This is a genomic window from Vibrio sp. 11-4(1) (assembly GCF_013048625.1).
In the GTDB taxonomy this organism is placed as follows: Bacteria; Pseudomonadota; Gammaproteobacteria; order Enterobacterales; family Vibrionaceae; genus Vibrio; species Vibrio diabolicus.
On record NZ_VHSY01000010.1, the window covers coordinates 57,672 to 106,095 of the forward strand.

General features: G+C 43.3%; 59 protein-coding genes (1 of these 59 running past the window's edge). 43 read left to right on the plus strand and 16 right to left on the minus strand.

The features are described 5' to 3' along the window. Positions 1-1,495: the beginning of an SNF2-related protein gene (locus FKN16_RS19390; protein WP_170903392.1), read on the minus strand. The gene continues 5,225 nt to the left of window position 1, outside the view; only the first 1,495 of its 6,720 coding nucleotides appear in the window; its start codon is at positions 1,493-1,495; its stop codon lies beyond the left edge, outside the window. A gap of 381 nt (positions 1,496-1,876) precedes the next feature. Between FKN16_RS19390 and FKN16_RS19395 the strand changes: the two genes are divergently transcribed. Beyond that, on the plus strand, positions 1,877-3,550 hold the full coding sequence (locus tag FKN16_RS19395; RefSeq protein WP_170903393.1) for a portal protein: 1,674 nt from the start codon (positions 1,877-1,879) through the stop codon (positions 3,548-3,550). 13 nt (positions 3,551-3,563) lie between these two features. Further along, positions 3,564-4,517, plus strand: coding sequence for a hypothetical protein (locus FKN16_RS19400; protein WP_042522720.1), 954 nt, complete (start codon positions 3,564-3,566; stop codon positions 4,515-4,517). A gap of 91 nt (positions 4,518-4,608) precedes the next feature. On the opposite strand, the gene FKN16_RS19405 is transcribed toward FKN16_RS19400, so the two are convergent. Continuing rightward, positions 4,609-4,962, minus strand: a complete 354-nt coding sequence (locus FKN16_RS19405; RefSeq protein WP_131815239.1) for a hypothetical protein — start codon at positions 4,960-4,962, stop codon at positions 4,609-4,611. A gap of 551 nt (positions 4,963-5,513) precedes the next feature. Between FKN16_RS19405 and FKN16_RS19410 the strand changes: the two genes are divergently transcribed. The 19 genes from FKN16_RS19410 to FKN16_RS19500 all read left to right on the plus strand — a co-directional run bounded on the left by FKN16_RS19410 (position 5,514) and on the right by FKN16_RS19500 (position 16,870). Beyond that, entirely contained in the window at positions 5,514-6,434 is a 921-nt protein-coding gene (locus FKN16_RS19410; protein ID WP_170903394.1) for a hypothetical protein, read from the plus strand. An 89-nt stretch (positions 6,435-6,523) separates the two neighbouring features. Next, positions 6,524-7,600: a replication initiation protein gene (locus FKN16_RS19415; RefSeq protein ID WP_024703815.1), complete on the plus strand. Its 1,077-nt coding sequence runs from the start codon at positions 6,524-6,526 to the stop codon at positions 7,598-7,600. Positions 7,601-9,907: 2,307 nt separating this feature from the next. Continuing rightward, on the plus strand, positions 9,908-10,339 hold the full coding sequence (locus FKN16_RS19420) for a hypothetical protein (RefSeq protein WP_033905417.1): 432 nt from the start codon (positions 9,908-9,910) through the stop codon (positions 10,337-10,339). After that, complete coding sequence (locus FKN16_RS19425; protein ID WP_033905416.1) at positions 10,314-10,616, plus strand: helix-turn-helix transcriptional regulator; 303 nt, start codon at positions 10,314-10,316, stop codon at positions 10,614-10,616. Before FKN16_RS19420 ends, FKN16_RS19425 begins: the two co-directional genes overlap by 26 nt. Before the next feature lie 3 nt (positions 10,617-10,619). Beyond that, entirely contained in the window at positions 10,620-11,111 is a 492-nt protein-coding gene (locus tag FKN16_RS19430; protein WP_033905415.1) for a single-stranded DNA-binding protein, read from the plus strand. Between the two features lie 3 nt (positions 11,112-11,114). After that, positions 11,115-11,414: a hypothetical protein gene (locus tag FKN16_RS19435; RefSeq protein WP_033905414.1), complete on the plus strand. Its 300-nt coding sequence runs from the start codon at positions 11,115-11,117 to the stop codon at positions 11,412-11,414. Between the two features lie 87 nt (positions 11,415-11,501). After that, on the plus strand, positions 11,502-11,726 hold the full coding sequence (locus FKN16_RS19440; RefSeq protein ID WP_199266778.1) for a hypothetical protein: 225 nt from the start codon (positions 11,502-11,504) through the stop codon (positions 11,724-11,726). A gap of 2 nt (positions 11,727-11,728) precedes the next feature. Further along, complete coding sequence (locus FKN16_RS19445) at positions 11,729-12,457, plus strand: VRR-NUC domain-containing protein (protein WP_048626743.1); 729 nt, start codon at positions 11,729-11,731, stop codon at positions 12,455-12,457. A gap of 26 nt (positions 12,458-12,483) precedes the next feature. Further along, the gene (locus FKN16_RS19450; protein WP_017634077.1) at positions 12,484-13,182 is read left to right on the plus strand and encodes a hypothetical protein; all 699 of its coding nucleotides are present in this window, start codon (positions 12,484-12,486) and stop codon (positions 13,180-13,182) included. A gap of 120 nt (positions 13,183-13,302) precedes the next feature. Beyond that, positions 13,303-13,572: a hypothetical protein gene (locus FKN16_RS19455; protein WP_170903395.1), complete on the plus strand. Its 270-nt coding sequence runs from the start codon at positions 13,303-13,305 to the stop codon at positions 13,570-13,572. Then, positions 13,551-13,874: an HU family DNA-binding protein gene (locus FKN16_RS19460; protein WP_052484255.1), complete on the plus strand. Its 324-nt coding sequence runs from the start codon at positions 13,551-13,553 to the stop codon at positions 13,872-13,874. The genes FKN16_RS19455 and FKN16_RS19460 overlap by 22 nt, the downstream gene beginning before the upstream one ends. Then, complete coding sequence (locus FKN16_RS19465; RefSeq protein WP_170903396.1) at positions 13,874-14,170, plus strand: HU family DNA-binding protein; 297 nt, start codon at positions 13,874-13,876, stop codon at positions 14,168-14,170. Before FKN16_RS19460 ends, FKN16_RS19465 begins: the two co-directional genes overlap by 1 nt. After that, on the plus strand, positions 14,163-14,405 hold the full coding sequence (locus FKN16_RS19470; protein ID WP_017634081.1) for a hypothetical protein: 243 nt from the start codon (positions 14,163-14,165) through the stop codon (positions 14,403-14,405). The genes FKN16_RS19465 and FKN16_RS19470 overlap by 8 nt, the downstream gene beginning before the upstream one ends. Then, entirely contained in the window at positions 14,383-15,021 is a 639-nt protein-coding gene (locus FKN16_RS19475; protein WP_170903397.1) for a DNA N-6-adenine-methyltransferase, read from the plus strand. The genes FKN16_RS19470 and FKN16_RS19475 overlap by 23 nt, the downstream gene beginning before the upstream one ends. A gap of 14 nt (positions 15,022-15,035) precedes the next feature. Then, positions 15,036-15,521: a hypothetical protein gene (locus FKN16_RS19480; protein WP_048626738.1), complete on the plus strand. Its 486-nt coding sequence runs from the start codon at positions 15,036-15,038 to the stop codon at positions 15,519-15,521. Then, positions 15,514-15,774 carry a hypothetical protein gene (locus FKN16_RS19485; protein WP_033905410.1) on the plus strand — a complete coding sequence of 87 codons (261 nt, stop codon included), beginning with the start codon at positions 15,514-15,516 and terminating at the stop codon, positions 15,772-15,774. Before FKN16_RS19480 ends, FKN16_RS19485 begins: the two co-directional genes overlap by 8 nt. Before the next feature lie 241 nt (positions 15,775-16,015). Continuing rightward, positions 16,016-16,180 carry a hypothetical protein gene (locus FKN16_RS19490; RefSeq protein ID WP_155396209.1) on the plus strand — a complete coding sequence of 55 codons (165 nt, stop codon included), beginning with the start codon at positions 16,016-16,018 and terminating at the stop codon, positions 16,178-16,180. A gap of 82 nt (positions 16,181-16,262) precedes the next feature. Further along, positions 16,263-16,517, plus strand: a complete 255-nt coding sequence (locus FKN16_RS19495; protein ID WP_048626736.1) for an AbrB/MazE/SpoVT family DNA-binding domain-containing protein — start codon at positions 16,263-16,265, stop codon at positions 16,515-16,517. After that, positions 16,517-16,870: a type II toxin-antitoxin system PemK/MazF family toxin gene (locus tag FKN16_RS19500; RefSeq protein WP_033905408.1), complete on the plus strand. Its 354-nt coding sequence runs from the start codon at positions 16,517-16,519 to the stop codon at positions 16,868-16,870. The genes FKN16_RS19495 and FKN16_RS19500 overlap by 1 nt, the downstream gene beginning before the upstream one ends. A 467-nt stretch (positions 16,871-17,337) precedes the next feature. Here the strand turns inward: FKN16_RS19500 and FKN16_RS19505 are convergent, their stop codons facing one another. Together FKN16_RS19505 and FKN16_RS19510 are read right to left on the minus strand one after the other, a co-directional pair. Then, the gene (locus FKN16_RS19505) at positions 17,338-17,853 is read right to left on the minus strand and encodes a metal-dependent hydrolase (RefSeq protein WP_074190795.1); all 516 of its coding nucleotides are present in this window, start codon (positions 17,851-17,853) and stop codon (positions 17,338-17,340) included. Further along, positions 17,850-18,245: a hypothetical protein gene (locus tag FKN16_RS19510; protein WP_033905407.1), complete on the minus strand. Its 396-nt coding sequence runs from the start codon at positions 18,243-18,245 to the stop codon at positions 17,850-17,852. Before FKN16_RS19510 ends, FKN16_RS19505 begins: the two co-directional genes overlap by 4 nt. 308 nt (positions 18,246-18,553) lie before the next feature. Here FKN16_RS19510 and FKN16_RS19515 point away from each other — a divergent pair, with 308 nt between their 5' ends. After that, positions 18,554-19,948 (plus strand): hypothetical protein, encoded by a 1,395-nt coding sequence (locus FKN16_RS19515; protein ID WP_033905406.1) that lies wholly within the window; start codon positions 18,554-18,556, stop codon positions 19,946-19,948. Beyond that, positions 19,941-21,437 carry a hypothetical protein gene (locus FKN16_RS19520; protein ID WP_017634087.1) on the plus strand — a complete coding sequence of 499 codons (1,497 nt, stop codon included), beginning with the start codon at positions 19,941-19,943 and terminating at the stop codon, positions 21,435-21,437. Before FKN16_RS19515 ends, FKN16_RS19520 begins: the two co-directional genes overlap by 8 nt. 108 nt (positions 21,438-21,545) lie before the next feature. On the opposite strand, the gene FKN16_RS19525 is transcribed toward FKN16_RS19520, so the two are convergent. Then, positions 21,546-22,433: a hypothetical protein gene (locus tag FKN16_RS19525; protein ID WP_033905404.1), complete on the minus strand. Its 888-nt coding sequence runs from the start codon at positions 22,431-22,433 to the stop codon at positions 21,546-21,548. A 1,045-nt stretch (positions 22,434-23,478) separates the two neighbouring features. Here FKN16_RS19525 and FKN16_RS19530 point away from each other — a divergent pair. The 3 genes from FKN16_RS19530 to FKN16_RS19540 all read left to right on the plus strand — a co-directional run bounded on the left by FKN16_RS19530 (position 23,479) and on the right by FKN16_RS19540 (position 25,398). Then, the gene (locus FKN16_RS19530) at positions 23,479-23,937 is read left to right on the plus strand and encodes a hypothetical protein (protein WP_074190793.1); all 459 of its coding nucleotides are present in this window, start codon (positions 23,479-23,481) and stop codon (positions 23,935-23,937) included. Further along, positions 23,937-24,566, plus strand: coding sequence for a tyrosine-type recombinase/integrase (locus FKN16_RS19535; RefSeq protein WP_033905402.1), 630 nt, complete (start codon positions 23,937-23,939; stop codon positions 24,564-24,566). Before FKN16_RS19530 ends, FKN16_RS19535 begins: the two co-directional genes overlap by 1 nt. Positions 24,567-24,876: 310 nt before the next feature. Beyond that, positions 24,877-25,398 carry a hypothetical protein gene (locus FKN16_RS19540; protein ID WP_017634092.1) on the plus strand — a complete coding sequence of 174 codons (522 nt, stop codon included), beginning with the start codon at positions 24,877-24,879 and terminating at the stop codon, positions 25,396-25,398. A 234-nt stretch (positions 25,399-25,632) separates the two neighbouring features. On the opposite strand, the gene FKN16_RS19545 is transcribed toward FKN16_RS19540, so the two are convergent. Beyond that, complete coding sequence (locus FKN16_RS19545; RefSeq protein WP_074190792.1) at positions 25,633-27,015, minus strand: HlyD family type I secretion periplasmic adaptor subunit; 1,383 nt, start codon at positions 27,013-27,015, stop codon at positions 25,633-25,635. Positions 27,016-27,479: 464 nt separating this feature from the next. On the opposite strand from FKN16_RS19545, the gene FKN16_RS19550 reads away from it, so the two are divergent. Both FKN16_RS19550 and FKN16_RS19555 read left to right on the plus strand, forming a co-directional pair. Beyond that, positions 27,480-27,689: a cold-shock protein gene (locus FKN16_RS19550; RefSeq protein ID WP_017634094.1), complete on the plus strand. Its 210-nt coding sequence runs from the start codon at positions 27,480-27,482 to the stop codon at positions 27,687-27,689. A 206-nt stretch (positions 27,690-27,895) separates the two neighbouring features. Then, on the plus strand, positions 27,896-28,045 hold the full coding sequence (locus tag FKN16_RS19555; protein WP_165615990.1) for a hypothetical protein: 150 nt from the start codon (positions 27,896-27,898) through the stop codon (positions 28,043-28,045). 607 nt (positions 28,046-28,652) lie between these two features. Here the strand turns inward: FKN16_RS19555 and FKN16_RS24610 are convergent. Together FKN16_RS24610 and FKN16_RS19565 are read right to left on the minus strand one after the other, a co-directional pair. Then, a complete protein-coding gene (locus FKN16_RS24610) occupies positions 28,653-29,096 on the minus strand; it encodes a hypothetical protein (RefSeq protein WP_242657431.1) in 444 nt (147 codons plus the stop codon). Positions 29,097-29,120: 24 nt separating this feature from the next. Further along, complete coding sequence (locus tag FKN16_RS19565; RefSeq protein ID WP_074190791.1) at positions 29,121-29,549, minus strand: hypothetical protein; 429 nt, start codon at positions 29,547-29,549, stop codon at positions 29,121-29,123. A 447-nt stretch (positions 29,550-29,996) separates the two neighbouring features. Between FKN16_RS19565 and FKN16_RS19570 the strand changes: the two genes are divergently transcribed. From FKN16_RS19570 to FKN16_RS19605, 8 genes are all read left to right on the plus strand, one after another. Then, complete coding sequence (locus tag FKN16_RS19570; protein WP_048626724.1) at positions 29,997-30,455, plus strand: hypothetical protein; 459 nt, start codon at positions 29,997-29,999, stop codon at positions 30,453-30,455. A 16-nt stretch (positions 30,456-30,471) separates the two neighbouring features. Next, positions 30,472-31,005, plus strand: coding sequence for a PadR family transcriptional regulator (locus FKN16_RS19575; RefSeq protein WP_052484257.1), 534 nt, complete (start codon positions 30,472-30,474; stop codon positions 31,003-31,005). After that, entirely contained in the window at positions 31,002-31,190 is a 189-nt protein-coding gene (locus FKN16_RS19580; protein WP_074190790.1) for a hypothetical protein, read from the plus strand. Before FKN16_RS19575 ends, FKN16_RS19580 begins: the two co-directional genes overlap by 4 nt. 144 nt (positions 31,191-31,334) lie before the next feature. Beyond that, positions 31,335-32,042 (plus strand): Ref family recombination enhancement nuclease, encoded by a 708-nt coding sequence (locus FKN16_RS19585; RefSeq protein WP_074190789.1) that lies wholly within the window; start codon positions 31,335-31,337, stop codon positions 32,040-32,042. A gap of 56 nt (positions 32,043-32,098) precedes the next feature. Beyond that, a complete protein-coding gene (locus tag FKN16_RS19590) occupies positions 32,099-32,731 on the plus strand; it encodes a hypothetical protein (protein ID WP_074190788.1) in 633 nt (210 codons plus the stop codon). Further along, positions 32,724-33,047 carry a hypothetical protein gene (locus FKN16_RS19595; protein WP_074190787.1) on the plus strand — a complete coding sequence of 108 codons (324 nt, stop codon included), beginning with the start codon at positions 32,724-32,726 and terminating at the stop codon, positions 33,045-33,047. The genes FKN16_RS19590 and FKN16_RS19595 overlap by 8 nt, the downstream gene beginning before the upstream one ends. A 3-nt stretch (positions 33,048-33,050) precedes the next feature. Beyond that, positions 33,051-34,202 carry a hypothetical protein gene (locus FKN16_RS19600; protein ID WP_042522703.1) on the plus strand — a complete coding sequence of 384 codons (1,152 nt, stop codon included), beginning with the start codon at positions 33,051-33,053 and terminating at the stop codon, positions 34,200-34,202. Beyond that, positions 34,199-34,711 (plus strand): hypothetical protein, encoded by a 513-nt coding sequence (locus tag FKN16_RS19605; protein ID WP_083612661.1) that lies wholly within the window; start codon positions 34,199-34,201, stop codon positions 34,709-34,711. The genes FKN16_RS19600 and FKN16_RS19605 overlap by 4 nt, the downstream gene beginning before the upstream one ends. 80 nt (positions 34,712-34,791) lie before the next feature. Here FKN16_RS19605 and FKN16_RS19610 read toward each other — a convergent pair whose 3' ends face one another. Beyond that, complete coding sequence (locus FKN16_RS19610; RefSeq protein ID WP_074190786.1) at positions 34,792-36,291, minus strand: bifunctional diguanylate cyclase/phosphodiesterase; 1,500 nt, start codon at positions 36,289-36,291, stop codon at positions 34,792-34,794. 410 nt (positions 36,292-36,701) lie between these two features. On the opposite strand from FKN16_RS19610, the gene FKN16_RS19615 reads away from it, so the two are divergent. Next, a complete protein-coding gene (locus FKN16_RS19615) occupies positions 36,702-38,264 on the plus strand; it encodes a sensor domain-containing diguanylate cyclase (protein ID WP_025998574.1) in 1,563 nt (520 codons plus the stop codon). Positions 38,265-38,725: 461 nt separating this feature from the next. Here the strand turns inward: FKN16_RS19615 and FKN16_RS19620 are convergent, their stop codons facing one another. Then, complete coding sequence (locus tag FKN16_RS19620; protein ID WP_033905393.1) at positions 38,726-39,022, minus strand: YkgJ family cysteine cluster protein; 297 nt, start codon at positions 39,020-39,022, stop codon at positions 38,726-38,728. Positions 39,023-39,285: 263 nt separating this feature from the next. Here FKN16_RS19620 and FKN16_RS19625 point away from each other — a divergent pair, with 263 nt between their 5' ends. Further along, the gene (locus FKN16_RS19625; RefSeq protein WP_033905392.1) at positions 39,286-39,531 is read left to right on the plus strand and encodes a type II toxin-antitoxin system CcdA family antitoxin; all 246 of its coding nucleotides are present in this window, start codon (positions 39,286-39,288) and stop codon (positions 39,529-39,531) included. Then, complete coding sequence (locus FKN16_RS19630) at positions 39,531-39,848, plus strand: CcdB family protein (protein WP_074190785.1); 318 nt, start codon at positions 39,531-39,533, stop codon at positions 39,846-39,848. The genes FKN16_RS19625 and FKN16_RS19630 overlap by 1 nt, the downstream gene beginning before the upstream one ends. A gap of 134 nt (positions 39,849-39,982) precedes the next feature. On the opposite strand, the gene FKN16_RS19635 is transcribed toward FKN16_RS19630, so the two are convergent. Both FKN16_RS19635 and FKN16_RS19640 read right to left on the minus strand, forming a co-directional pair. Continuing rightward, on the minus strand, positions 39,983-40,210 hold the full coding sequence (locus tag FKN16_RS19635; RefSeq protein ID WP_230623503.1) for a permease: 228 nt from the start codon (positions 40,208-40,210) through the stop codon (positions 39,983-39,985). A gap of 125 nt (positions 40,211-40,335) precedes the next feature. Next, positions 40,336-41,514, minus strand: coding sequence for an RNA-guided endonuclease TnpB family protein (locus FKN16_RS19640; protein WP_062865624.1), 1,179 nt, complete (start codon positions 41,512-41,514; stop codon positions 40,336-40,338). Positions 41,515-41,524: 10 nt separating this feature from the next. On the opposite strand from FKN16_RS19640, the gene tnpA reads away from it, so the two are divergent. Further along, positions 41,525-41,989 (plus strand): IS200/IS605 family transposase, encoded by a 465-nt coding sequence (gene tnpA, locus FKN16_RS19645; RefSeq protein ID WP_228841967.1) that lies wholly within the window; start codon positions 41,525-41,527, stop codon positions 41,987-41,989. Between the two features lie 120 nt (positions 41,990-42,109). Here tnpA and FKN16_RS19650 read toward each other — a convergent pair whose 3' ends face one another. The 3 genes from FKN16_RS19650 to FKN16_RS19660 form a co-directional block, all read right to left on the minus strand. Continuing rightward, positions 42,110-42,553: a pentapeptide repeat-containing protein gene (locus FKN16_RS19650; RefSeq protein WP_033905389.1), complete on the minus strand. Its 444-nt coding sequence runs from the start codon at positions 42,551-42,553 to the stop codon at positions 42,110-42,112. Between the two features lie 57 nt (positions 42,554-42,610). Next, positions 42,611-43,003: a metalloregulator ArsR/SmtB family transcription factor gene (locus FKN16_RS19655; RefSeq protein ID WP_033905388.1), complete on the minus strand. Its 393-nt coding sequence runs from the start codon at positions 43,001-43,003 to the stop codon at positions 42,611-42,613. A gap of 75 nt (positions 43,004-43,078) precedes the next feature. After that, positions 43,079-43,996, minus strand: a complete 918-nt coding sequence (locus FKN16_RS19660; RefSeq protein ID WP_074190784.1) for a permease — start codon at positions 43,994-43,996, stop codon at positions 43,079-43,081. A gap of 558 nt (positions 43,997-44,554) precedes the next feature. Here FKN16_RS19660 and FKN16_RS19665 point away from each other — a divergent pair. Next, positions 44,555-44,764 carry a hypothetical protein gene (locus FKN16_RS19665; RefSeq protein WP_033905386.1) on the plus strand — a complete coding sequence of 70 codons (210 nt, stop codon included), beginning with the start codon at positions 44,555-44,557 and terminating at the stop codon, positions 44,762-44,764. Between the two features lie 225 nt (positions 44,765-44,989). Here FKN16_RS19665 and FKN16_RS19670 read toward each other — a convergent pair whose 3' ends face one another. Continuing rightward, positions 44,990-45,154: a hypothetical protein gene (locus FKN16_RS19670; protein ID WP_165615989.1), complete on the minus strand. Its 165-nt coding sequence runs from the start codon at positions 45,152-45,154 to the stop codon at positions 44,990-44,992. Positions 45,155-45,626: 472 nt separating this feature from the next. On the opposite strand from FKN16_RS19670, the gene FKN16_RS19675 reads away from it, so the two are divergent. Together FKN16_RS19675 and acnA are read left to right on the plus strand one after the other, a co-directional pair. Then, the gene (locus tag FKN16_RS19675) at positions 45,627-45,839 is read left to right on the plus strand and encodes a cold-shock protein (RefSeq protein WP_005378997.1); all 213 of its coding nucleotides are present in this window, start codon (positions 45,627-45,629) and stop codon (positions 45,837-45,839) included. Between the two features lie 244 nt (positions 45,840-46,083). Further along, the coding region (gene acnA, locus FKN16_RS19680) for an aconitate hydratase AcnA (protein WP_170903398.1) at positions 46,084-48,424 on the plus strand (2,341 nt) is incomplete at its 3' end.

The following is a 48,424-nucleotide window of genomic DNA, read 5'->3' on the forward strand; positions in this document are numbered from 1 at the left end:
CGGTCTGGAAGTCCTCCGCGCCCATTGCCATGTTTATCAAGTCGCTATTGGATGTAGTTCGGCTACCAGCAACCAGCGTTGCAAGTGTTTGAACTTTCATGCCAAGTAGAATGCCTTTGTAAGCGTGTTCTTGGCTCGCTTTTGGCAGCTTGGCAATCTCGCGCATTAGGGCTTTAAAGTCGTCATGACACAAGTAACCGTAATCTTCGAAAAGCTTGAGCGCTTGGCTGGCCGATAGCTTAAGCATCGATTCAGTAGAGTAGGTGATAGAACCGATCTCATCGGTGTTATCTACGCCATAGGTCGCCTTACTGATAACGCCTGTTTTCGCATTGCTTTCAGATAGCTCCCATTCGCCATCAATCATTTCGTACTGCTGGCCATTGCGGAAAATCGTGTCTCCATCGGAATATTTCGCGCTCACTGGCTCACTAACCGCTTCATCGAGTAACATCCAGTCAATGCGACTGTCAAAGCGGCGCATTAGCGACTCTTTAATATCATCGTTAGAACGGTTGCCACGCTTCACGACTTTGCGCGCAAACTTACCTACGCCCTCAACAGTCTGTTCGCCGTTGATGAATTTCTTACCCTCGCGCTCGAACCACTTACCTTTGAGCCAAGTGTCCCAAAGTACGTTAGATTCAATCAGCGTGTCGCGGTCGGCGCTATCAATCAGTGCTTTCGCTTGGTCGCTGTGTTTGCGCCAGATAACAAGGTCAGTCACTACGCCCGTATCAGAGAACGTGCCCGTTGGTAGTCGGTGCGCGCCCAAAAACTCCGCTTTAAGCGCGAGTTGTGTACGCCACTTCTCAAGGTTTTTCGCATCACAAATACGAGTTGGCAGCACTAGGGCAATCAAGCCACCAGCTTTCGCTTTATCGATAGAACGAGAAACGAAATACTGATCAGCGTACTTAATGTCTTTGTACGCTTTGTCTTTCATCGCGCTAGCGTCTCGAACACCATAAGGCGGGTTGCCGATCACTAGGTCAAAGTCGCCAATGCCAGGATTAGTTGCTACCGCTTCGAATGCAGATTGGATTACATGGTCTTCGGGGTGAAGAATTTGGTTAATGGCCGCCGAGGTCTGATCCATTTCTACGGATGTAGTCAGGGTGCCTTTAGGTTTGGTTTCGCTAAATACTCCCACACCCGAACTTGGTTCAAGTACGCTACCGCCAGTAAAACCATAGGAACGAACTGCATCCCAAGTCGCGCTCGCCAGCCATTTAGGCGTGTAGTATTCGTTGGTAGAGCCACCGATACCGCCAAAACCTGTGTAGTCGCGCAGAGCTGCCTTATCTTCGGGTGAAACGTTGGAGTAGTCGCCGTTGTACTTGGCGAGAATATCTTTGGCTAGTTGGTTAGCCTTAAGGCGCTGGTGGCCTTTTGGAGTGTCGCTAATATCGACAGCGAGCAAGGCTTCAAACTGGCGTACCAGTTCATCGATTGTTGTCGCCTGTTCAATACTGCGGGTTAAATCAGTGTTCATTGAACGTGCCTTTTATTCTTTGGATAAAAGCCAAAAAAAAAGTCGAGCTTTCGCCCGACTTTTTCCTTTCCTATTCCCCATCCCAAAAAAACGCCACTATCAATATCAATTTAAGTTAATGAATAATCTAAAATATCTAAGGAAGTAGATTTTTAGGGACGAGATAATTATTCCGAACACGCAAGTTGTCATCAAGAATAAAAATTAGTGTTTTTGGTGAGTAACCAAGATTCAAAGGCAAGCAATTGAACTTTGACTAAAAAAATTTAACGCATAGAACATCAATCATTTATTAGCGTATTGGTCACATTGACGCGATGCGCTATCATCCAAGATCATCCCCATCCCTGTAGAAAGCGCCTCAACTAACCGAGGTCGCACATGTCGCAAAACAAGGCATCAATTGGGCTAGCGACAGCTTTAAAACAAGCGTTCCCTTTCTTTAACGAGAATGACGATAAAGAGAGCGGGATCAGTTTTGAATCTGGCGCTGGATATACGGGATCGCCATTCCACGATCGCGAAAACCAATTAGATGAAAGCAACGGCGCTCTGACCAATGACGGTCGAAAAAGCTCAGACCGCTTTTTTCTGCACAAACTGCCGAAAGATCGCTTCATGCTATATCCGATACTCAAGGAGATGGCCGAGGACAGCACGATTGATGCCGCGCTCAATCTGCACCTTGGTCACGCTCTTTCGGTATCAAACGACAATGGCATGGCTGTGTATCTTCATCCAACCGATGAGAAGTACGCCGAGTACGTAGGCCGTCTTAACCGAGAGTTGCTAACTCCAATCAACGAAAACCTAATGAACTGGACGTATTCAACGCTGGTTTATGGGGTTAACTATGTTCGCCCATACACGAAAGAGGGCGTGGGTATTACTCACTTTGAGGCCAACTACTACACGTTGCCAAACCAAATTCGTGAGTACGAACGTTCGGGCGAGCTAGCTGGATTTACTGCGGAATATCTACAAACCAGAACGAACGGCGAACAGGTACGCCTTGCCGAGCCTTGGGCGCTTATCCCACTAAAAATGCCAATCTGGCGACCAGATATGGATATGCCGCCAGTTAACTACACTGGCCAGCGCTACTCACTTTATGACGATGCGTATTCACGCATGCCAATCGAGACGCAGAACTACGGCACATCCATTCTTCTTACCTGTTTTGAGGCTTGGTCGATGCTTCGCCAGTCCATTGCAGCGCTCGGCGCAAGTCGTGTAAATGCTTCACTTATCGACCGCATGGTAGCGGTAAACACTGACGGCTTAGATGCTGCGGGAGCTGCGGAATACATCAACATGGTCGCTGACCAGATGAAGCAAGACCGTCAAGAGGTGGTAGACCGTTCCCGTAAGCTAGGTTTCATTCCAACAGTCATCAACACGCTATTGCCCTTTATGGGTGGTGCTAAAGGTGGCTTACAGATCGATACCTTTACCACTGACCCAAATATCTCCCACATCGAAGACATTATGTTTCACCTTAAACGCTTAGCCGGAACGCTTGGCGTAGACCCATCCATGCTTGGGTTTGGTGATCTTCTTTCTGGTGGGCTAGGCGAGGGCGGTTTCTTCCGCACTTCTATTCAATCAGCACTACGCGCCAACCAAATCCGCGCAGCCGTGGTGGCGTTCGTTAAGCGCGCTATCGACATTCACACCATCTATCGAGACGGCAAGGTGTGGAACGACAACGATATGCCATTCGAGATCCGATTTAACTCTCTCAATACTGCTATCGAGCAAGAGAAGTCGGCGGCAATGGAGTCGCAAGCGAACTATGCAACCATGCTGACTACTGTGCTTGACCTTATCGAGCAATCCCCAATCAGCAAGTCTCCGAAACTCAAAAACCATCTTTATACGTCCGTTGTTGGCCTCGATTCCGAGCTGGCCAATGAAGTCATTTCCGAGCTCGCGGCTCAAGTGGCCAAGAACGACAAGATGATGGAATCCATTGGCATGACTAACCAAAGCGAAGCGGAACGATTCGTTAGAGACGTAGTTCTCGACCTACTAACCGAAATCCAAAGCCATTAATGGAGAAAAGAAAGTGACAGCAAAAGCACTTAAACAAGTATCCGACCGTTTCAGCCTATTCAATGACGGTCGAAAACTTAGCGCCAACAAGCGCAATTACATCATCAAAGCCGTGCAAGCGATGATCAACAGCCCACGAACTAAAGAGCTACTGCGACTAGGTGAGGCGTATGGTTACTATGGCCATCAATCCCGCCAACGCGCCAATAAGCTCTCAATCGGTGAAACTGAGGTGATCATGATTAATGGTCGTCCGGTTGTGGTAGAAAACGTGCCATCTAACCGCACAGTCTCTATCACCTGTTCAGATGACGGTATTGTTGAACACACTCAAGAGTTTTTAGATACCGACACAGGCCGTATTGCTTTAGGTTTGCACAATAGTCGTGCTGGTGGTTGGAGCTGGGCGACTGGTGGCCAAGATACACGCGAGGCATCGATCACTACTTCATATCACGGTATGGACTACGTATTGCAGCCGAACTATATCAGCCTAGACCATCCGGCCATGATGATGGAAAGTGCGAACAGCGAGCAAATGATCCTCGAATCGCTACAGGAACAAGGTTTTGATGAGGAATCCGCGCGTAATATCTACGCGAACATGACTCAACAGACCAATGTTGAGCTTGTCGGTGATCTTACTAACCAGCTTATGTACCTAGAAAGCGTGAACACAGATTTGCGTGAAAAGGTAGAGCAAAACGCTAAGGCAACCTCGATGCTGCTTGATGTTGTGGACTCTTTACCTATCTATGTGACCGATGCGCAGCGCAAAGCGATCGCCAACATGGCCAGCAAGGAAGATCATCAAGTGGTGCGAGCTATGTTTGAGTCGCTATGTTCCCGAAAAATGGCGACTTTACCGACAAATAGCTATGTTCCAGTAGAGCAAAAAGTGAGTGTTGCGCCTCAAATTAAACAGCAGTTCGTCAACTTCGGATCTTCGGCACGAAAATTCCAATAAGCTGATCAATCAAAAAGCGCCACCAGCGATTAGCAATCAAGTACAAAAAACAGTCAATTTAATCGAAAATTCTGGTGGCCAATTCGGAATATCATAAATCACTAGGAGCGACAGGACGCAAGTAGAGTTTATCTTTCTTAAAGTGCGTAGGTCGCCAGTCCCAACCAGCGATAGATACGCTATCTCGCGCGCCAGCAATATACGACACTGAGCGCAAAACATTGATACCCTTATCAAAGTTAATCGCCTTGTCGGCCTTTAGAACGAGTCTACCGTCTTTTTGGCTATGCAAACCAAAGGTGCAACCGGAGATTGTTACTAACAAATCCAACGGTAGCACTGGTGCGTTCTTTTTCGGGAACTGTCGGCGCTTAAACTGTTGTTTTAATTGGTCAACTTGAGTTTCTAATTGCTGTTCAGCACTTGGTGGGGGAGTAAATTTCATCACAGAGTTATCCACAAAATTTATCGTGTTCGGAATACTAACACGCCTAAAAGGAGTTTAAATAGATAAAATTTTTGGTAAACTCTAGCGCCAGATGGTAACGCCCCTTGTTCGGAATTGCTTTGATATGGAGACTTGTTTGATCAACCATTTACGATCAATAATAGGGGAGTTTTTCTGTAATTAGATCATGGCGATGCCGTGATAGAGAGAAAGTGATTCGATTTCGGGCAACAGAAAATAAAAAAGCCCGCTTTGGCGAGCGGGCTTTCTTACTAAAATCGAGCTTTAAGCGGCAAACTTAAAGCGTCACGACAAACGAACTTAAGGAAAGTCATTATGCCGTAATGAATTAGACCGAAGCCTAATCAACTGAGACATTTTAGTTTGGCGACTAATGCCTCAAATAGTTAGTAATTAATTTAACAACTTAGATTGTTTTGAGCACCAATCTTAGCGAGCGTTAAAATTACACAACACAAGACAGGTGTAATTATAACGTTCAAAGAGATCGGTGGCAAATTTTTGCGCCTTTTTTTTGAGCAAATTTTATGCAAATTACACCACTTTTGCTGAATCCTCGTTACTGGAAGTCAGGATTCAGAACACAAGCTTCCAATATCAAAGCCAATAAACCATTGGCACAACGTAAGCTTGCTTGCCTACTAGAAACTATCTCAAGCTTTATCCTTAAGCATGGTCACACTTGCTTTGCTTCAAGCGATACCTTAGCGCGCACCTACAACGAGAACTGTCACCGTTACGGTTGTAAGCCAATCATAAAGCGCACTATTGATAATTACATCAAAATAGCTAAAGAACTTGGCCTGATCGCTTATGGACAGCCAAAGCGGAACGATCACACAGGTCAGAATCAACGTCACATCACTCTATGCGTTGATGGCATCCAAAACATGTTCACTGGTGCATACAAATACGCGCTACAAGCGGCAGAGAAGTTTTGTAATAGACAAAAATTGCATTTAGGGGGGGCTTCTGTGGAAAAACCTCTTGAGGCCAGTTCTGACAAGGCTTGCGAGCAATCAGACAAAAACAAAAATTGCAGCATAAATACAAAAGATCTCTCTACAGAGAGTAAAAATAAAATTAATAACGGTATCCCATCTGATTCTTGGTTTTTGAAAATCTTCAAACGTGACGCAGATGAAGTAAAACAACTTCAATTAGCTGCTAAGCAAGGCCGCCTATCAGCTAGTGGAGCTCGTCGTGTTATCAAGCTGTACAACAAGCACCAACAGCCTTTAGCGCCTAAGTTCGTGTCATACCTTAAGTTTGTGATTGCTAGCTGGCACAAAAAGGCTGCAAGCGCCGTGAAAGCTAGCGTGAACAAGGTTCGTGATACAGCTACCATACTAGCAGAGTACATGAACACCATTTCCGAGAAAGAGTCTCAAGGCTTGGTTGAATACTATCGTGACGCAGTAGGGCGAGTACAAATCAGGTATCTGTAATCACTGCTTGATGTGAGTATTTCTATACATGCGCGACCTAAAATGTGTCATAATTACCTAAATCTTGTTATTTATGGATATGCATTTGCATGAGTGATGAAGAATATTTCTACCCTGCGGTAAGCGATAACCTCCCGAAACATATCAAAAAAGGCCATCAACTGGTCTTTAGTCGTCAAGATCTATCCGCTAGGGAAGCTGATATGTTTGCGTTGATGATTGCACATATGAAACCAAACGACTGGGATCAGAAAACACCACACTATGAATTTACTTCACATCAATTATCAGAGTGGTTAGGTGTTGAGTCTAAACATATCGGTAGCAACTTAAGTCCAGTAGCGAACCGCCTAGCTAGTCGAAAAATCGGGATAAAGGTGGAAACCCCGAAAGGTGATATTGAATTCGACTATAGACCTCTTTTTAAACATATCGCTTATAAACACGGCATACTTACGATGGTTCCTAACGATATGCTTAAACCAGAGTATATTGAATATAATCAAGGATTTGCTCTGATTAACACTCGCAATTTCTTTGAGGTAAAAAAGGAGTACTCTAAGCGCTTGTACGAACTGCTTAGTCGTTTCAAAGACAAGGGCTTTGAAATGCATGCGCAAAAGCTTAGTGAACTGAAAGGAATATTTGGGCTTTTGGACGAATCAGGGAAGCTGAAAAAAGATAAAAGTTCCTTCAAAAACAACAGCGTATTTATGAAACGTTGTATCCGGGAAAGTATTAAAGAACTTTCTGAACATCCTCAGATTAGCAAAGAGCTTCTATTTTTAGAAAGTAGCCAGGGTGATAAGGGGTTTGAGGTTGTAAAGAAAGGTAGAACCATTACAGGAATCAAGTTTCTCTTCCGGTGGGTTAAGCTAGGTTCAATTGATGAACTAAATCAACACGATGCTCTAAAGACAATTCGACAACTCGAATTGAAAAGGCTTCAAAACCAAGTCAGACTCACCGAGTCTGAACTAGAATCACTTGCCATCGCGTACCGCTATGTGGGTAAAGAAGACCACGCTCTTAAAGTTGAAGATAGCTTGTCAAAACGATACTCAGAAAAAGAGCAACAAAAACATGATGATGGAATACATGAACTAGAGTCGTTAATGGAAAAGATAGATACCCTTTCAGAACTAACCGATACTCACGATTACTGATAGCTAACAAGTTTTAGGTCATGCGCTCTATAGATGACATTTTTTAGGTTGAAATGAGCTATGTGACACATTTTAGGTATGTAAGCGAGAATCCGACGTGATCATTGACTCGAAAGTAAAAAAAACCGAACAAGACTTCGATATAACCATCTCACACACCTAAAATATGTCATTTAAGAAAATAAACACCTAAAATATGTTACCCAATCACCTGATATATGATCACTTTCACCTAAATTATGTTGCATTAAAGCCTGTAAGAAGATCACAAACACCTAATAAATGATCAATTAAACCTAGATCTTGTTACTCAAAGACCTAAAAAAAGATCTTTAAAAGATTTAAAGCCCATTAATATCAATAACTTACAATTCCTATAGATCTTATAGATCTATAGTTACCATAGATTAATATAGTTAAATATAGATCTTTATAGCGTATGTGGATAACTGGAAAATCAAAGATTTACACAGTTTCCCACATACACAACAAGTTTTTGTTGTTTAGATGAGTTAATGATCCTAGCTATAGACAACGGCGTGCTACAAGTAGTGGTAGGTCAATTTCCAATCTAGCTTATAGTAGCAGGGACTATGAAAGGCAAATTGGGCTGGCATAACCGAATAGCGATCGCATTTGTGTGAGTTCTTGACAAAAACACGAATTGACAGGAAATATTAATTGTTGGATAGTTGTAAGTGTGCTCTAGAAGCAACAATGTACTTCTAGAGCTGCGTTGGTTAACCGAATAGTGCTTGCACTATAACGGCGACTAGATTGATTATCGCTATAAGCAGTTCAATTAAATTTACCATTTGTTCCCCTGATAAGGCTCATGGTGAAAGACAACGCACAAGGGTTTTTAATGGCGGCCACCATTGATTACCCGTATGCACGAAGTGAAGCTTTCTAGCTGCTTCGAGCTTGGTTGGTGATTACATAATTACCTCCTAATTAAAGGTTGGGTTCTTCGAATCCAGCCTTTTTTTATATTCTTCACACCATCAAGGTTATTAGGAAACGTTTTGTTCCAAGTCGTGCTGTGCCTAGTATTCCAGACTTTTTGCCAATTTTGCAAACGCCCAAACGCCCAAACGCGTTGGCTATCTGTTTCGGGTTTAGGAGCATGAAAACTCCCAAGTCCTTATGTCCCATTGTTATCAGATAATTCCCCTCTCATAAAGAAACGCTTTGAAAAATATTCATTTCTCTACATGAATCGGGATATGAGCAAGATTTTTATCCAATAATTCATGTTCATTTTCCGTTTCTGCTTGATGCCAACCTCAAAAGAAAGTTGCCGCTTCCAGCAGATGGGTTAACGCATTCAATGTATTGCTGTTAACTCATCTTATCCTGTTAAAAACAAAAATGCTTCCCCGTACAACTTAAGTGGCTAAGCTTCCTATCATTTTGGCCAGTTTTTGCTCACTAATTTCCAATTAGCCTAAGTGTTGACAGTATTAAACTCAACTAATTGACGGTGATAAGACGCTAAACGCTCTGGTATCACGTAAGGCGTTTTTTTTCACTATACACTTGCCAAATTTGCACCCCAAGTGCATTGAAAACCTAATAATCAAAAATCGACATTAACTTAAATCGGCGATGTATAACATCCAGTTTGATCTTTGATCTGTATAAAGTTGCTATGTATTCAATATAAATATAATTTGTTTAAAGTGAAGTGATTTACCTTCCACCAATCATGTTTCGTAGTTAATACGACACTTATTGTTATATTGGTTGTGGTTTTTGGTTGTGGTTTTTGTTGCTGGTGGGTGTTTGGTAGGTTTCCGAACGGTAAGCGCTTGCTCTATGAGTGGGCGCTTTTTTATGCCGTAAATTCTTGAATGTTCGGATTGAGTGTTGAGCCGAAAAAAAGCTTCGAGTTTCCCCGAAGCTTTCCATTACTCTTATCCCGATAGCTAAACGTATTCGTCTATGCGAGGTGGATTTTATCATCATCCACTTTAAAAAGAGAACTGTTAAACTTACTAAGTAGCTTATATAAATGGATTTTCCACTTTTTACACAAGTCATATAGGTTGTTCTGACCGTTCTTAATTGCATTGGCCAAAGCGAAGTCTAAGACGCTATTCGAGGTGTTGGTCATGTACTCTTTAACGTCTGCTTGGATTTGGTCGTGAACTTTTTTGCTGTTGTTCTATGACATTTGCTGATTCCTAATATGAGCCTGTTTGCTTAGACGAAAATACATCGTTTCGGTTTTTGTATCAATACTTTTTGCATTGTTTTTTGAGTGGTTTTATACTCTAAATAAAAATTACGTGTTCGGAATGGAAGGTGGGTAAGGGAATTTCTGAAATTAAGCGTTCTCAACTGGAACAACGGCAAAGAGAGCGAGACGAAAGTTCACCATCAATCCTGGATACATTCGAGGGCATAGAGCTTACGGACGAACGCGAAGCTCTGGCGAACCGGTTACAAGATGCCGATGTGACATTGGACGACAAACCGGATCGCTGCCCGACTTGCAATGGCACAGGTTACACCAAGTCGTTATTTAGCAAGTGGGAGTGCTGTAGCTGTTTTGGGACTGGTTACGACCTTTCCGAACCGGTTGCCGTTATCAAGTGGCAAAAGCTCTGCCTCGATTGGTCAAAGAATCGGTTATATGAATATCGCGTTGCATTGATTAAGGGGACTACAACCGAGGAAGAACGACTAGCAAGTGAAGTGGAGAGCTTCTATGAAAAAGCGAGACGCAAAGACTAAACAGGCCGCTCGAATCCAATCGCTTGAGTATCGACAGCAACGTGCAGCGCGAATCAAGCGATCGAGACGGCATGCAGATTTAACCATACTCGAAATGAGCAGGTTAATCGGGTTATCACCAGACACTTATCGAAAAATCGAGAATGGCGAAGTGAACCCAAGGGTGCAAAACCTAGAACTGATAGCGGTCTACACAAGTACAGACGTGGGTTATTTGTTCTTTGGTGATGCGATTTCTAACAGAGACGAAGCGGTAAAGAGAGATACCGGAGAATAACGAATGGCTTCAAGAGGCATTAACAAGGTCATTCTGGTTGGTAACTTGGGGTCAGATCCCGAAATCCGATACCTGCCAAATGGCGGCGCAGTAGCGAATATCACGATCGCTACATCCGAAACTTGGCGCGATAAAGCGACAGGGGAGAACCGAGAAAAAACCGAGTGGCATCGAGTGGTGTTGTTCGGCAAGTTGGCCGAAGTAGCGGGGGAGTTCCTACGCAAAGGGTCACAAGTTTACATCGAGGGTCAATTGCAGACTCGCAAATGGAAAGACAAGCAAGGCCAAGACCGTTACAGCACAGAGGTAGTAGTTCAAGGCTTTAATGGCGTGATGCAAATGCTTGGCAATAACCGAGCTGGTGGCCAGCAACAACAAGGCGGTTGGGATCAATCTCAACAGCAATACGGCGAGCCACCAATGGATTTTGACGATGAAATACCGTTCCAGAACGAGTTTCGTCATTACAAGATGCTGAGTTACGTGGCGGCTTGAACGGTGAGTAAGCAAAATTTAGCGTTAGCAACTCAAGACGACTTACTGATTGTATTGCGTCGAATGACCACTAAAGCGCTTATGGAAATGCGCGAGGCGACAGGCGAAACGGATTTTACGGACACACCAAGTGCTTTTTATTTCAGTAACCGTGCAATCGCGGCAGAAGTAAACGGGTGTTCGGGTCATGTGGCCGAACTAATCCAAGACAGCTACCTCGACTACGTTCACAAAGGTAGCGAAATACTGGTTTGGCTGGATGACTTAGAAGAACGCCTAGAGCGCTTTGCTAACCAAGAATAAAACACTTTAACCCTATTCCCTTATCCCAATTTTTGAGTAGTAGAGAAATTGCCCGATGAGCGATGTTTTTACTGTAGAGCTTCCTTGGTGCGCCAGCTACCCAAGGTGATCACGGCCTACCGAGCTATCAATGACGAATCCGAAATCGAAACCGCACTTTGTTGGACGCTATCTGAGGACATTGCTAAGCGTGTTTTCTCTCAAGGAGGCCGCCGCAAGGTGGTATCTAAGCAATTCATCAAGGACGAGGTTTTTGCCTACTTCAACCGCCGTAAGGAGCAAGAGATTTTAGTTGTACAAGGGCTTATCTAGTTATGGCCAAGGCACCACGATTCGATCACTCTTTCCTCGCAAACCAAGTCGCTAAGCGCAAGAAGTGGAAAAGCAAAGGCGTGAAAGCTGGCCACGGTGGCGACTTCAATATCGATGCAGCACTTAATGAGATTAACCGTTCTGTTAATCACATCATCAATCCGGCATCGATAAACGTCCCTAATACCGCGCTGGTGGATAAGTCGGAACTACCAGCTTGGCTTATCCGTATTCTTGAGAAAGACAATGACGTTGCGCGCGCTGCAACACAGAAGAAAGTGGAACTGGATTCACCACACAAAACGCGCCTTGCACAAGGGATTAAGCGCCCGAAAGAGTTTAACGACACGAAACTGGCCGAACACTGGTTACAGGTGCGTTTGTTCTACACGTTAGAGACGCAGTACAAGGATATTTACCCGCTGGTTTTCTCAATCCCTAATGGTGGCTACCGAACACCTAAAGCGGCTTCGATGATGAGCTATGAGGGACAAAAGAAAGGTGTGCCAGATATATTTTTTCCTATCCCGAGAGGGGTGTATCACGGGTTCTTTTTGGAGGTGAAAACGGAAAAAGGTCGCCCAAGTAAGGAACAACAGGAAAAGATAAAAATGTTCCAAAATCTAGGGTATTACGTGGTTGTGGCCAAGGGGTTTGATGAGTGCATTTGTCAAATTAATAGCTATCTCCAATTGCCAACATTTGATAACAAAACTAGACTAGCCGCATAAGTATATAAAAAGGGCTTAGTTATCTCATGTTAGCGAGTGAATATCACAGCATTGGCCAAAAGCCAGTTGATTTAGACGTGTTAGAAGCAACAAAGGTAGTCCGTAACTTCCTATGCGATTACCTTTACTATGACAAGTTGTTGCTAAGCTATGCTCCCGCAGGGGAATTTGGTAGCGCTCAAGCGTATCGTTGGCTTACTGGTGGTCATATTTGTGACTACGATGCTACTGGCGACACAATTGCACCAAGAGAGAAGATCAACTATCGAGTCATTAGAATGCTATTCGATGCTGGTCTAATCAAAGTAAAAACCAACATCCGAACGCCACATACTCGCTGCGTTATCTTTGAATGGGTTCGAGACATTAAGAAATATCGTCGTGAAATCCTCCGTACTAAAATCTTTGGCGAGAATGTGTACCTCACTAGCGCAATGATTGATGCTACAGCGGCACAATATGGTCTGACCGTGACGTTTGTCGGTGCGAGAGGGGTCTTTGAGATATTGGATGGTAATGGCAACTCAATCCCGAACGGCCAAGCCAAGAACACCTACATATTCATGAATAGTGTTGGTGAGCCTGTAGGCCGACTACGTGATATGTCCTATTGGGAATGGGAACAATACTTATACGACACAGCGACACGCGCCAAGCTGCGCAAAACGCCTCTCAAAGTTCGTGATGGCATGCGCAGCCACTTTTCGGAGTTCAAACGAGCTTAACGCCAATCCTTGATCATATTTCCACAAATGCCGCCTATATGGGCGGTATTTTTTTTGTGTTAAAAACAGAAGTTGTGTTCGGAATATTTACGGCGTGTTCGGAATGGTTATAATCGTCTCATGGCAGGACGCAAACCCAAGAAAAACGCCTTAACCCCTCAGCATCGCTGGAATCGTCATCTTGCCAAGATGGCTAGGTTTGACATTAAACGTCAATACTATCGCGCCAGCGCGACACAACGAGAGCAAATTAGGCGACTCCAAATAGAACTTGGCTGTAGCAGTCGAGAAGAACTGGTTCTTTACGCCATCAATCTTCTAGGCCAACAGCACGGAATTTATCTGAAAGATATTCAAGAGGACTTAGCGTGTCTAAACAAAAAGCCGTAGGTAAGCACGAACTGATCTCAGCAATGAAAAAAGAAACTGGCGCATTACGTGAAGAATGCGAGCTGGTTTTTGATGCCTTTATCGAAGAAATCTCAACTCAAACCATGATTGAGGGCAATGCTGTATTGCTTAGTGGTTTCGGTACGTTCGCACCTCGCCTTAAGAAAGCGCGAGCTGGCCGTAATCCAAAAACGGGAGCACCAGCGATTGTAGCTGCGCGAGACAAGCTGACTTTTAGTGCATCGGATGTATTCCGCGATGAGCTGGCAAACAAGGTAAACGAGATCAAGGGGGCACATTAATGAGCACACGCTTAAACCGAACTGACATTGAAAGAAACATTTCTAAGCGCCTTGGCTTAAAGCTTACTGGTGATGATGCAGAGCTGGTGGGCGATTGTCTGGACGCAATGATCAATCACATTCTGGTTGAGATTGCGAAAGGCCGTGAGGTGCGAATTCGAGGCTTTGGCCGTTTCCGTCACATAGAGCGTGAACGCACAACCATTAATCCGGCGACGAAAGAGCGCTTAGGTGTCAAAACCGAGCACAGCGTATTGTTCTCTGCTTACAAGGACATGGTACGCGTCCATGAATGATAGTAAGGCAATTGGGCTACGTGTCTTTATCGGCTCCGTTCGGCTACTGGCCATAACCATTGTGTTAGCGCTGGTGGCTGTTGTCGGTATTGGCACATACAGCTTTTATGGATTGGTGGTCTATCCAAAGATAGAGCGAGTGAAGATTGATTTGGACGCAGAACGCATCGAGCGCATTACTGTCGCGGCCAAGAGTGGGGAGAAGTCAGAGAATGGCGCACCTAGTCAAAAGTAAGACCGTCGAGGGCGCAAAGAACAAATGGGCGACTCGTTGGGACTGTTTCTTTGATGCTCAATTCCTCTTTCGACGTGATACCGGAAAAGAGTTTGTTTTAGATGTTGCCGCCGAGCCACAAACCGCCAAGGTGAACCGCTTCTACGTGGCTCCTGACTGGATTAACGAACAGCCGAGTGGATTCCCAAGCCTTAAGCTAAAACACAAGGCCGCTCAACTCCTAAACCCTGTTTGTGTTGGGTTCGATGGCCTACAAGGCGAATGGGAAGATGGCTGGTGGTGCAATCCCCCGTTTGACCTTAAGTTTGAGTTTCTGGAAAAGGCGCTAGAACAAGCCAGAAAAGGCCGTGACGGTATGATGCTGTTACCACATGAAGAACTCACAACGTGGTGGCTGGACTTGGTTGAGGGCTACGCCACGATGATTTACAAGCCGGATGGCCGTTACCCGTTCTATGAGACAGATGGGCACACCAAAAAGCAAGGTGTGAACTTCGGCAGTGCCTTAGTGCTCTTTACCGAGAAAGGTCTACAAACACCATCCATGCGCTTTAACCGTAAGGTAGGTAGAATGCACCTTACTGGTATCTACGAGCAAATCGCTAAAGTGGCTTAAGGGAGTGAGTCACTATGAGCATTCAATATCAGGGTCAATCGATGAGCGTGTACCGTCTCGCTCAGTTAACTGGCTATCCAATGACTTCCCTTTATCGCGCGTATCACAAAGGACTACGAATCGGAGAGAAACTACTGGCCGAGGCTACCAAGCACCTTGTGACCTACCAAGGCAAGGTAATGACCGCAAGACAGCTATGCGCCGCTACCGATACCAGTTACCGCCGAGTGCTAAGACGACTTAAGGCTTGCGTACCCGCTGAAAAGGCCGTCAAGGACAACGTAGACCGCCGAGGAAAGAACTGCGCATCCAAGCTATCCCCTAGCGAAGTTCTACGCATCTACGAGCTCTTATTCACTAAGCAGGTATGCCAACACACGTTAGCCGAGGAATACGGGGTGCACCAGTCCACGATTAGCGACATATGGCGACATAAACGTTGGGGATGGCTTACTGCTCCGCTTCGATACCAGTTAGAGGGGAAAGCAAGCTATGAGTAAACCAAGGGTCTATGTATTCACGCTTAAGGTGAAGAAAACGCGCCTAGTGACGGTACTTAGATTCAAACACCAATGGTTAGCCTACATGGCCATTAAGCATCTGAAAAAGCGATTCTGGTTTGCTGACCTACAGTTTAGGCAAATCACGCCTCTTAATGCGCTCTGGTACTTCTTTTTGATAAAGATTGGCTACTACGAAACACTCAAGAAAGCCACCAGCAAAAAGCGACAGAAACAATCTTTAAATTGGTAAAAATCACAAAATGAAATGCAAACTAATATTGTGATATGTTCGGAATGAGTTTAGTATTATCCCCATAGGACAGTGACGGATACGACTTCCTATACGGTGCGCTTGTTTAATAAGGTTGTGCAAGCGTTGTAGGGTAAAAACCTACAGGCTCCCAAAGAGGGCAAAGGGTTGATCTTCGAAAGAGGGTTAGCCCTTTGTTCTATCTATCCCCTACCAAAGAGCGCCTATATGAGTAGGCACTATGAGAAAAGTCCACGAACTATTCTGGCATCGCAAACACGACCGCATCCTTAAGCGAGAACTGGCCAAGGATAAGCTGTACACCAAAGAGCTGGATAACTCCCTACGCAAGATGATTCACGAGATAAACAATCACCTTAAGCAAACTGAAAGTAGTGTTGGCTAGGTGGTTATAACAAAGTTGACACTTTGAGTCAAAGGTATACAATATTATTGTTATAACATCGTACCAACATGAGAGGTGGATTATGCGTACTCAAGTGCGAAAAATAGGGAATAGCCTCGGTAACATCATCCCTGCTGCCTTTATCAAGCAATTAGGGCTAGCGGAGGGGGCGGATATTGAGGTTAAAACTGATGGTGGCAAGATAATCATTGAGCCAATCAAGCGCCCAAAAAAAAGCTTTCCATTTAGCGAAAAAGAACTATTGAAAGGTTTAGATGCAAATACGGCACACGCCGATGAGCTGGCAATAGTTTCAGGCAAGGAGTTAGGTGAATAATGGCGCAGTTTATTCCTAAACGAAACGATATTATCTGGCTCGACTTTGAGCCAACAAAGGGAAAGGAAATTGGCAAGTACCGTCCTGCGCTAGTGCTTTCCAGCAAAGAATATAACCAACAAACAGGATTACTCATTTGCTGCCCTATTAGCACCAGTATTCGCGGCCAAGCAACGGAAGTTCCCGTAAATAACCTAGATAAACCTTGTGTGGTTGCTTCTAGCTTAATCCAAACCCTGTCTTGGAAAGATCGCAAAGCCAAGAAGATTGCCACCGCTGAAAGTGGGGTTATGGAGGATGTTTTACTTCGCCTTATACCGCTAATCGGTGCAGACTCCTTGTTTGATGGATAACGTGTGCTTTGACTAGTGCTGATGGATAAAAAAAACACTTGAACTACGCATTCCGAACGGATAAATTTATTTATACGCGAGTTACATAGTTGCCATTGTGACGACCGTGTTTTCCTTTAAAAATCTTAGACAACTGTGCTCAAGCGCCTTTGGTTATTCCACTGGCGCTTTTTCTTGATTTTTCGAGGTAAATATCAATATAATTGCCTTGTTTTCGTGTGAAACGTACAGCTTCGGCGAGTGATTCAAAGAAGGTTTGCAAAAGAGCTGGTAGAAATACTGGCTCTTTTTTATGTGTCGCGTTTCAGCCTATTGAAAAGGCGTTTTTGATGTCCTATATTTACCTCGCTCGCAAGAAAATGGACGTGGATACTCCAAAATATAGATGGCCAATTGATTGGTTATTGAATTACCTGTTATTGACAACTCCTCAAAATCAAAAGGCCACGGTAAAACGTGGCCTTTTCTTATGTTAAAAACGTCATTTTTAACAAGTCTATTCGGAATAACAAAGGCCGTAAAAAGCCAACTAAAATACATGCTACCGAGAAAATGAATACGCATGTGGTTCGCTGGTGGCTCCCCGAAGCGAATAGATTCAAACAGTACTTATCAAATGGGGTAAAAATCGGCACTGGCTGGCGGTTTAGCACATCCCCAAGCCAATGCGAGATACAACCGCATCCAAATCCACACAGAATTGCACCTAGAATCGTGCTGGTGGCTTTTAACGCCTCAATGAGTACGAATGTATCCCCTATTGCCAAATGATAGCCATAAGCCGTTACAGCGAGCCATAACGAAAGGGTATGGGTGTAAGTTCGGTGCGGGATTCTGTCAAATTCAAGCCAGTCTGGTGCGCCCGAACCGCTTAAGCAACCAAGAAATGCCAGGATTGAATGCAGTGGTGTTGTGTCTGCCATTAAGGCGAGAGGAACGGGTGCAAAGCACAGTGCTCCCCACGCGTGTCCGGTTCGGTTCATTCTTCCTCGCAATGAACACAATACGCATAGACGATGGCACTCATCGCTATGGTTCGATTGCGGTAGTTGGTGGCCAATTCCTCGAACGTCTTTGCCACTTCGGGATCAATCCAAGGGCTAATTTGGCGTGTTCCTACAAGGTCGCCCTCTGTCACCTCGGGGTGCTTTTCTGGTAGCTGGTTCGGGTCAGTGTTGTTGATGGCCAATTGATATAGGTCAGTCAGGGTAATGCCGTTCTGTTCGCATTGTTCGCATGCTTTGGCGTGAGCAAGGCGTGAGATACGCGCTTGCAGTAGTGCTAAACCCTTTTCCCGCTGGCGAGTTCTAAACGTGGCTTGTCGCGCTTTGGTTTTGGCTTTGTGTCTGAATTTGATGCGCTCGGGTGCTTTCAAGGGGTATTCCTTTCATCACGTAGCGCGTTGTCTTGGGTATGGGGGAAAGGTGGCTAGTGAGATAACGCAGCCAATTACTATATTGTGCCGCAGAATCAATTGTACATAAGTAGCGTTACTCACTAGCTGGCCATGATTATATGCAGAAAATCGTTACTGTAAATACTATTTAATGTCGCGTTATTAAATTTTGTCTTTAAAGCCTTATTGACAATCAAATGGTTGTTTCATCTGGCTTCATCCTTGTTGTGATTGGCTCGATAAACTCTGTATTATTCCGAATGTAACGAAATAAGTGGAGTTTAACCGTGTCCGGCAAGATTGACTATCAGGCTCACCAACAGCAGTTTTGGGAGCAGTTAGAGAAGCAGCCGACTTTGACGCTGGCCGAGTATTGCGAAGCCAACGGACTAAAGTACGGCACCGCTAAGCGATATATAAAACGGCCAGCCAAAACGGGCGGCAAGTTCCAACCGTCCGTTATGCCAAAAATCAAAGCGAAAAAGACCAGTCAGGGCAATGACTGGCATTCCCTTTTGAAAGAATTTCTCGTGCGTGGCGCTCAAAACCCAACGCTCACGATGGCCGCTTTTGCGAAAGATAAAGGGGTGAACGGTGCGACATTGCGCCGCCAGTTTAATTCCATGCGATCGCTGCCCGAGTTTGATCGATTATTTGATCTTTACGATGAGCAATTAGCGAAATTTCAAGAAGCGAAAAACGACAAGAAGAAAAAAAGGGCTGATAAATCAAAGTCCAAAGAAGCGGGGGCAACTGCGCAAGCGCAAAGTGCGCAAGGCGATCGCGCGAAAACAGGAGGTATTGGATCACTGCGCAAGCCGCGATCAGTTGAGGGACTTTCGCAGTATTCCAGTGCTCAAGTGGGTCGCCCTGTTGTGCATGGTGGTTATGCCCGTAGTGCGGGTATTACTGGCGAAATCATGGATATTCTCATGGATACCGATCCGCTTTCGGTTTGCAACGAACTGATTATTGCCCGTTCGCAGTATTACCGAATGAATGAGACGTTAGCTAAACGCCTTAAAGAGATCGATGAAATGGAAGAAAGCGGAGACATTCCGCTCGATGACGAAAACCAGCCAGTAGACATAAACGCCATGCGTGACCGTCTCATCTTTGGCTATGGCACCAGATTGCGTGAACTGGAATTGAGTATTTCCACGATGGCCAAACAAGAGGCCAAGCGCTACATCGATTTGCGTAAACAGGAATACGCTGAATTGATGATGCCACACTTACTGCCAGCGGAAGAAACCAGCCTAGTAATAGAAATGCTTTCTCTGCGCACTAAGAACAACTGGACAGCCTTAGAGACGTGTCAGCAAATCGAGAAGTTAGGTGCACGTCCACCAGCAACGCTATTGCATGAAGCTAAGGTAGAGCTAGCGAACCTAGAACCAGAAGTAGAAGACACTGGTATCAGTGAGCAAGAGCTGGATGAGCTGTTTGATGACTACACGTTAGAGCAGATTGAGCAGCAAGATAACTGGCTACCTGCGCGCAAAGAAGAAGTAAACCGACGAATCAAAGAAGCCGAAGACCTAGAGAACGGCGTAGAACCTACCCTATCCCCATCCCAAATACAAAACGAAGCCGCTAAAGAGCAAGCCTATGATGACCTCGATAACGAGGGAGTGTCGGGGTTTGACGATGTAGACAGCTTCGAGGTACTTGGTGGCTAGACGAATAAAGAGCGTAACACAAGATCCCCGTTACCCTGCCCTAGTTAAGCGGTATCGCTATGACTGGAAACGCCTCGCTGTTGAGCTAGTCGGTAAGAAGCCGAGCTGGCAGCAGCGCAAAATCATTGATAGTGCTCAGCGTATTGGTGCGCGAACGACTGTCAGCTCTGGCCACGGTACAGGCAAGTCAGACATGACCAGTATCATGATCATTGCTTTCATGCTCTGTTTCCCCAATGCGCGTGTTGTGCTGGTGGCGAACAACGCGAGACAGGTACAAATCGGTGTATGGAAGTACCTAAAATCCAACTGGAACACGCTCTTACAAAAGCATGGTTGGTTACAGCAATACTTCACCATTACCGAGACAGCCTTTTTTGAAAACTCAGCAAAAGGTATCTGGCAAACCAGTGCTAAATCGTGCCGTATTGGTAACGAGGAAGCGCTAGCGGGTGAACACGCTAAACACTTGTTTGTTATTGTCGATGAGGCGTCAGGCGTCTCTGACAAGGCTTTTGGTGTGTTAGCGGGTGCATTGACCGAGAAAGATAACCGAATGCTGTTATTGAGCCAGCCAACGCGCCCTAGCGGCTATTTCTACGATACGCATCACCGATTAGCCGAGCCTAGTGGTCGATGGCGAGCCATCCGGCTTAACTCCGAGGAATCGCCGTTCGTAACCGTGGAATTTATCCTCGATAAGCGATTGGAGTATGGCGGTCGAGAGGCACCGGAATACCTGATTAAAGTACGTGGGGAGTTCCCAAGTTCCATTGCTGGCATGCTGCTTAGTCGGGATGCACTGGACAAAAGCGCAAGGCTCAACCTCGATATGCCCGATGGTTGGGGTTGGGCTGCGCTGGTGGACGTGGGTAATGGTCGTGACCGCTCGATACTCAATATCTGCAAGGTTTGGGGTCAACGCATGGAGCGCATCGTTAAGAGCGTGAAATTGCTTGAACAACCAAGCACGGTCGATCCGGTTCGGTTCGCTGACATTATCCATGCAGAGTGTAGTGAGGACTTGTACCCAAACATCACGATAGCAGTGGATAGTGACGGTGTAGGTTATGACACGGCGACTTGCTTAGAACGCTACGGACGGCGCGTACAGCGCATTCGTTGGGGTAAGAAGATGCACTCCACCAGCGATAAGCAGCGTTTCTTTAACCAGCGTGCGTATGCCAATGTTATGGCTCGGGATGCGATAAACCAAGGCCGCATGCAGATAGATAAGAACGTCAAGACGGCAGAACAAGGCAGTAAAATACCTTGTGCAATCAACGAGTCAGGCCAATGGGTAATGATGCCAAAACCGATGATGAAAGAGAAAATGAACATCCCATCACCTGACCGTTGGGATACATACTGTTTTTCTCAATTGGTAGATTATGTGCCGCACGAAATGGAAGTAACAGAGAGCATGCTAGAGTCTCGCAGTTCCGTAGAACAATGGGTACTGGAAGCGCTTGAATCGGACGATGCTTAATTCCGTTGGTGCCAACATATAAAAGTAATATGAAAAGGTGGCGATACCGTTAAATATCGCCACCAAATCACCAATCAAAGCGGAACAACAATAATATAGCTTAAAACCTTAGTTCACTAATCCATCGAACTGCGAACGTGCTTTGCTTTCGTTCTTGCTTCTAAGCTCTTTTCTGGCTTCACGAATAGCGTCAACTTCGCTTTCTATATACATATTAGCGTTAGGGTACAGTACCGACTTAAAAGCATTTGCTTCATCGAATATCGAACGTCCCTCAGTGGTGTTGTTCGTGATTAGCACATCGTGATCTTTACAAGAGCGATGCCTAATTAGAACAAGGCCACCAGCGTTAACGTGAACCTTTTTAGCTACGCGAGAAATGCCACCATTGTTGCCATCATAGGTATGGATGATAGCTACAATGTCATTGTGTTCTTGACCGCGCTTTCTAAACTCAACGTCTGCATTGTCTTTGAAGTATTTCAATTCATTCAATGCAGTGTTTTTATTGTTAGTGAGCTGTTCTTTCTCATCTTCTGGAAGATCGTAGGAGAGTTTACGGTCGAGGTCGCGTAGGTATGCTTCAAGTCTTTTGGCTAGACGTGCGCCAGTGACTTTCTGGCTGCTAGCTGCTTTATTAATTGTGATGTTAACGCGACGGACGTTCTCAATTACGGTCGTCTCTTTAAATGAGTTAGATGAGCTGTTGAAGTATTGAGGTGCGCGCTCTAAAAGCTCTTTATTGGCTGATTTCGCGGCCTCAATATACTCAAGTAAACGAGTGGTCGGATTACCACGTTTTACTACAGCTACGATGCGTTCATTGAATAGTCCACTATCTTCCTTGCCATCTATTTGTTCGGAAAAAGTCGCGCGGTGCTTCAAGGCACGTTTTAGGCGCGCATCTGCCGTTTGTTTGTTTGCAAGTAATTGATTAAGTGTTTCTATATCAATAGCTTTTAAATCTTTAATTTCAGTATTTTTTTTATTAATCATGGTGAACGGTTGCTCCAAATTACATTGGAGGATAAAGGTTACACTCCATCCCTGAGCGTATGCGAGTAACGAAAAACCCTACCTTTATCCTTGATGCGTAGCATACCGTTTTTGTGTTCGGAATTAAATAAAAAACGAACAGAAGAACGTTATAAGTGTTGCTTTTTAAGCGGAGAAGTGATCTCGAACGAAGTTTAATACGTCATCACGATTAATAGATGAATTGCATAGTGCGTTCGGATGCGATTGGATAAGATGCATCATGCAAATGTCGGTCGCGTCATCGAGGAACGAGCTGCTAAATACATCTAGGGACAGGTCACATTTATCTAGTATTTCGATTGGAATTAATTGATTCAACGTGCAGTGCATATCTATATCTCTTAAGCCAATTGACTGGATAGCCAATACGTATATAGCTCTGATTTGGAAAGAGTTTAGGGGATTCTCGCCAGCCGAGCTTATGTTCGCGGAGTATTATGAGACTGTGATCTTTGATTGTCTAGATATGCAAAATAATGCAAACATATCGTTACTAGCAGTTAGGTTTTGAGAACGTGACCTATACCGCATAATAATTGAGGATATGTATATTTGTTCGTGTCACGTGACGCCGTAACACCGTCATTATATTGCCACAGACGGGTAATTGTCGTGGCGAGTTTCAAAAAAACCTCTTTTAGTTTCAGTTCTATACAGAACTGAAACTAAATTATTCAATGTTTTGTCGCTGGTCATTTCCTCTTAAATACACAAAATATAATAAAAACAATAACTTATACATTGTGTGGGGTTGTTTTCTAATCCTGGCGCTTTGTGTGAAAAAACCTAAATATTCCATAGGAATATTGATAAAAAATGGCTTCTTGCTGGTGGAGTTTTGAGCACTGTTGCGTTGTTTGTCAAAGGTTGATTAATCGGTCACTTTTGGAACTCTTTGTACTTTCAATGGAATCATTCCGAACAGAGTTGAAAAGGGTATTCCTTTAGAATATATTATATTCCGAGCAAACACTGGAATTTTACTAAAAAAGGATCAGCAAAAATGTTTAAAAAAAATGAATTGGTGTCGCTTTCGGATGAGTGGTCGAGCAAACGCAGTGCCATCCAAGAGCGCCACCACGACCTTATTTTTATCTCTTTGGATGAGCTAATTAATGAATGTGGAGGCCAAGAACAAGCCGCCGCCGTCATTCGCAATTTCTACGGCTTCCCTTGTGTGCAAGGCACGATCAGCAAGGCTCGAAAAGGTAATAATGCGCTAAAGATTCGCTCTCAACTTCGCTTTGCCATAAACACAATTAAAGAAGCTCAAAGCATCCAAGCACAAACCAAGATGATCAACCACTTTGGCCGCTTACCTGTTCACCACGACTTCGTGCGTGTCGATGGCGAACTAGGCTTATTCTTGGGATTTGGCTTGTTATCCCGAACCCTACAAATTCAAGTGTTCGTTGGTGGCGAGTTTAAAACGGTTAATGCTAATCACGTGGAGTTGATCTAATGGCTGCTTTCCCTGCGCGTGACTTAGACGAGTTGGAAAAAATAATCCGTTTAATGGATGACATTAACCCGCTTATCTCTATGATGATTGAAATGGAGGTTCGTACAGGTTTACGTTATTGCGACATTTCGAAGCTAAAATTCAGCGATGTGATGATAAATGGCGTGATCCGGTCGTCATTTAGCATTGTTCAATCAAAAGGTTTTAAAGGCCGTATGACCCGAGGTAAGAGCGAAAAAGCCGCTAAAGAGGCCGCTCGAATCACCATTCACGTTAATGCCGAACTGGAAGAACTGATTAAACGTATCTACTTACACAATGGGCATAATGAGTTGATGTTTCAATCTAATCACCACTTGGCCAAAAAGGGCAATGCGATCAGCATCCAGTATATCAACCGAGCGTATAAGCGCATAGCAATGGAGTTGAGATTGCCATATCAGCTATCAACACATTCGATGCGAAAAATGTACGCCATGCTCCTGCTTGAAAAGAAAGCCTCTTTGAAAGTGATTAAGGACGCGCTTGGTCACTCTAGTGTTGCCGTGACTGACCACTACTTAAGAACGTTCCACGACGAAGCGAAAGAGTACACAACAGGCATTTCATTAAAACCAAAGGCAGAATAGAGGGAGGGGAAATTATGTGTAAGGCTCTAATGAACGCGAACTTACGAGTAAACGAATTTAAACTTCGACAACAGGAACTTTCCCGAACCTCAATTCCGAATGACCTTAAACCAAAGGTAAGAGAATTAATGAAAAAAGGGTTCAGCAAAAAGGCAATCAAGCTGGTGCTTGGTTGCAGTTATGACGACCTAAAGACTATCAATCTGTCGCATTAATTAGGAATATAAGAAAACATAGTTACACTGTAACGTTATCCATTTGGCCAAGAAAGGGCAACAATGGCCAGCCAAATCCAACCGAAAGGAATTACATGTTTTGTTTATTTGAGGGTTATAGAGTGTCAGAGTGTCGTAACGCTTATGCTTATTTCGTATCTAACACAGGCTATCGATTCATCACCAAGAAAAAGACCTGTTATGCCGTTAGTGTGCCTAAGCCGGAAGGGGGCTATATTCGTCGCTCTGTCGGGTTTGTTCGCATTGGTGAAAAGAAAGGTCTACGCAAGGCAACCAAAATACGCAACCAAATCGGCAAGGAACTATGGGGGCGTTGTTGGGATCGCGTTCGTAAGCAATTCAACTTGCTGGCGCGCTTGCCGAAAAGTCTTGAACCACGGTTAACTACCATCGATGGTAAGCAATACTACGTAGCGCGGTACACCAAGTACGATGAGAACAACCAGAAGCATGAGCATTCCATTAAGGTAAGTGTGAACGCTTATGGGAAATTGGCGGCATGGACGATTGCTAAGAGAAAGTTACTCAAGGCTCACAGCGATGTAATGGACGTATTGTTACACATTGAAAAAGTTAGTAGTGTACGGTTAAAGTAATATTCTATTCATTTATAATAATTCCGAACACTAGTTCCTAATATACTAATATTCATTAGTTAGTGACAATGCGATGAGGGGGCCCATAGAGACATATATGAAAGTACGTATTCTCGGTCAAATGTTTGCGGCTACTGTAATTGTGCAACTTAGGCTTTATAAGTCCAATTTCATAAGAAGTTAAACATCTTCAATGGTAACGGGTATCACGATTTGTGAAAACAGTGTAAGTTATTAATCTGTTGTGTTTTTTGTATTTAGAATTGGCCCCATTAAGTATTCTAAAATGGTCCTCTTTCCGGTTATTATGTCAACTGATGTTGTCATTCCTGGAATGATTGGTAGATCTTTATCACCGAGATCAGTTTTATCAGTACGTATACGTACTACATAAAAGTCGTTACCTTCTTCATCCTGGATTGTGTCTGCACTAATATGTTCTAACTCCCCTTTTAAACCACCGTACTTACTAAAATCATAAGCGGTAAGCTTGACAATAACAGGTAGCTCAGGACGTAAAAATGCAATATCTTTTGGTGCTATTTTTGCCTCTATCAGTAGAGCGTCTTCGGTTGGCACAATTTCAACGATATCCATACCTGGTTGAATAACTCCACCAACTGTATTTATGCTCAACGTTTTAATTTTTCCCGTTACTGGTGAGTAAACCACGGTTCTATTGACTTTATCTTCTAAGTTAACTGTAGACTTTACCAAAGAAGATAGTTGATCTTGGGTGCTATTAAGTTTTTCTTGTTGTTCAGATCGGAATTGTAGCGCGACCTCTATTCGTTTAAGCATGAACTCTTGAATTAATGACTCTAATACGGGAATTTTAAGCTTGCTAGATGTCATTTCACGCCTGCTATCATTGGCTTGTCGTTGTAATTTAAGTAATTCAATGCGTGGAACTATACCTTCGTCAGCTAGAGGTTTGGTAATATCCAGTTCCTTTTTTGCATATTGATAACTCCTACGTAAGTTTTCTACTCGTGCTTTTATTTCAATCAAATCCTGTTGTTTCTGTATGACTTGCTGATCAATCACTGATAGCTGGTTGCGTATATTATTTAAGTTTTCTAGATACTCAGCTTTTTGACGTAGGATTAGTTCAGGTTGAGTTTCTTCTAAAAATGATGGGAACATTAGCTGGTCATAGTTTAGTGTGACATTTTGTCGCCAATCTTTAATGTCAAAGTCATTGTTAACTTGAACGCTATTTATCGAGGCTGTCAATTGTAATACAGATGCACTCAAGTTAGCGACTTGTTGTTCATGCTCACGAAAATCTGAACGAAAGAGCGTGTCATCGATGAGAATTAATGGTTGACCTTTTTCGACTAATTGACCTTCTTTTACTAAAATTTCTTTAATTAACCCACCTTCCAAGTTTTGTATAACTTGAACCTGTGAGGAAGGAATGACTTTCCCTAAACCGACAATGACTTTATCTATCTCAGAAAAAGATGCCCAACCAACCATCACAATTGAAAGACTCACCATTATCCAGAGCAACAAACGAGCACTCCTAGGACTTGTTAGGAGTAAGGCTGCGACCTTGTCATTAACAAACTCTAATTCTTCATCGTTAAGTTTGTTGTAGTTCTTTTGTTTCATGTTTGCGCTCATTTATAATAATTTAGTTTTAGTATACCAACTTTAACACCTTGAAGACTGAAACGACCTAATATGAAAAAATCAGTACGATAGACCGAGTACAGAAAACGGCCTTTTAACTCATATAGGTTGCTCTATGATTATAGTAGGATGAGAAGGAACAATGCTCCTCTTGGGTGTCAAAATGTTGCTTAAAGCATTCTATAGCGGCTCATATGGCGCGCTTTCGGGGTCTGTAACGTGCATTATTAGTATAAAAATAGAAAATAAAGCTATCTTTAATTTTTGAAACGTGTATAGTTGATTTTGCTCTGACGAAGAGTTGTTTGAAGATAAAAAATATAAAGTAAGTTTTCCAGTGTCATCCCTAGCAAGTTTTTCTCTGTATCTCCCTTAATTCTATATCCTTAAAATAATACTTATGTTCAGTGCACCTTAATTTTAATTTATATAAGGGGCATAATATGTCTAATCAAGTAATTGGTACAGTAAAGTGGTTTAATGAAGCTAAAGGCTTCGGTTTCATTTCTCAAAATAACGGCGACGACCTATTCGTTCACTTCCGCAACATCGTTGGGGATGGATTTAAAAAACTTATTGAAGGCGACAAGGTTTCTTTTACCGTAGGTAAAGGTCCTAAAGGGCTTCAAGCAGAAAATGTAACGACGTTGTAATAGTCTTACAAAACTTAGCTTCCTTATCGCTTGTAATCCAGTGGTAAGGAAGTAGTAGCTCTGATCAATAGTTGTTTCAGATAAAAAAGTATAAAGTCAGTTTTCCCAGCGTCATCCTTAATAAGTTTCTCTGTAAGCTCCCTTCATTCTATATCATAAAATAACGCATGTTCAGTACACCCTAATCATTAAGTAAGGGGCATTGTATGTCTAATAAAATCATTGATTTAATAAATGTATCTAATAATAAAAAAATCAGTAAAAAGAAAAAATCAAATAGTCAAAAATCAAAACTTGACCTACTTCAAAGAATAACAAGTGGCCAAAGTGGTGTGGTTTTGGAGGTTTTATTTTGAAGAATAATGGTAGAAAGAAAATTTGGTTTAAATTAAGAAATAAAAATAAAATTTTTGAAAGCCAAACTCATAATTAATTTTTCTTAACGTATTTTATCTTATCAATAGTAACTATTGACTCTGGAGTGGTACGTTAACGAACATCGCCAGTTTTTGAGCCATTTGCTCATCAACAAGACTATTCTAATAGCTCAATCCAAACACCATTGAAAGGCGAAATAGCTCGGTGAAGTAGTCTGCTACCTCACTACATTAACCAAATGTCAGGTAACGGATTAAGCTTTACCCGTAGTGCCTTGTGGACACCGGTAAAGAACACAGTAAAACGTTGATAATAACTGACTCATTATCCGACTAATCCTAATCTTCTTGAGCAGTTTATTCCATTTCTTGGACGAGACTGAACTTGTCCATTACTTTCTCTAAACGCTCTGTCGAAAACCTTGCTCAGATCATCAATCTTGTCGCGCCGTTTTTTCTTGTAGGCGATGTCGCAGCCGGTAATTGGCGGGTTAGTTTCTGTTCTGTAAGAAGTGAAACTAAATTGACTAGATTCCTGACGAGGCACTATTTCAGTAACTCGGCCCAACCGAACTACTGGAATAAGTTATTTAATGTTGATACCTAATCGAACTGATATGCCTAGAACGTTGGCCAGCCCGATAAGTGACGATAAAGAAGGGTTGTCGCGCGGGTGTAAGGTGTTATCCATACCTTTGGCCTTGGTAACGGTAGCTAAGGCTTCTGCAATGATCTCGGGCTCGCCAGTGCTTGCCGCTTCATCAATATAGGCTTGGATAGTCTGTTGGTTGGTTAAGTATTCGGATGGCTCTAACTCTTTTAATTGAGAGGTCACATGATCACTCTCTTTCACAATAAGACCACTCACCTGATTAACTTGCTGTATCGCGGTTTGAACGGCTTCGCCGTATGAGTCAGCTTCTCGGTCGAAATCGATACGAATATCGCTGCCAGATGCAGATACGGTGCAATCATTGGCACCAACCCCAACGAGCGCATTAGATAGCTCGCAAAGCGTGTCTGCGTTCATCTAATGGGTAAATCGTCACCATCGTTAAAACTGCTCTGCGTATTGCTTTGTCATCTTCAAAAGGTGGCTGATATTGCGTAGCTGTTGATCGTTGGTTTCTTGCGTTTGGTCATCATCCAAAATCAATGACTGGATGGTGACATCCCAATCAATGCCCTTTTTCTCGATCAAGTAAACCGCATCAGCTAGATAGGTTAAAAATTGATATTGAGAATCAATCTCTGTGTAGCTTTCCTTGGCTTTGTAAGTAATCTCATCAAAATAAGTAGAGAGTGAGTCCCAAAACTTAACACTGCTACTTGCTGTCGTTTTCATTTCATAAAGATGGCCAACACGTAGTTTGCTGTCAGTGAAAAGTCGCTTTAGCTGGTGGGCGTATGTACCTCTCTGCATTAGCAACATATCAGGGTTAATTAGTGGGTTAGTGCTGCAAAATCCGTGAATTAGATTCATTTCTTAAACTGCTCCGACTGTTTGCTTGGAGCGTAATCTAATCCCACCTTTGGATTATGGCAACACTTTTTCATTCCGAACACGTAAAATTATATCCATGTGTATTTTTTTGATATTAAGGGCTAAATTAGTTATTGCATATCCTAATTTTGATGTGGTAGTCTCATCCCGCATTCCGAACACGCTCAATCATTTATAGAAAATGACCATAAAAACGTTCAATACCAGCAAAGGCACTATTGCCCTGTCTAACCACGGAGCAACAGTATCGATGGCCATTAACCGCAACACTGGCGCGGTAGCGAACGTGTGTGAGTTGGGTGTTAGGGAGTGCAGATGAGGCGAAAGCCTTTATTGAGGGCGCAGACGAAAAAGCGATACGAAATGAAATGCCTCGCTTTTCCATGTGCGCTGATGTGGTTAAACAACTAGACAAGGCGCTGGCCAATGGCAATTCCAAAAAACCAGTTGAGCCTACTCATAGAGCTTATGGAAGCTCTACCGCTAGATGGAACGGTCTACGAAATGCCACTACAAGTAGAGTTTATCCCGCACGATGAAATCTACATCGGCTATTTCGATACGACCGTCATTGACCGCATGCAAGGGCTAGGAATTATCACGTTACTTGGGGTGCATGATGATGAGCGACAAGCTATCAAACTCAATGAGCGTGACGATTTTCTAGCAAGCTGGTCGGCGGGAGTGAGTGAGGCTCGCAATGGCTCAGATCTGCATTATGCAGACTACAACAACAACCAATATGCGTTTACTGCCGGATACGAGCACTGGCATAACCGCAACAAAAAGGCGTTAAAGGGAAGACTTACGCATTACTCAACAAGTAGAGAGTATCTATGTCATGGATTTATTGACGAGGATACGGGTGAAATTTGGCATCAATAACAAAAGGTAACTAACTATGACTTTGGGTAATCTACTTCTAGCAATTCTTGAGCAGAGAACACAAACAGGCTATGACCTAACAAACCGAACAATGCCTGAATCTGGCGCATGGCAAGCCAGCCACCAGCAAGTGTACCGCGAACTTGGTCGCATGACGGAAAAGGGTTTAGTGTCACACGAAATTGAAGCGCAAGACGGTAAACCAGACCGCAAGAATTACAGCTTAACTCAAGACGGCGAGCATGTTCTTAACCTTTTACGCAACGAATCTACATGCGATGGCCTGTCTATCATTCGTAGTCCTGCATCGGTGATGCTGGAAATCGGCAGCGAGGTTTACTTCAAGTCGTACATTGAAAAACTCAATCAAGAAATAACGCAACTTAAAGAGAAGCTGAACGCGCACCAGAAAGAGAAAGGTGTGTTCTGTGACAACTTCACACTGCATGTAGAGCGCGACATTGATATGCGCAAAGCAGAGCTTAAGTTTGCCGAACGTTCACTATCTATGATCACTTCCTCAAACATTGCTACGGAGAATGCTGCGTGAAACCTCGCAAAGCCGTTTATCTTTTAGTTGGCTCGCCAGCGCTTAAACGAGCCAAAGAGTGTTTAATTCGAAATCAGCCTTGGGACTACGAGGCCAAGCTCATGAAGATCGTCAGTTTGGGGCAACGTATGCGTAACGATGACGGCAAGCCATGCCATCGAGTTTTAATTGAGAGTTACTTCTGATAGGTACAAAAAAACCGCGAATAAACGCGGTTTTTTTGCGGCTGGCCTTAGCAAACAGTTCGAATCAGCAAATTCGAGTTACCAGCCTTTTCATGTTCCACCAGCAAATGTGAAACAAGAGCAAGCAAATAGTAGGTGTTTTTAATGGCTTTGACAATAGCAGAGAAACTTCAAAGACAACGAGAGAAGCAAAAACAATCAATGGAACGGGCGCGAGCAAAGCAAATCGCCAAAATGAACGATCCCGAGGAACGGCAGAAACGCTTCAAAAAGCAATTACAGCAGCAAGAGCGTCAGCGCCAGCGACAAATCGAGCGCTTAAATGATCCCGAATACCAGAAAAAGCAGCGTGACAAACAGCAACAGCGCATCGAGCGCCAAAAAGCGAAGCCTGTAGCGAAGAAACCGACCAAAAAGATCGCCAGTAAGGGATTGAAAGGCCGAACGCCCACGGCAGAGGAAAGGCGCATCATGGATGCCATTGGCCGCTTACCATGTATTGCGTGTTGGCTGCATGGCCGAGAGAATCCGGTGATTTCCTTGCATCATGTGTTTGGTCGTGTTGGAGAACGGGCGCATGCGTATGTATTACCCTTGTGTTGTTATCACCACGACACGCTACTAGAAGCGGAGAAGCGCGCTCAGTATTCCGATATGATACCTATCCACGCAAAAGGGAAGTACGGCTGGAAAGCGCAATGGAAGATCCACAACGGTACAGAGATAGAGCTGTTGTTTAAGGTCTATAAGCTGGCGGGATTGCCGCTTGAACTACTGGAAAATATTTACCCTAAGCATTCCGAACACCAATTAACACAAACGTCATTAACGAGGCTAAAAAAGCTTGGTTAATGGTGTTAAACTGACCAAGATTCCCCATCTTAAAAAGCGCGCTTAGAGGTCACAACATGGCACGAAAGCGCATAGCTGTACTCACTCTATCATCCGGCCAGCCACGGCTTATGCTTGCTGGTGTGGATGATGGCCAACTCCATATCATCGAATGCCAGCAATTAGAGCGCTCTTTAATGAGCCTCAAACTTACCTTGCCTAAGAAGCTAGAAAAGCTCAAAAAAGGCGGTTTTATTGTGCTGGTGGACGAGGTTACGCCCTACTTTTCGAAGTATGGGCGCGCCGTTCGCCTGTCCGAACTGGACGCAAAAGGCAGACCGATCATTGTGTCGGCAATGGAAGCCTATAACTATCTCACATCCCTAAGTGCTATCACCTACCCGCCTAACGCTGGTGGCCGCTTCGAAGTGTCGCCGTCCATCGTAGAAGAAGTACGGGGAACGGATGGTAAACCAACGTACAACATTGACTGGTCAGAACTGCGCCCTGATACCTACGCGCTCATGTTTGTGGTCTATGCAGCTACACAAGACAGTATCGGCGACACGGTAACGCTTAAGAGCTTGTTTGGCCTGTTACGTAAGCCCAAGAAAGAGCCAGGAATGGCCTCGCGCGCAATGGGATTGTTCAAGGCAAAAACGGGGCTAATCGCAGACGGTAAGTATCGTATGGGGGGTGATCATGAGTAAGTTATCCCGCCTCTCAGCAGAGAACATCGAGGACGATATTCTACGGGCGCATTTCTTTGCCATCGTCATGGAATACGTCAACCGTTCGGGCAATACCGATCTGTTTGAGTACACCATTCGACTTGATGAGGTTTATCGTGCGGATCTTGTCTCTTACAGAGCTTACGCCACGGTTGAGCTTGATTGGCTGGTAAGTCTGGTCTGTGACGTAGACGAGCCAATGAATCCGCTACCTGTTGGCGAAACCATCAAACTGCCACCAGCATCTTGGGTGCGTCGTTCCATGCGTCAATTCATGGACGAAATGGGGCTGTAACTTATGCCGAAGAAGTTTGAAGCGGAGAAACGGGATAACGGCTCATTTGCCAGCCTTGGCCTCAATGAGAGACAGTTCAACCAGCTATTCAACAAGATTGAACGGGCGCAAAAGAAAAACCGCCGCAATGCCAAGCGAACGCTGACCGCCTCAACGCTGGCCAAGCCAACTAATAAGGCATTAAAAGCGCTAGGCGAAAAGGCTAAAGGGCAACGGTTTACCAAAGAAGACCTGATCAAGTTCGACAAGGCTCGCCAGCGACACAAAGAGGTCTATGACAGTAAGACAGCGGGTATCACCTACGCCTTTTTGGTGAAGAACTCGCGTCAAATTGACATAGACCGCGCTAACAACCGTGTCGATGACGGTACGGGTATTCACAAGGCCACGTTGATCGGCATTAAGAACAATATCGTGCTTATTCGTGTCCGAGCCTCAAGCGTGTCTAGACATGAAGAACACCGAGTAAAAGTGCGTCTTGAGCAGTGGGATGAACTACTACACGAATCGCCTAATGGGGATTACAACCAAGCGGTGCAACTGGCGTGTGCTGGCCGTATTTCCTTTGATTGCGACTGCGGACGTCACCAGTATTGGTATCGATACTTGGCCACTATGGGTAACTACTGTATAGCGCCGCCTAAAGAGTTTGCATTCCCGAAAATCCGAAACCCTGAATTGTCCGGTGTGGCATGTAAACACGTCCTTAAGGCAACAACCATGCTGCAATCACTGGCATGGCAACGCATCTTGGCCAACCAAATGAAACAGCAAGCGCGCCGTGTTGGTTTTGGCTCAGATAACAAAACGTACTTGCTCAACGAGAAAGAGAAGAAAGCCGCCGCTCGCAACCGTAAAACAATGGTGGATAAGGCCGCAGCTACGCGCGAACACGCGAAATATCTACGTGCTCAGAACGCAATGGAAAAACAGATCGCCAAACAGAAACGGGAAAGCGAAACTATTAAGCGCCAAGCGCGCAAACTGCGTCAGGAGTCCAACGAGAAGAAAGGTTATATCGATATGATTAAGGTCGGCTTCCAGAACTTCCATGACGGCTACAAGCTGCAAGGAAAGACTAAGAGTGAAGCTCTGACCAACTTCGCAAAATTGATGAACGTAACACCAAGCAGATTAGAGAGAATCATCAAATGAGTGACGCAGTTAAACCTGTAGTAAGAAAGGCTCGATACCAAGGCCATGTGCCCTTTAACCGTGTTTTAAGGGATGATTGGATTAAGGCCATCAAACTATCACCTGATCACTTTGAAGCGTCCCTTTATCGCCCTGCGGATCCAGAACTGGAACCAACGGATGATAATTACCAAAGCGAGTCAGTGTTAGAGCTAGAAACCAACCAAGACACGCTTACTTATCGTGAGCCAGAGCTGGTGGCTTTATTAGCTTGTCCAGATGAGCAAGAGAACTTTTTCATGATGGACGATGGCGACGAAAACCTTGGCGAGTCCTTAGAACCGCTAATGCTGCGTATTGCTTCGCACCATGTTCCTATTGGTAGTGTACTGGAATGGGATGAAGAAAACGCCGAGGGATTACGAACCGTGTGGTGGTACGTACATAAAGCCGTTGGCTATGGCACAGTGAATGTGGGCGTGATTTATATCTGCATACCAATGCGTGATTTTAACAAATTACTTAAGTAGAAAATTCACCACATAATGCAGCACCACCTTTAATGGCTAGGGTGCTCCCTGCAAAAGAGCAGAGAGGGGAATACAACATCTTAATATATAACATTTGCGATGTTATTTAATTTTCTATCCAATAAAGCAATGGGGATTGGACAACTTAAATAGAACCCTTGAACTAGCTCACAATCTAACTCTTCTAGAACACACAACTGTTCAAGGGTCTCTACCCCTTCAGCAACGACTTGAATACCAAATCCCTTTGCGATGTTGACGATGCCGGAAGTGATCGCTCTTGAGCGATAATCAATAGCGATGTTTTTAATGAAGCTTCGATCTATTTTTATTTCATCGACATCCAACTTGTTGAATATTGCAAATGAGGTATAGCCAACACCGAAGTCATCAATAGAGAACTTTACACCAGATTTCTTGAGTTCTCTGACTAGACTTGCGCATTGATCAACATCGTTTAACGTTGCTGTCTCTGTGATTTCCAAGCAGAGGTATTGTGCAAAATCAAGATCTTTTTTTAAGTAATTTTCGATACGATGCATATCTTCAATGCTATTTAGCTCAGTAGCAGAAAGGTTCACTGATACCTCTTGAATGGCTCGTCCTAGAAGCTGAGTTTCTCTAAGTTGCTTTGATGCTTGCTTGAGGACTAGTTCTGTTAGAGCGCTGCAGAGATTGTTCTCTTCTGCCAGTGTGATAAATACTGCAGGAGATATATCTCCATATTCGGGGTGTTTCCATCGAGAGAGCACTTCAACTCCAGCGACTCTCTTATCTTTAAGGCAATACTTTGGTTGAAAAACAATCTGTATTTGGTTTTCTCGTATTGCGTTACGTAAGTCTGAAGTCATCTGCTGTCTCTGGAGCTCATGTTTAGCGAGCTCTTTGTCGTGGTAGCAGACAGTATTTTTCGTGATTTTTGCTTGAGCAAGTGCATATTTAGCTGACGACATGAGCTGTTTTACACTTTCCCCATCAAATGGATAAAGCGCAACACCAATGGAGCATGTCAAATCAATACCATGACGTTTTGAGTTCTGCTTAAACTGCCTTTGAATAAGTGCTAAGTGCATATCAACTTGACTTTCGCTTTCCATACGAATCAAACAAGCAAATCCATCAGAATGCACCCTTGAAGAGAAAAGTGGAGAAACGGTAGAAGAGTTAATCGATTGTGCGATATCTTTTAGAAACAGATTACTCTTTACAAAACCGATTCGGTCGGAAACGGGCTTAAAATTGTCTATATCGAGAAGAAATAAAACATAATGTTCATCCTTTTTTGTATTACGAAACTTTTGTTCCAAATAGCGAAAAAAGACGTAGGGGCTATGTAAACCGGTTACATAGTCAATGTCATTGGCTCGTTCAATATACCTGTTGTTCTTTTTTATCAGCCCCCATAGCAAGAAAGAGGTGATCACAACAAATAGCATTCCTTTTAGTGACTGAACCGAGGTGTATACTTGTTGATTGTTAGATAGGAGCTCTACCGCTTTGTCTGAGAACAATACCCACATTGACGCGAATGCAAAGTAGGACAAAACGATCTTAGCGGAGCTGAGAAAGTTTTTTTTCATATAAACCACAAAATACTCGTGTACTGCCCAAGGTTAAGAGCATACTTAAATAAGTAAACTATCACCACATTGCATATCAAGCTAGCAATATATCAATTAGATTTTCAAAACAACATATTAAACACATGCTTTTACGGATTAAGTTGACGTTTCGTCGTAACAAGAACCTCTAATTGCCCCCATCCTAATATTGTTCAGGTCTAGAGCTTAGTTGCTGTATGTTTACCATCTATGTTGCTTATATGAGTTTCAAGAAATATATAAGCTAATAAGGAAGTTGCATATCAAACATGGCTGAACTGTCAAATCTGTTCAAACTGGATTTAATCGATTTACAGTTACGAGTAGAATCACTTTTAATAGACCAATGGATGACTTAATTTATGGAATACCTGGGTGAATCAAAGCGGCTGAGAGATAAGTTAAATTTAAGACAACTGATACTATTTTTAAGCATCTTTAGTATGATGGTCACCCTTCTAAACGCTTTTTACTCCATATATCATGTTCAACGTGAACTAACTGTCACTAACACCATTGAATCCAATCGTGTTTATGCTGAAAAAATGGCCAGAATGACGGACACTTTCATTGAATCAGCACTATCACAATTGGAGTACAGCGCACTTATGCTTAGAAGCAAGGTGCGAGATACAGATGAGTTGCAACAAGAAGTGGATCGGTTGAGGCTCCAAACCAATGCCTTTAACTCTGTAGTCATCGTCAATGCGAAGGGAATTATTGTTGCCGTTTCACCTGAAGCAATACAAGTGAAAGGTGTCCAATTAACAAGTGAAAGTTCGCTACAATCATTGAAAGCTAAGTCTCCAATCGTGACTGATCCCTTCGTATCTCCTGCAGGTAATTATCTGATAAGTATTTCCCACCCTATTTTCTCCGAACAAAAAGAGTATTTAGGATATGTCAGTGGCTCTATTTATCTCGATAAGAAGAACATGTTAATGAGCATACTTGGGCAACATAGCTATAGAGATGGGTCATACCTCTACGTTGTGGATAAGAATCAGACATTGATCTATCACCCTGATCGGCAAAGAGTGGGAGAAGTCATTGTTAATAATGACGCGATAAATGATGTTATTCAGGGAAATAAAGGTGGTAAAGCCATCATTAACTCCAAGGGTATTGATATGCTTACTGGGTACGCACCAGTTAATGCTTCAGGTTGGGGGATAGTTGCACAGAAATCAGAAGGCTTAACTTTTTCTGTACTTAACGACCAAATGTGGGATGTGCTTGTAGAAACTTTTCCAATTGGAGCCATCACGCTTTTAGTTATTTGGATATCTGCGGCTTTTATCTCAAAACCGTTGTGGCAGCTAGCTAATGTAGTCAAAAGCTTTGAAAACCGTACTTCTGCTATACGAGACTTAAATGAAGTTAAACCTTGGTATTTTGAAGCTTCACATCTAAAGTGTTCATTTCTCAGCGCATTCAACATTGTATCCAACACCATTGACCAACTGCATATCGATACTTTAACGGATTCAATGACTGGGCTGTTAAACCGTCGAGGTTTAGATAAAGCCATTGATAACTTGCGTATACAAAACACTCCATTTTCTGTGCTCGCTCTGGATGTTGACTATTTCAAAAAAGTCAATGATACCTTTGGCCATGATGCCGGTGATGCCTTACTTGTCAGTGTGGCAAATATTATCAAGGCTCAGGCGAGAGAGATGGATATTGTCTGCCGCTCTGGCGGAGAGGAGTTTATGGTCTTTTTAGTTAAAACTGACATACGTCAAGCTGAATACGTTGCTGAGAGAATCCGAAAAGCCATTGATTCAAACGAGTTTGATGTTGTAGGTCACGTGACTATTTCTATCGGCATGTCTCAATGGTTTGCAGAAAGAGAACCGATCAACGCTATTCTTAAAGGTGCTGATGATGCGCTTTACCAGGCAAAACATAACGGTAGAAATAGAACTGAGGTGCATAAGGTCAACTGACTCGATCAATTTAATGTGTCATTTACTTTAGGTTCGTTGTAACTTAATTCAGACTTAGCGAACATATAAAGTTCACAACTTCAAGATACCTTTACTCTTAAAATTCAAGTGTATTAGGTTGAGCTGTCTCATAAGAATTTTTTTGTCAAGTCAAGCAAGCGAAACTTGTTACCAAGCTTCGTCTATCTCGTAATCCAACATGTAAGTAGTCTCGATGTAAAAAACATAATCTTTTACAGGTTAGCTCATTTCTCGCTCCTCAAGTTGCGAGTAGTAAGAAATGCTATCTGCTTCTAAAGCTTTATTTTACTGGATTGAGCTCGAACCCAATTTTAAGAGTAAGTAACGTAATATTGCAGCACCTTAATTATAAACATCAAACGCATATTGAAATTGCCGCGTGTGCCGAATCATTCTTGAGCGATTAATTTTACGAACAAAACAAACCTTAGCAATATGATTTATATGAACTTATCTCGCTCATCCAAACATTCATCTGAAGCCATTTCAAACTCGCGACATATCCAAGGACGATTTTCATAAATTTTGCACATTAAGCTATCTCTATCTAAAGCAGCACACCAACCATCACTTAGACGCAGCATTGCCTCACTACCATACTGATCACGTTTGATGAATTGTTCTGGTACTCCCGTATCAGAAATGATCATTACTTCAAGCCGACAACAGCATGCTTTACAGTTAGAACAAGATATATTTGAGGAATAAGCTGGTGTAGAAAAGGTGGGTATGTTCATAAGTAGCTACATTTTGATTAATTACACATAATACCGTAATTTAGTACAAACTACCTTACTTCTGATGTTCGCTACCTTGTGGATCATAATGCCCTGTAAAGGTATCAACCACGCTAATACCTTAGTTAAACAATTGTGTCATAAACACTAAACTGGCTTGGAGTGAAAGCGCCAAGTGTTACGAAGCCATCTCGAACAGTTTGTTATATGCTTGTATTGCACCTATAATTTATGCGCACACACAATACGCACAGGTTACTATCATGAGAAACGCATATAGTACGCAAGCACCAAAGAAAGCTACAAACTTAAGCTTAAACAGTGAGTTACTTGCGGAGGCTAAACGCTTAAATATAAACCTTTCGGCAACAATGGAAAAGGCACTTGAAAAAGAAGTACGTCAACGCCTTAAAGCTGAATGGTTAAAGCAAAATTCTGAGGCCATTAATGCTTGTAACGAGCTAACTGAAAATCACGGACTATTTTCTGATTCTTACCGAGTATTCTAATGTCACAATTCTCGCTATACAAAAACAACGATAAAAACACTGCAACCGCATATCCATACTTTGTTGACGTTCAAAGTGGATTGCTGGATACATTGAACACTCGGTTAGTTATTCCGTTGACGCCTATTGAGCTGTTAGAGAAAAAAGCACCCACTCATCTATGCCCCATAATCCATATTGATGAAGGTGACTTCGTAATTCTGACGCATCAAATGGCAAGTGTACCAACCAAAATTCTAAGAGAACCTGTAAGCAATCTAAGCACTTTTAGAGACGAGATCATCTCTGCTATCGACTTTCTTATTACGGGCATATAACGCCAGCCACGCAATCACGACACTTAACTTGGACGCCGTAAACACTAAACTTGACCCAAACTAAAAATGCCAAGCGTGGGGAATCACTCTTAAATGCTTTCATTTCTATCCCCTAAAATTGCCAGAATGGTAAGTTAAATATCCACCCCATAACAGTAAACGCTGTTAGCAGTAGACCAAAAAGAAATCCCAGTAAGCCGCCATTGTATCACTTGTTTCAGCATGACAAATTCAGGGATACTCGCAGCGACAGTGCTCATACAAAACGCTAATGTCGTACTAATGGGAAGACCATTTCTCAGTAGACTCTCCATGATAGGAATCACCCCCGTCGCATTAGAATACAGAGGGATACCAATCAATACTGAAACTGGAACCGACCACCACTGACCTGCGCCTAATTGACATCCTCCCCTAGCTGATTCGCTAGGGGATTCCCATTACATGGGCGCACGCTAAATTGCTTTAGGTGCAAGTTCCTGATTCATCAAGCGGCTAACGCCGACTCTCCACAGGCTAACAAGCGGTGTCCCCGCTCTAAAATATTTAATGCGCCAACAATATCTGCATTGTTGGTGTAACCACACTTAATACACTCAAAATGAGATTGAGTTTTACGGTTATCTTTCGATACATGACTGCAACAAGGGCAGGTTTGGCTTGTGTATTGCGCTGGCACAGCGACAACTAAACCACCATTCCATAATTGCTTGTACTCTAGTTGTCTTCTGAACTCATACCAACCCTGATCAAGTATTGATTTGTTCAGCCCTGACTTAGCTTTCACGTTTTTACCGTGCTTTTCTGCATTGCCTTTTGCTGACTTAGACATGTTTGATACACGTAAGTCCTCAATCACTATCATCGCGTGGTTCTTGCTGATTTGATGTGAGGCTTTATGTAAGTAGTCCTTGCGACAATTCGCAATGAGAGTGTGTAGCTTTTGAATTTTGGCTTTCTGTTTCTGCCAGTTAGCAGAAAACTTAACCTTTCTTGATAGCTTGCGCTGTTCGACAGCTAAGCGCTTTTCATGCTTACGGAATGCGTTAAGCGGTTTTAGATATGAGCCGTCTGACAATGTGACTAACTTGGCAACACCCATATCAATACCAACGGCAGAGCTAGAGGTATGCTTAGGTTCATCAATTTCTTGCTCAACTTGGAACGAGATATACCAGTGACCAGACTTAAAACTAACAGTACAGTTCTTAATGTTGCCTTGTACTTCTTGTGATTTGCGAAACTTCAGCCAGCCAAGCTTGCTCGGTAGCTTTACACGCTTACCATCTAGTTCGCAGTATTTGTTGAAGTTAACAAAGCGCACTGAATCTTGGTTTTTGCCTTTATTTTTAAATCTAGGCTTATCAGCAGCTAATGACTTGTCGAAGCATCGCATCCAAGCCGTATGAAGGTCTTTGAGCTTTTGCTGTAGATTGTCAGTGTATGCCTCTTTGAGCCAAGCAAGATCGTCTTCTTTCTTCCATTGCGTGAGTTGCTTACACAGTTCAGCGTAGTTCGGGATCTTCTCGCCAGAGTCCAACTTGTTTAAGCAGTGGCGCAAGCCTTGATTCCACACAAATCGAGCATGACCGCAAAGCACAGCAAGTCTAGCCGCTTGGGTAGCGGTAGGTTCTAACCGAAATTTGTATGCTTTGCGTATTAACATGACAATCAGTGTGAATCTTGATAATATATTTATATTATCAACTTACATACAAAAGACAATATCAGTGTGCGATAATTTTAATAAGGGTAGGCATAGTTGTTATTCACTGCATTTACATATCGTTTTCGTGACAAAATACAGAAAGAAAGTGTTTGGAGATTTGCATCTACAAAGTCTTGAGGCGACTTTCAGGGAGCTTTGTTTGGGCTTTGATGCGGAGCTAAAGGAATTTAACGGAGAGCCTGACCATGTTCATTTGCTAATATCAACATCTCCGAATACACCTAGCGTTGCAAAATTGGTGAACTCGTTAAAAGCAACCAGTTCACGCAGGATTCGCAGGGAATTTAATGATGTAGCAGGAGCGTTTGGTAAGAATGTGCTTTGGAGTCGGTCTTACTTTGCTGGAACATGTGGAGGTGCGCCACTAACTGTTATTCGTCAGTACATCGAGCAACAGGATAGACCGCATTAAGGCGCTATCGCACCTTTGGCTATTCCCCTCCCTGCTCTTTCGCAGGGAGCACCCTAGCCATTAAAGGTGGTACTACTATGCGGAACACATCCATAGGTAACTCGATGATCAGAGTAACTTTTATGTGGTGAAGCACTGCTGGTTTGGGTTACGTAGTTCAATGATGGTATTACTTTGATCAACACGGTTAAATGCCTCATCACTTATATTTGCGTGATCAAAATCAGTACGAAATAGATCCGCACGATACAAATCGACCTTACTCATTTGTGCATAACTCATGTCTGCGTTTCTCAAATCCGCATCGCGGAACGTTGCGTTGTTCAGGTTAGCGTGACTGAAATTGGCATAAGTAATGTCAGCCTCATTCATATTCGTACCTGATAAATTGGCGCCACTGAAGTTGGTGCGGGTGAGATTGGCGCAACGCAAATCAGCATTTTTAATTGTACGATTGCTTAGGTCGGCATTACATAATTGTGCACGCTCACCGCCTTGCTTGTCTAACCACAGTTTGTGTTGCTCAAGAACTGAATCAAGCTCTTGTTGAGTGTATGTATTCATACTTCACACCTCTATTCTCATAGGGGATACCAATATTAGGCCCCCCTTTATCTTGATTTAGCTAATCTTGCTGTGCCATATCTCGCTATCTGGGCCAATAACACATTCGCCGTCTACTCTCATTGATAACCGAATAAGACAGCGTTTGGCCACTTCCTTGAAATCGTCTTCGGGTAAATGTCTTACCGAGTCGACCAAGGCTTGACAATGCGGGGCGGTTTGCTCTTTTAAAGTGTAGAAAACCCATTTCCCCTTTTTCTCGTGGTTCAGGAGGCCAGCTTTGTAAAGTATTTTAAGATTACGAGATACGTTGTATTGAGTTTCACCAATGATGTCCATTGCTTCAGCTACTGCCATGCATTCATCAACATGCAGGAACAACCAGAACAATCGCAATCGATTTGGTTCTGATAAGGCTTTTAACGAATCAATGTATTTTTCATCCATCATGGTTTTACCCTTTCAACTGATTGGCGCCACTCTCGATGAGTGGCGCGAGTTTTATATTGTTCAGAGTAACCGATTTTACACAACGTATTGGAAGATAGCGCCCCCAATGATCGCTGTCGTTAAGACTATCCCTACAAACGCGATTACTGCTTTTCTTTTTAGAACTGCAGATACTAACGCGATTTCAGGCAAACTGGCACCTGTACCGCCAATAATTAGTGCCAATGCGGCCCCTAAGCCCATTCCTTTAGCTATTAACACGTTAAGTAGCGGGATCGCCATCTCGATACGTAGGTAAAGCGGGATACCAATAAATGAAGCCACCACGATAGATTGGAAGCTATCACCACCCACATATTTATCTACTAAGTCCGCTGGTAGGTAAACCGCAGAGAATCCGCTGATCGCTGCACCTAACAATACGTATGGGATTATTCGTTTGAATAAAGACCAAGCTCCAGCCATTGCATTGCGCGGTCTTGAGGTAGAAGAAAGTGCTGCGCCACAAGTAGAAGTGTTGCTGCCGCATCCTTTACTTTTGTTGTCTTCTAATTCATCGGCACGCTTGATTTCATTTTTCCAAGGCGACTTGGAGATCACGTAGCCACCCAATACCGCAGCGGTGAACGTCACCAAGAAGTACACCACAGTGATCTTTAATCCGAAAGTGGCATACACCATCGCTAATACAATGAAGTTACACAATGGTGCAGAAATAATGAAGCTCATTACTGTACCCAAGGATGCGCCCATTGATGCCATTGCCATGGTTACAGGAACAACCGCAGCACTACAAAATGGGGTTAACATGCCAAACAGTGTACCCAAAAGGGTTCCCCATTTATCGTGTTTGGTCAGCGCTGATTGGAGTTTTTTTTGGGGGATGTATTCGCGCATGATGCCGGTTAAAAGTGACACGATGGCGATGATAAGAACTAAGCCTTTCGCTACATAAAAGAACTCGTTGAACGCAATAAGTAATTTAGTATCCAAAATTGTAATCTCTAGCAAGTAAAAAGAGATTTTGGATAATATACACGCATGCACGATTGTGCAAGTGTGTATATTATTTTATTAGTCGTTAGAGATCGATAGGCTTGCTTATGACCTATAGTTTATTGTCGAAAGATATTTATTAAGTATTGGAAAAAGTATGGGCGTTTCAGATCACGGCATGCTCAATATTTGCCCATAGAAAGACCTTGTCTTCAATAGATAATCCCTAAACACAGTCTACACCAACGACATGTCTGGACAGGGCATCATATCTTGAAGAGAGCGGCATTGAGTTGTTAAAACAATGGTGGGCGATGACAAATGTCAGTCATAGTGCGCGTTGGTATGTGGATTTGGAGAGTACAGCGAGAGTCGATCAGCATCATAATATTGAAAGGCGGAGAAGTAGACTTTGCGTTCATATTTCTTGATAATCAGCTGCTTGGTTAGTCAGTTTGATCCCAGAAGGCGAAGTTAGTTAGAACGCTCAAGCATGAAAAAGTGCTATATTGAATACATCACATCTTCACGCCCCCCCACAAAAGGAATTATACTATGCCGACCTACCAGGTCACTTACTTCAACGCGAAACACGCCGTAATGGATAGCGAATCTATATTCATGAAAAGTCTAACCAACGCAAAGCGTTCCGCAGAGCATCATGCACCAGAGGGTACTGACCAAATTGAAATCAAAGATTTAATGGATAAAGTTCTGACTCGATTGATGCTTGAACAAGGCTGGGTTGATAACATCGAAGACTGATATTGCCGAGCAATCACGGTTCGTTTGGAGTGTCATCAATAAATACACAGGCTTGCTTAGTTTTTCGTACTAGCCTTTGACAAAATTTAATTTGTTTGTCTGTCAAAGCTTGTTCACGGTTGAGTTGGTCGAGTAAACCTGAAAGCATGTCTCTTTCCAAGTTACTCAGTTTTTCAGAATGCATGAGGAGTGTCGTATTGATAAGTTCAGAGAGGTTTCTTGAACTCACAATCCCCATTCCTTATTCCACTTCTTTTGTTCCTCAATATCTTCTGTTCGTTTGCGGACATCCTTTCTCTTAAGCTCTTCTGGTATCCATTTAATCCTTTTTCCTTTCGGATTAAGACCAAGTTGTTTCTGCTTTTGTGTCGGGTTAGGTAATTTGCTCACATATAATCCTATTTTGATGGTTGACTGAATTTCGCACCGCATCCACGTTGGCTATGAAATAAACAATGATACTACACAAGTCAGCATAAAATAGACAAAAGTGAGTAGCACTAGTTAAATTAGCATTGTAAGTATCGCAAAAACTAGCTAGTTGCAACTTCGGCTATTTGCTCGCAGTCGGCATAAAGTCGTTTTTTGTTAGCGAATGCATTGGAAACTTACTAATGCTTTTTAAAATCATAACCTTACAGCCAAATTAAAATATGACCGAAGACTAAACTAACTATTTTCAATTTAAGACTTATACTTAAAGTAGCTCCGCGAATTTGAGTTATTTTTTCATTATAAAACAAGTTTCCTTTCACAGTTATTTTCGAAATTTTTCGTTTAACTTCTGCGACAGCCCTCTTGAGTGACTATGAAATAGCTCTAGTTACCAGAGCCTTAACCTATAGGATTAGTCGAGGTATATATGTCTGACAGAGAAACTGGATCAGTAAAATGGTTTAACGAGAATAAAGGCTTTGGATTTATCACCAAAGATAGTGATGGCAAGGATATTTTTGTCCATTTCCGTTCGATTTCGTCTGATGGGTTTAAGACCCTGTTGGAAGGGCAAAAAGTAAGTTTTGAAGTTGAACCAGGTGAGAAAGGACCGCACGCAACAAACGTGGCTCTCATCTAGATACGGCTGAAGGCATAGCAATCAAAAGCTTTGCCTTCATTTTTTGTCTAGTTATTGTTTGATGGTAAAAGTCCATTCCAACTTCTTCCTTCTTTTCGAAATTCAACTCTGGTCCTTTCAGGTTATAGATTTTCAGCTGATCAAAGCTATTTGGATATGGGAAATATAAAAGTGTCCCAGAAAACAGTCTATGACAAGGAGGTGCCTTTTATAAAGGTCAACCATCATTGAAAGGAAACAAATCATGATACCCACCAACGAGAAAACATGGCGCCAAACATATCTAAGTTCACTGAATTTAAAAGGTACAGAATACAGATACTGGTCATTAAAAAAACTTGCCCAAGATTATCAAGTAAACCTGTCCAAAATTCCCGTAACTAAACGTCTGCTTATTGAAAATGTAATGCGACAAACCTCTGATTTAAAAGAGTCATCTCAAATTATTGAAGCATTGCTCTTTAAAAATAAGGCTCTCGACTCAGAGAGCAACGGTAATTCATCAGAATTAAGTTTCTATCCTAGTAGAGTACTGATGCAGGACTATACTGGGATACCTGCTTTAGTCGATTTAGCCGCAATAAGAGATGCAGTAGCTCAAGAAGGCGGAGATCCGAGTTATGTAACGCCTAAATGTCCGGTTGATCTTGTCATAGACCATTCGTTAATTGTTTATCAATCAGGTTCAGAATCTTCGATACAAACAAATCGCGCACATGAAATGGCACGAAATAGAGAGCGTTATACATTTCTAAAATGGGCACAAAAGAACTTCCGTAACTTGACAGTGATCCCTCCCGGTAAGGGGATATGCCATCAAGTTAATCTGGAATATCTATCTCAAGTTGTGCGCGAAGACGAAAAAAGAGTGTTAACACCAGACACGGTAATAGGAACCGATAGCCACACCACTATGATAAACGGGTTAGGCGTGTTGGGTTGGGGAGTGGGAGGCATAGAAGCCGAAGCTGCAATGCTTGGTCAGCCACTAAATATCGCTATCCCACGAGTTGTCGGAGTACGTCTTGATGGGCAATTGCGTCCCGGTGTGACTGCGACCGATTTGGTTTTGACGATCACAGAAAGGTTAAGGTCTCATGGCGTGGTTGGTAAGTTCGTTGAGTACTATGGTGACGGCTTAGCAACTCTATCGGTGGCAGACCGAGCAACGCTTGCCAATATGGCACCAGAGTATGGAGCCACTTGCGGATTTTTCCCAATTGATGAAAATACTATCGCCTATTTAACCCTGACAAACCGCCCTTCTTCACTGATTGATAGAGTGCGGGCGTACGCTCTAGAGCAAGATCTATGGTGGGATACAAACCGCCCTTCACCAGAGTATGACGAAAATGTTGTAGTCGATTTATCTGCTATCGGTACCTCAATAGCAGGGCCCAAACGACCTCAAGACAGACTTAATATCAGCGCCATTAAGCAAGCGACTCTTGACCAATGTGCTATTGAAGGTGCCGCAAACTCAAGCCAGCCAGGCTCATCCAGACCCTTACATAATGGTGATGTCGTCATTGCAGCTATCACCTCGTGCACTAACACGTCAAACCCCGCTGTTATGCTGACTGCGGGTTTGGTGGCTAAGGCAGCAGTTAAAAAAGGGTTAACCATTCCTAGCTACGTCAAAACTTCTCTCGCCCCCGGTTCATTAGCTGTCGCTCGATATCTCAATGATACGGGTTTGCAAGACTACCTCGACCTATTGGGATTTCATCGAGTTGGATACGGTTGCACAACATGCATTGGTAACTCTGGCCCATTAAAAAACAATCTTGAAACTGAGATCTTGGAAAACAGCCTGAATGTATCGGCGGTATTATCAGGTAATCGCAACTTTGAAGGTAGAGTACACCCCTCTGTTAGCCTAAACTGGCTTGCCTCGCCACCTTTAGTCGTCGCATTTGCGTTAGCGGGTACGACCTGTATTGACTTAGAAATAGACCCAATTGCGCTCAATACTAACAACGAGCCCGTCTATCTAAAAGATCTGTGGCCAAGCCAAGCCATGCTAGATGAAATGCTAAATCAAGTCCATGAGAGCCACTTTAGATTGAGTTACAGCGACATTACTGAAGGTGATGAAGAGTGGGAGCAATTGTCAATGAAAGATAGCCCCTGCTACCCTTGGGACGAAGGCTCCACTTACATACAACGCCCTCCTTTTTTGGAAGTACCACCGCCGACTTTTCCTGTTGAATCAGCGCGTGTATTAGCCATTTTGGGGGATTCAATTACGACCGACCATATTTCACCAGCAGGCCGCATTTCAGAGCATAGTCCGGCGGGTCAATATCTACTTTCAAAAAACATCACACCCGAAGAGTTTAATAGTTATGGTTCACGCCGAGGAAATCATCACATCATGGTTCGTGGGACTTTTTCAAATGTACGTTTGGAAAACAAAATCGCCTTACCGACGATAGGCGGTGTCACGCGATGTTATGGCGATACCAAACTGGATGACTGTAACATGTCAACCACTGAGAAAGCGCCTCCCATCATTCCTATTTACGACGCCAGCAGGAGGTCAATCGAACTTAACGTTCCGTTGGTAATATTTGCTGGCAAAG

Coding starts and splice junctions, on each gene's coding strand:
- FKN16_RS19650 (WP_033905389.1), bottom strand. CDS start 42,553: ATGAATACATACACTCAACAAGAGCTTGATTCAGTTCTTGAGCAACAC.
- FKN16_RS19490 (WP_155396209.1), top strand. CDS start 16,016: ATGAGAAAAGTCCACGAACTATTCTGGCATCGCAAACACGACCGCATC.
- FKN16_RS19475 (WP_170903397.1), top strand. CDS start 14,383: ATGGCGCACCTAGTCAAAAGTAAGACCGTCGAGGGCGCAAAGAACAAA.
- FKN16_RS19505 (WP_074190795.1), bottom strand. CDS start 17,853: ATGAACCGAACCGGACACGCGTGGGGAGCACTGTGCTTTGCACCCGTT.
- FKN16_RS19500 (WP_033905408.1), top strand. CDS start 16,517: ATGGCGCAGTTTATTCCTAAACGAAACGATATTATCTGGCTCGACTTT.
- FKN16_RS19525 (WP_033905404.1), bottom strand. CDS start 22,433: ATGATTAATAAAAAAAATACTGAAATTAAAGATTTAAAAGCTATTGAT.
- FKN16_RS19495 (WP_048626736.1), top strand. CDS start 16,263: ATGCGTACTCAAGTGCGAAAAATAGGGAATAGCCTCGGTAACATCATC.
- FKN16_RS19415 (WP_024703815.1), top strand. CDS start 6,524: ATGAGTGATGAAGAATATTTCTACCCTGCGGTAAGCGATAACCTCCCG.
- FKN16_RS19595 (WP_074190787.1), top strand. CDS start 32,724: ATGAGTAAGTTATCCCGCCTCTCAGCAGAGAACATCGAGGACGATATT.
- FKN16_RS19430 (WP_033905415.1), top strand. CDS start 10,620: ATGGCTTCAAGAGGCATTAACAAGGTCATTCTGGTTGGTAACTTGGGG.
- FKN16_RS19545 (WP_074190792.1), bottom strand. CDS start 27,015: ATGAAACAAAAGAACTACAACAAACTTAACGATGAAGAATTAGAGTTT.
- FKN16_RS19600 (WP_042522703.1), top strand. CDS start 33,051: ATGCCGAAGAAGTTTGAAGCGGAGAAACGGGATAACGGCTCATTTGCC.
- FKN16_RS19590 (WP_074190788.1), top strand. CDS start 32,099: ATGGCACGAAAGCGCATAGCTGTACTCACTCTATCATCCGGCCAGCCA.
- FKN16_RS19455 (WP_170903395.1), top strand. CDS start 13,303: ATGGCAGGACGCAAACCCAAGAAAAACGCCTTAACCCCTCAGCATCGC.
- FKN16_RS19665 (WP_033905386.1), top strand. CDS start 44,555: ATGCCGACCTACCAGGTCACTTACTTCAACGCGAAACACGCCGTAATG.
- FKN16_RS24610 (WP_242657431.1), bottom strand. CDS start 29,096: ATGAACGCAGACACGCTTTGCGAGCTATCTAATGCGCTCGTTGGGGTT.
- FKN16_RS19570 (WP_048626724.1), top strand. CDS start 29,997: ATGGCAATTCCAAAAAACCAGTTGAGCCTACTCATAGAGCTTATGGAA.
- FKN16_RS19605 (WP_083612661.1), top strand. CDS start 34,199: ATGAGTGACGCAGTTAAACCTGTAGTAAGAAAGGCTCGATACCAAGGC.
- FKN16_RS19465 (WP_170903396.1), top strand. CDS start 13,874: ATGAGCACACGCTTAAACCGAACTGACATTGAAAGAAACATTTCTAAG.
- FKN16_RS19550 (WP_017634094.1), top strand. CDS start 27,480: ATGTCTAATCAAGTAATTGGTACAGTAAAGTGGTTTAATGAAGCTAAA.
- FKN16_RS19540 (WP_017634092.1), top strand. CDS start 24,877: ATGTTTTGTTTATTTGAGGGTTATAGAGTGTCAGAGTGTCGTAACGCT.
- FKN16_RS19535 (WP_033905402.1), top strand. CDS start 23,937: ATGGCTGCTTTCCCTGCGCGTGACTTAGACGAGTTGGAAAAAATAATC.
- FKN16_RS19610 (WP_074190786.1), bottom strand. CDS start 36,291: ATGAAAAAAAACTTTCTCAGCTCCGCTAAGATCGTTTTGTCCTACTTT.
- FKN16_RS19565 (WP_074190791.1), bottom strand. CDS start 29,549: ATGAATCTAATTCACGGATTTTGCAGCACTAACCCACTAATTAACCCT.
- FKN16_RS19625 (WP_033905392.1), top strand. CDS start 39,286: ATGAGAAACGCATATAGTACGCAAGCACCAAAGAAAGCTACAAACTTA.
- FKN16_RS19620 (WP_033905393.1), bottom strand. CDS start 39,022: ATGAACATACCCACCTTTTCTACACCAGCTTATTCCTCAAATATATCT.
- FKN16_RS19530 (WP_074190793.1), top strand. CDS start 23,479: ATGTTTAAAAAAAATGAATTGGTGTCGCTTTCGGATGAGTGGTCGAGC.
- FKN16_RS19425 (WP_033905416.1), top strand. CDS start 10,314: ATGAAAAAGCGAGACGCAAAGACTAAACAGGCCGCTCGAATCCAATCG.
- FKN16_RS19555 (WP_165615990.1), top strand. CDS start 27,896: ATGTCTAATAAAATCATTGATTTAATAAATGTATCTAATAATAAAAAA.
- FKN16_RS19405 (WP_131815239.1), bottom strand. CDS start 4,962: ATGAAATTTACTCCCCCACCAAGTGCTGAACAGCAATTAGAAACTCAA.
- FKN16_RS19480 (WP_048626738.1), top strand. CDS start 15,036: ATGAGCATTCAATATCAGGGTCAATCGATGAGCGTGTACCGTCTCGCT.
- FKN16_RS19445 (WP_048626743.1), top strand. CDS start 11,729: ATGGCCAAGGCACCACGATTCGATCACTCTTTCCTCGCAAACCAAGTC.
- FKN16_RS19585 (WP_074190789.1), top strand. CDS start 31,335: ATGGCTTTGACAATAGCAGAGAAACTTCAAAGACAACGAGAGAAGCAA.
- FKN16_RS19640 (WP_062865624.1), bottom strand. CDS start 41,514: ATGTTAATACGCAAAGCATACAAATTTCGGTTAGAACCTACCGCTACC.
- FKN16_RS19575 (WP_052484257.1), top strand. CDS start 30,472: ATGACTTTGGGTAATCTACTTCTAGCAATTCTTGAGCAGAGAACACAA.
- FKN16_RS19675 (WP_005378997.1), top strand. CDS start 45,627: ATGTCTGACAGAGAAACTGGATCAGTAAAATGGTTTAACGAGAATAAA.
- FKN16_RS19470 (WP_017634081.1), top strand. CDS start 14,163: ATGAATGATAGTAAGGCAATTGGGCTACGTGTCTTTATCGGCTCCGTT.
- FKN16_RS19655 (WP_033905388.1), bottom strand. CDS start 43,003: ATGATGGATGAAAAATACATTGATTCGTTAAAAGCCTTATCAGAACCA.
- FKN16_RS19410 (WP_170903394.1), top strand. CDS start 5,514: ATGCAAATTACACCACTTTTGCTGAATCCTCGTTACTGGAAGTCAGGA.
- FKN16_RS19485 (WP_033905410.1), top strand. CDS start 15,514: ATGAGTAAACCAAGGGTCTATGTATTCACGCTTAAGGTGAAGAAAACG.
- FKN16_RS19630 (WP_074190785.1), top strand. CDS start 39,531: ATGTCACAATTCTCGCTATACAAAAACAACGATAAAAACACTGCAACC.
- FKN16_RS19450 (WP_017634077.1), top strand. CDS start 12,484: ATGTTAGCGAGTGAATATCACAGCATTGGCCAAAAGCCAGTTGATTTA.
- FKN16_RS19395 (WP_170903393.1), top strand. CDS start 1,877: ATGTCGCAAAACAAGGCATCAATTGGGCTAGCGACAGCTTTAAAACAA.